This is a genomic window from Lysobacter arenosi (assembly GCF_016613475.2).
In the GTDB taxonomy this organism is placed as follows: Bacteria; Pseudomonadota; Gammaproteobacteria; order Xanthomonadales; family Xanthomonadaceae; genus Lysobacter_J; species Lysobacter_J arenosi.
The window spans coordinates 733,960-791,630 of sequence record NZ_CP071517.1; the positions used below are offsets into that span (position 1 = coordinate 733,960).

At 67.2% G+C, this 57,671-nt stretch carries 46 protein-coding genes and 3 pseudogenes (2 of these 49 only partly in view); 30 read left to right on the forward strand and 19 right to left on the reverse strand.

Going from position 1 to position 57,671, the window contains the following annotated elements:
• The 9 genes from HIV01_RS03545 to HIV01_RS03585 form a co-directional block, all read right to left on the reverse strand.
• A protein-coding gene (locus tag HIV01_RS03545; RefSeq protein ID WP_245156901.1) for a cytochrome c-type biogenesis protein crosses the window boundary here: on the reverse strand, positions 1-116 show its beginning. 325 nt of this gene lie to the left of the window's left edge; the window shows 116 of its 441 coding nt (coding positions 1-116); its start codon is at positions 114-116; the stop codon falls past the left edge of the window.
• 35 nt (positions 117-151) lie between these two features.
• Entirely contained in the window at positions 152-727 is a 576-nt protein-coding gene (locus tag HIV01_RS03550; protein WP_200604974.1) for a DsbE family thiol:disulfide interchange protein, read from the reverse strand.
• Positions 724-2,733, reverse strand: coding sequence for a heme lyase CcmF/NrfE family subunit (locus HIV01_RS03555; protein WP_200604975.1), 2,010 nt, complete (start codon positions 2,731-2,733; stop codon positions 724-726). Before HIV01_RS03555 ends, HIV01_RS03550 begins: the two co-directional genes overlap by 4 nt.
• Before the next feature lie 42 nt (positions 2,734-2,775).
• A complete protein-coding gene (gene ccmE / locus HIV01_RS03560) occupies positions 2,776-3,240 on the reverse strand; it encodes a cytochrome c maturation protein CcmE (RefSeq protein WP_200604976.1) in 465 nt (154 codons plus the stop codon).
• A gap of 10 nt (positions 3,241-3,250) precedes the next feature.
• Positions 3,251-3,427 carry a heme exporter protein CcmD gene (locus HIV01_RS03565; protein WP_158730724.1) on the reverse strand — a complete coding sequence of 59 codons (177 nt, stop codon included), beginning with the start codon at positions 3,425-3,427 and terminating at the stop codon, positions 3,251-3,253.
• Entirely contained in the window at positions 3,424-4,176 is a 753-nt protein-coding gene (ccmC, locus tag HIV01_RS03570; protein WP_200604977.1) for a heme ABC transporter permease CcmC, read from the reverse strand. The genes HIV01_RS03565 and ccmC overlap by 4 nt, the downstream gene beginning before the upstream one ends.
• 160 nt (positions 4,177-4,336) lie before the next feature.
• Entirely contained in the window at positions 4,337-5,029 is a 693-nt protein-coding gene (ccmB, locus tag HIV01_RS03575) for a heme exporter protein CcmB (RefSeq protein WP_200604978.1), read from the reverse strand.
• Complete coding sequence (ccmA, locus tag HIV01_RS03580; RefSeq protein WP_200604979.1) at positions 5,026-5,676, reverse strand: heme ABC exporter ATP-binding protein CcmA; 651 nt, start codon at positions 5,674-5,676, stop codon at positions 5,026-5,028. The genes ccmB and ccmA overlap by 4 nt, the downstream gene beginning before the upstream one ends.
• Positions 5,677-5,821: 145 nt before the next feature.
• On the reverse strand, positions 5,822-6,304 hold the full coding sequence (locus HIV01_RS03585) for a DUF3293 domain-containing protein (RefSeq protein WP_200604980.1): 483 nt from the start codon (positions 6,302-6,304) through the stop codon (positions 5,822-5,824).
• A gap of 193 nt (positions 6,305-6,497) precedes the next feature.
• On the opposite strand from HIV01_RS03585, the gene HIV01_RS03590 reads away from it, so the two are divergent.
• The 7 genes from HIV01_RS03590 (at position 6,498) to HIV01_RS03620 (ending at position 14,677) form a co-directional block, all read left to right on the forward strand.
• Positions 6,498-7,646 (forward strand): pyridoxal phosphate-dependent aminotransferase, encoded by a 1,149-nt coding sequence (locus HIV01_RS03590; RefSeq protein ID WP_200604981.1) that lies wholly within the window; start codon positions 6,498-6,500, stop codon positions 7,644-7,646.
• A gap of 26 nt (positions 7,647-7,672) precedes the next feature.
• Positions 7,673-8,470, forward strand: a complete 798-nt coding sequence (locus HIV01_RS03595; protein ID WP_200604982.1) for an amidohydrolase — start codon at positions 7,673-7,675, stop codon at positions 8,468-8,470.
• Between the two features lie 349 nt (positions 8,471-8,819).
• Positions 8,820-9,416 (forward strand): OmpA family protein, encoded by a 597-nt coding sequence (locus tag HIV01_RS03600; protein WP_200604983.1) that lies wholly within the window; start codon positions 8,820-8,822, stop codon positions 9,414-9,416.
• 164 nt (positions 9,417-9,580) lie between these two features.
• Positions 9,581-10,045, forward strand: coding sequence for an aminoacyl-tRNA deacylase (locus HIV01_RS03605; protein ID WP_200604984.1), 465 nt, complete (start codon positions 9,581-9,583; stop codon positions 10,043-10,045).
• Positions 10,046-10,133: 88 nt separating this feature from the next.
• Positions 10,134-12,374 carry an AsmA family protein gene (locus tag HIV01_RS03610; protein ID WP_200604985.1) on the forward strand — a complete coding sequence of 747 codons (2,241 nt, stop codon included), beginning with the start codon at positions 10,134-10,136 and terminating at the stop codon, positions 12,372-12,374.
• An 81-nt stretch (positions 12,375-12,455) separates the two neighbouring features.
• Positions 12,456-13,886 (forward strand): NfeD family protein, encoded by a 1,431-nt coding sequence (locus HIV01_RS03615; RefSeq protein ID WP_245156902.1) that lies wholly within the window; start codon positions 12,456-12,458, stop codon positions 13,884-13,886.
• Between the two features lie 26 nt (positions 13,887-13,912).
• The gene (locus tag HIV01_RS03620) at positions 13,913-14,677 is read left to right on the forward strand and encodes a slipin family protein (RefSeq protein WP_200604986.1); all 765 of its coding nucleotides are present in this window, start codon (positions 13,913-13,915) and stop codon (positions 14,675-14,677) included.
• Positions 14,678-14,689: 12 nt separating this feature from the next.
• Here HIV01_RS03620 and HIV01_RS03625 read toward each other — a convergent pair whose 3' ends face one another.
• From HIV01_RS03625 to HIV01_RS03640, 4 genes are all read right to left on the reverse strand, one after another.
• Entirely contained in the window at positions 14,690-15,103 is a 414-nt protein-coding gene (locus HIV01_RS03625) for a hypothetical protein (protein WP_200604987.1), read from the reverse strand.
• 218 nt (positions 15,104-15,321) lie between these two features.
• A complete protein-coding gene (locus tag HIV01_RS03630; protein ID WP_200604988.1) occupies positions 15,322-17,007 on the reverse strand; it encodes a pseudouridine synthase in 1,686 nt (561 codons plus the stop codon).
• Positions 17,000-17,962 carry an SMC-Scp complex subunit ScpB gene (gene scpB, locus HIV01_RS03635; protein ID WP_200604989.1) on the reverse strand — a complete coding sequence of 321 codons (963 nt, stop codon included), beginning with the start codon at positions 17,960-17,962 and terminating at the stop codon, positions 17,000-17,002. Before scpB ends, HIV01_RS03630 begins: the two co-directional genes overlap by 8 nt.
• Before the next feature lie 140 nt (positions 17,963-18,102).
• Positions 18,103-19,023, reverse strand: a complete 921-nt coding sequence (locus HIV01_RS03640; protein ID WP_200604990.1) for a segregation and condensation protein A — start codon at positions 19,021-19,023, stop codon at positions 18,103-18,105.
• Between the two features lie 363 nt (positions 19,024-19,386).
• On the opposite strand from HIV01_RS03640, the gene HIV01_RS03645 reads away from it, so the two are divergent.
• The 10 genes from HIV01_RS03645 (at position 19,387) to HIV01_RS03690 (ending at position 32,695) form a co-directional block, all read left to right on the forward strand.
• The gene (locus HIV01_RS03645) at positions 19,387-19,686 is read left to right on the forward strand and encodes a YciI family protein (protein ID WP_200604991.1); all 300 of its coding nucleotides are present in this window, start codon (positions 19,387-19,389) and stop codon (positions 19,684-19,686) included.
• Positions 19,683-19,976, forward strand: coding sequence for a BolA family protein (locus HIV01_RS03650; RefSeq protein ID WP_245156903.1), 294 nt, complete (start codon positions 19,683-19,685; stop codon positions 19,974-19,976). Before HIV01_RS03645 ends, HIV01_RS03650 begins: the two co-directional genes overlap by 4 nt.
• Positions 19,977-20,146: 170 nt before the next feature.
• The gene (locus HIV01_RS03655; protein WP_200604992.1) at positions 20,147-21,199 is read left to right on the forward strand and encodes a LacI family DNA-binding transcriptional regulator; all 1,053 of its coding nucleotides are present in this window, start codon (positions 20,147-20,149) and stop codon (positions 21,197-21,199) included.
• A gap of 87 nt (positions 21,200-21,286) precedes the next feature.
• Positions 21,287-24,250, forward strand: a complete 2,964-nt coding sequence (locus tag HIV01_RS03660; protein WP_200604993.1) for a TonB-dependent receptor — start codon at positions 21,287-21,289, stop codon at positions 24,248-24,250.
• 78 nt (positions 24,251-24,328) lie between these two features.
• The gene (locus HIV01_RS03665) at positions 24,329-25,999 is read left to right on the forward strand and encodes a glucoamylase family protein (protein ID WP_200604994.1); all 1,671 of its coding nucleotides are present in this window, start codon (positions 24,329-24,331) and stop codon (positions 25,997-25,999) included.
• A gap of 10 nt (positions 26,000-26,009) precedes the next feature.
• Positions 26,010-27,326 (forward strand): sugar ABC transporter substrate-binding protein, encoded by a 1,317-nt coding sequence (locus tag HIV01_RS03670; RefSeq protein ID WP_245156904.1) that lies wholly within the window; start codon positions 26,010-26,012, stop codon positions 27,324-27,326.
• On the forward strand, positions 27,323-28,204 hold the full coding sequence (locus HIV01_RS03675; RefSeq protein ID WP_200604996.1) for a carbohydrate ABC transporter permease: 882 nt from the start codon (positions 27,323-27,325) through the stop codon (positions 28,202-28,204). Before HIV01_RS03670 ends, HIV01_RS03675 begins: the two co-directional genes overlap by 4 nt.
• Positions 28,204-29,025 (forward strand): carbohydrate ABC transporter permease, encoded by an 822-nt coding sequence (locus HIV01_RS03680; RefSeq protein ID WP_200604997.1) that lies wholly within the window; start codon positions 28,204-28,206, stop codon positions 29,023-29,025. Before HIV01_RS03675 ends, HIV01_RS03680 begins: the two co-directional genes overlap by 1 nt.
• On the forward strand, positions 29,022-32,156 hold the full coding sequence (locus HIV01_RS03685; RefSeq protein ID WP_200604998.1) for a discoidin domain-containing protein: 3,135 nt from the start codon (positions 29,022-29,024) through the stop codon (positions 32,154-32,156). The genes HIV01_RS03680 and HIV01_RS03685 overlap by 4 nt, the downstream gene beginning before the upstream one ends.
• A gap of 110 nt (positions 32,157-32,266) precedes the next feature.
• Entirely contained in the window at positions 32,267-32,695 is a 429-nt protein-coding gene (locus tag HIV01_RS03690; protein WP_200604999.1) for a VOC family protein, read from the forward strand.
• A gap of 58 nt (positions 32,696-32,753) precedes the next feature.
• Here the strand turns inward: HIV01_RS03690 and HIV01_RS03695 are convergent, their stop codons facing one another.
• Together HIV01_RS03695 and HIV01_RS03700 are read right to left on the reverse strand one after the other, a co-directional pair.
• A complete protein-coding gene (locus tag HIV01_RS03695; RefSeq protein ID WP_200605000.1) occupies positions 32,754-33,872 on the reverse strand; it encodes an efflux RND transporter periplasmic adaptor subunit in 1,119 nt (372 codons plus the stop codon).
• On the reverse strand, positions 33,869-37,090 hold the full coding sequence (locus HIV01_RS03700) for an efflux RND transporter permease subunit (RefSeq protein ID WP_200605001.1): 3,222 nt from the start codon (positions 37,088-37,090) through the stop codon (positions 33,869-33,871). The genes HIV01_RS03695 and HIV01_RS03700 overlap by 4 nt, the downstream gene beginning before the upstream one ends.
• Before the next feature lie 314 nt (positions 37,091-37,404).
• On the opposite strand from HIV01_RS03700, the gene HIV01_RS03705 reads away from it, so the two are divergent.
• Complete coding sequence (locus tag HIV01_RS03705) at positions 37,405-38,256, forward strand: AraC family transcriptional regulator (protein WP_245156905.1); 852 nt, start codon at positions 37,405-37,407, stop codon at positions 38,254-38,256.
• Positions 38,257-38,284: 28 nt separating this feature from the next.
• Here the strand turns inward: HIV01_RS03705 and HIV01_RS03710 are convergent, their stop codons facing one another.
• Positions 38,285-38,554: a hypothetical protein gene (locus HIV01_RS03710; RefSeq protein WP_158730749.1), complete on the reverse strand. Its 270-nt coding sequence runs from the start codon at positions 38,552-38,554 to the stop codon at positions 38,285-38,287.
• A 377-nt stretch (positions 38,555-38,931) separates the two neighbouring features.
• On the opposite strand from HIV01_RS03710, the gene HIV01_RS03715 reads away from it, so the two are divergent.
• Entirely contained in the window at positions 38,932-39,258 is a 327-nt protein-coding gene (locus HIV01_RS03715; protein WP_200605003.1) for a YkgJ family cysteine cluster protein, read from the forward strand.
• A gap of 77 nt (positions 39,259-39,335) precedes the next feature.
• Complete coding sequence (locus tag HIV01_RS03720) at positions 39,336-39,722, forward strand: VOC family protein (protein WP_200605004.1); 387 nt, start codon at positions 39,336-39,338, stop codon at positions 39,720-39,722.
• A gap of 24 nt (positions 39,723-39,746) precedes the next feature.
• Here HIV01_RS03720 and pgl read toward each other — a convergent pair whose 3' ends face one another.
• The 3 genes from pgl to HIV01_RS03735 all read right to left on the reverse strand — a co-directional run bounded on the left by pgl (position 39,747) and on the right by HIV01_RS03735 (position 43,103).
• Entirely contained in the window at positions 39,747-40,499 is a 753-nt protein-coding gene (gene pgl / locus HIV01_RS03725; protein ID WP_200605005.1) for a 6-phosphogluconolactonase, read from the reverse strand.
• Positions 40,500-40,523: 24 nt separating this feature from the next.
• Positions 40,524-41,516, reverse strand: coding sequence for a glucokinase (glk, locus tag HIV01_RS03730; RefSeq protein WP_200605006.1), 993 nt, complete (start codon positions 41,514-41,516; stop codon positions 40,524-40,526).
• A gap of 192 nt (positions 41,517-41,708) precedes the next feature.
• The gene (locus HIV01_RS03735) at positions 41,709-43,103 is read right to left on the reverse strand and encodes a GH1 family beta-glucosidase (protein WP_200605007.1); all 1,395 of its coding nucleotides are present in this window, start codon (positions 43,101-43,103) and stop codon (positions 41,709-41,711) included.
• Positions 43,104-43,274: 171 nt separating this feature from the next.
• On the opposite strand from HIV01_RS03735, the pseudogene HIV01_RS03740 reads away from it, so the two are divergent.
• The 10 genes and pseudogenes from HIV01_RS03740 to gyrA form a co-directional block, all read left to right on the forward strand.
• A pseudogene (locus HIV01_RS03740) lies at positions 43,275-44,373 on the forward strand (ABC transporter ATP-binding protein).
• 152 nt (positions 44,374-44,525) lie between these two features.
• Positions 44,526-48,029, forward strand: coding sequence for a chromosome segregation protein SMC (smc, locus tag HIV01_RS03745; RefSeq protein ID WP_200605009.1), 3,504 nt, complete (start codon positions 44,526-44,528; stop codon positions 48,027-48,029).
• A 70-nt stretch (positions 48,030-48,099) separates the two neighbouring features.
• Entirely contained in the window at positions 48,100-48,846 is a 747-nt protein-coding gene (gene zipA, locus HIV01_RS03750) for a cell division protein ZipA (protein ID WP_200605010.1), read from the forward strand.
• Between the two features lie 157 nt (positions 48,847-49,003).
• Positions 49,004-50,930 (forward strand): annotated as a pseudogene (ligA, locus tag HIV01_RS03755) (NAD-dependent DNA ligase LigA); the annotation flags it as partial.
• A 176-nt stretch (positions 50,931-51,106) separates the two neighbouring features.
• Positions 51,107-51,355 (forward strand): annotated as a pseudogene (locus HIV01_RS18285) (BRCT domain-containing protein); the annotation flags it as partial.
• Positions 51,352-52,326, forward strand: a complete 975-nt coding sequence (epmA, locus tag HIV01_RS03760) for an EF-P lysine aminoacylase EpmA (RefSeq protein WP_200605012.1) — start codon at positions 51,352-51,354, stop codon at positions 52,324-52,326. The pseudogene HIV01_RS18285 and the gene epmA, both read left to right, overlap by 4 nt.
• A gap of 130 nt (positions 52,327-52,456) precedes the next feature.
• Positions 52,457-53,152 (forward strand): DUF3011 domain-containing protein, encoded by a 696-nt coding sequence (locus HIV01_RS03765; protein ID WP_207527076.1) that lies wholly within the window; start codon positions 52,457-52,459, stop codon positions 53,150-53,152.
• Between the two features lie 85 nt (positions 53,153-53,237).
• The gene (locus HIV01_RS03770; protein WP_200605014.1) at positions 53,238-54,059 is read left to right on the forward strand and encodes a DUF3011 domain-containing protein; all 822 of its coding nucleotides are present in this window, start codon (positions 53,238-53,240) and stop codon (positions 54,057-54,059) included.
• Positions 54,060-54,133: 74 nt separating this feature from the next.
• Complete coding sequence (gene mtnA / locus HIV01_RS03775; RefSeq protein WP_200605015.1) at positions 54,134-55,189, forward strand: S-methyl-5-thioribose-1-phosphate isomerase; 1,056 nt, start codon at positions 54,134-54,136, stop codon at positions 55,187-55,189.
• 374 nt (positions 55,190-55,563) lie between these two features.
• Positions 55,564-57,671, forward strand: the 5' portion of a protein-coding gene (gyrA, locus tag HIV01_RS03780) for a DNA gyrase subunit A (RefSeq protein ID WP_200605016.1). Its footprint extends 538 nt past the window's final position; the window shows 2,108 of its 2,646 coding nt (coding positions 1-2,108); it begins with the start codon at positions 55,564-55,566; its stop codon lies beyond the right edge, outside the window.

Consider the following 57,671-nt stretch of genomic DNA (forward strand, 5'->3'; position numbering starts at 1 on the left):
AGGTCGTGAAAGCGCTGCTCTTCGATAGGGGACTGGAACTGGAGCGGGGTGGGGTCGTTGGCGGGCTGGGCGAAAGTGGCGAAGGAGGCCACTAGCATTGCCACGGCCAGCAACATTGAATGTCCCCGCGAGCCGACACTGTTGGAGGCGTTCATCGCGAAGCCACCTTCATCTCGTCGATCTTCGGCAGCAACTCATCCCGGATCACTTCGTCCGTGAGCGGCCCGACGTACTTCCAGCGCACGATGCCCTTGCCGTCGACGAGGAAGGTTTCCGGCGCGCCATAGATGCCCCAGTCGATGGCGACCTTGCCGTCATAGTCGGCGATGACCATGAAGTACGGGTTGCCGAACTGCTCGAGCCAGCGCATCGCGTCGGCGTGTTCGTCCTTCCAGTTGAAGCCGATCACGCGCAGGCGCTTGCTCTCGGCGAAGCGCGTCAGCACCGGATGCTCGTCGCGGCAGGCCGGGCACCAGCTGCCCCAGACGTTGAGCAGGTACGGTGCGCCGCGCAGGTCGTCGGACGTGACCATGCGACCGGGCTCATGCAGCACCGGCAGGCGGAACGCCGGCGCGGCCTTGCCGATCAGCGGCGACGGCAGTGCCTCGCGATTGGGATTGCGGCTGAGCATCACGCCGGCGAACAACAGCACACCCAGCGCGGCGACGATCAGCAAGGGCACCCAGCGCATCGACGACTTGCTCGACTGCGGCGACGGATCGCTCATCGTGCTGGCTCCTGGCTGACACTGGCGACAACCGGACTGGAGACCGGGCCGGAGGCAACCGGTTCAGGGGCAACAGCGCTGGCGACCGTGGCGGTGCGGCGGAAACGCTTGTCCATCGCCGCCACCAGGCCACCGAACATCATCAGCAGCGCGCCCGCCCAGATCCAGCGCACAAACGGCTTCACATGCACGCGCAGCGCCCACGAGCCGCCACCGAGCGGTTCGCCCAGGGCAACGTAAAGATCACGCGTGGCACCGCCGTCGATCGCCGCTTCCGTCATGACCTGGCCGCCGCTGGCGTAGGTGCGCTTCTCCGGGTGCATCACGGTCAGCGGACGCTCGTTGGCGAACACCGTGACGGTGCCGCGGTCGGCTTCGTAGTTGGGGCCCTGCGAATGGGCAACGCCGTCGAAGCGGAAGGCATAGCGTCCCAGCTCGACGGTCTGGCCCGGTGCGACTGCCAGTTCGCGCTGCTGGCTCAGGCCTTCGACCAGCAGGGCGCCGACCAGGAACACGGCGACGCCGGTGTGGGCCAGGATCATGCCGAGCATCTCGGCGGTGAATCGCGAACCGCTGCTCTGGCTGCGCAGGCGCGCGACTACGAAGCGGACCGTGCCGAACAGCACCCATGCCGCGCCCAGCACGCCGACGGCGACCTTCCACGGACCCTGCGGGGCGAAGAAGTAGGCAAGCACGCCCATTACCAGCGCCAGTGCGGCCCACGGCAGCAGCATCGCCAGCGGCTTGGATACCTGCTCACGCTGCCAGCGGGTGATCGGGCCGAACGGCAGCAGTGCCACCAGCGGCGACATCAGCAGCACGAACATCAGGGCGAAGTAGGGCGGGCCGACCGAAATCTTGCCCAGCTCCAGCGCGTCGGCCAGCAGCGGGTACAGCGTGCCGAGCAGGACCATCGCACAGGCGGTGGACAGCAACAGGTTGTTGGCCAGCAGCAGCGTCTCGCGCGAACTGATGTCGAACGGCTTGCCGCCATCCTCGGCCGACGGTGCCCGCAATGCGTACAGCAGCAGCGAGCCGCCGATGACGATGCCGAGGAAAATCAGGATGAACAAGCCACGCGCCGGATCGGCCGCGAATGCATGCACGCTGGTCAGCACGCCCGAGCGGACCAGGAACGTGCCCAGCAGCGACAGCGAGAACGTCGCGATCGCCAGCAGCAGCGTCCAGCCGCGGAAGCTTCCGCGCTTCTCCGTCACCGCCTGCGAGTGCAGCAGCGCCGCACCGGCCAGCCACGGCATGAAGCTGGCGTTCTCGACCGGATCCCAGAACCACCAGCCGCCCCAGCCGAGCTCGTAGTAAGCCCACCACGAACCCAGCGCGATGCCGAAGGTCAGGAACGCCCAGGCGACATTGGTCCACGGCCGCGTCCAGCGCAGCCAGCGCGCATCGATGCGGCCGTCGAGCAGTGCCGCGATCGCGAACGCGAACGGCACGGCGAAACCCACGTAGCCGACGTACAGCATCGGCGGGTGGATGATCATGCCCGGGTCCTGCAGCAGCGGGTTGAGGTCGCGGCCTTCGGCGGCGGCCGGCAACAGTCGCTGGAACGGATTGCTGGTGAAGATCAGGAATGCGAGGAAACCGGTGCTGACCAGACCCATCACGCCGAGCACGCGGGAGATGACTTCCTGCGGCAGGCGCTGCGAGAAGCGCGCGACCGCGCCGGTCCACAGCGCCAGGATCAGTGCCCACAGCAGCAGCGAACCTTCGTGCGCGCCCCACACCGCGGTGTAGCGGTACATCAGCGGCAGCAGCGAGTTGCTGTTCTCGGCGACGTAGCGCAGCGAGAAGTCCTGGGTGACGAAGCCGTGGCTGAGGATCACGAACGCGAAGGCGACCAGCGCCAGTTGCGCGTACGCGGCCGGGCGCGCCACCGCCATCCAGCCGCCGATGCCGCGCTGTGCGCCGGCCAGCGGCAATGCCGCCTGCAGCAGCGACACCAGCAGGGCGAGGATCAGGGTGACCTGGCCGATTTCACCGAGCATGGTTCACCTTCCGGCAGATGCGGGTACGCGGGGGGTGATGCTTCATTGCGCCGAACCTGCCGCCGGAGCCGGCACGTCGTGCTTCTTGTGCGCCATGCCCATCTTGTCGGCGACTTCCTTGGGCATGTAGGTCTCGTCGTGCTTGGCGAGGATTTCCTCGGCGACGAAGGTGTCGCCGCGCATGCGGCCGGTGGCGACCACCGCCTGCTTCTCGCGGAACAGGTCGGGCAGGATGCCGGTATAGACCACCGGCATCAGCGCGTCGCCGTCGCTGACCTTGAAGTGCGCTTCCAGCGAACCCGGTGCGCGGGTGAAGGAATCGGCCGCGACCATGCCGCCGAGACGGAAGCGGGCGTGACCGCCTGCTTCGCCGCGAAGCACTTCGCTGGGCGTGTACAGGTAGGCGATGTTGCGTTGCAGGGCCATGGCCACCAGCGATGCGGCGATGCCGGCGGCCACGACCAGGGCGATGACCCACAGCAGGCGGCGGCGACGTACAGGATTCATTGGCACGCTCTCATCTGATCAATTCATTTGCGGCCGCGCCCTTGCCAGGGCGAGCGGCTTCGCGTTCGGCGCGCAGGCGCGCGCCACGCAGTTCGCGGCGGATCTGCAGATGGGTGGCGACGAAGTCCCAGCCCAGCACGATCACGAACACCGCGTAGGCGGCAATCACGTAGTTCAGGTAGCTCATTGCGCGTTCCCCCGCGCCAGCGCGGCGACCCAGCCCTTGCCGCTCTCGCGACGCAGGTTGTCGGCGCGCGCACGCGTCAGCAGCGCACCGATGAACCACAGCTTGGTGCCGACGATCATCCAGACCAGCGGCGGGATCATGCTCGAATCCATGCTCGACTCACCGAGCAGGCGGATGGTCTGGCCCTGGTGCAGCGAGTTCCACCACACAACCGAGTAGCGGATCACCGGCAGCAGCACCACGCCGACGATCGCCAGCAGGCCGGCGGCGCGCGCGGCGGCGCGGCGGTCGTCGATCGCGTTGTACAGGCCGATCACGCCCAGATACAGGAACAGCAGGATCAGCTCGGTGGTCAGGCGCGGGTCCCAGTCCCACCACGTGCCCCACATCGGCTTGCCCCAGATCGAGCCGGTCAGCAGCGTGATCAGGGTGAAGGCAGCGCCGATCGGCGCGCAGGCCATTGCCAGGATCTCGCACAACTTGATGCGCCAGATCAGCGCGATCGCCGCGTAGATGGCCATCAGCGCGAATACCGCCATGCTCATCCAGGCGCTGGGCACGTGGATGTAGAGGATGCGGAAGCTGTCGCCCTGCTGGTAATCGGCCGGCACCTGGAACAGGGCGCCGTACAGGCCCCAGGCCATCACCAGCAGGCCCAGGCCGTAGCCCCACGGGGCCCAGCGCGCGGCGAAGCGGTCGAAGTAGGGCGGTGAACCGAGTTTGTGGAACCAGCGGATGATCGGATTCATCGTTCTCTCGGCCTGTTCGGGCCTGCGTGCTTCTGACTGCGTCCGTCCTGGCTGCGTCCGTGCCCGAGCTCCAGTTGGCGTGACTCGGCGGTTGCGGCGGACATTAGTGGATGGGGCCGGGGCGGCATTTGATCGGACTCAAGCGGCAGGCATCAGCAAGCTAGCTGAGCGCAATACGGATCGCGGCGGCGGCGGCCAGCGGTGCCAGCACCAGCGAAACCACCAGTCCGGCGCCCAGCAACAACAGCGCGCCAGTGGGATCGAGATGCTGCGCGGCGGCGGCCACGCTGCCCGCGCCGAACACCAGCACGGGCACGTAAAGCGGCAGTGCCAACAACGCGACAAGTATACCGGAGCGCCGCATTCCGACCGTCAGCGCAGCCACGACCGCGCCGAGCAGGCTCAGCAGCGGCGTGCCCAGCGCCAGCGATGCCAGCAGCACCGGCAGCTGTTCGCGTGGCAGGTACAGCAGCTCGGCCAGGAACGGGGTCGCGATCAGCAGCGGCAGCGCGCTGGTGGCCCAGTGCATGAAGGTGCGCACCGCCACCAGCCAGGCCAGTGGCACCGGGGCGAGCATCCATTGCTCCAGCGAACCGTCCTCGGCGTCGCCGCGGAACAGGGTGTCGAGCGCGAGCAGTCCGGCCAGCAGCACCGCCAGCCACAGCACCGCACCGGCGACCTTGGACAGTGCCTGCTTCTCGCCGCCCAGGCCGAGCGCGAACAGCACCACGACCAGCAGCGCGAACAGCGCCGGTTGCAGCGCGTCGCCGCGACGGCGCCAGAGCAGGCGCATGTCGCGCACAAGCAGGGCGCGGGCGGCGCCAGCGAGGGTGGCGGTCTGGGTGGCGCTCATTGCGTGCCCCCCTTGGCCATCACCAGCATCCGCGTCCGCACTGGCGGCGCGGCGTAGGCGCCGTGGGTGGTGACCAGGGCGGCCCCGCCTTCGCGCAGGTGCGCCTGGACCATGCGATTGACCAGCTCGATGCCTTCCAGGTCAAGGTTGGCGTAGGGCTCGTCGAGCAACCAAAGCGGCGCCGGCGACATCCACAGGCGCGCCAGGGTCAGGCGCTTTTTCTGCCCGGCCGAGAGCTGGCGGGCGAGGGTGTCCTCGTACCCGGCCAGGCCGACGATCGCCAGCGCGTTGCCAGGCAACTGCGCGCGCCGGCGGCCGTGCAGGCCGCAGAGGAAGTCGAGGTTCTCGATCGCGGTCAGGTCCGCCTTCAAGCCGGGCAGGTGGCTGAGGTAGGCGATGGCGCGGGCGCGGCGGGCGGTGCCGGCGGGCTGGCCGTCGAGATCGATGTCGCCCTCGTCGGCCCGCAACAACCCGGCCAGCACCCGCAGCAGGGTGGTCTTGCCGGCGCCATTGTCGCCCTGGACCAGCAGCGCCTCGCCGGCATCGACACTGAAGTCGAGCGGGCCGAACACGGGCTCGTCGTTGCGCGCAAAGCGTAAACCGCGGGCTGCGAGCAGCGGCGGGGCAGGTCGGTCGTCTGGCGTCATCGGCTGGAGGGCTGCGGCCCGGTGGCCGCGTAGCCCCCAGTTTATGCGAGTAGCCGGGGAACGGGCTTGTCCAGGCGTGTCGCGCCCTGATGGCGGCCCCCCGGGGCGGCCCGGAAAATCCCGTCAGAACTGGCTCGGATGGCAGTCAGCCCGCGACCCAGTCGGTGTGTTCCACCGCCGGAACGGTCGGTATGGCGGACGGGCGGGGCATCAGCATCCGCAGCCGGACCGGTTCGCCGGGGTGCCAGGCCAGGACGGCGGCCTGGCCAAATTCGATCGCCAGCCGCAGCAGGTCGGTCTCCTCGATGCCGGCCAGCAGCCAGCCCGGTTCGCGCCACTGGCCGCTCGGGTCCTGTGCCCAGGCCGCGTGGCGGGTCGCGCCGACGGCGTCGAGCTGGGCCACCAGCAAGGCATCGGCGGCCTGGTTGGCCGAGTCCGAACGCGGCTGCGAGGCCGGGTTCCAGGCGGTGATGAAGGCATAGCGCGACGCCGGCCAGTAGGCTTCCAGGTCGCTCGCCGGCAGGCCGACCCGAAGCGGCAGGGCATCGCCGTCGAGCACGACCACGTACTCCGCGGCGGCATAGGCGGTGGCCAGTTCGACGGCATTGACGATCTGCAGCTCGCGCATGGCGCGGAGTGTGATTGCGACCGTGCGGCAGTGCAATCGTGCCCTTCAAGCCCGCCCGTCAAGCGCCGGCCGTCAAGTGCGCTCATACGATGGGGTGATGACCACTCGTCATGACACCCCGTCATGACACCGTGGCGCGCGCATCCTTACACTTGTCCGCCTCGACGGCCCCGGCCTCCAAGTACCCCTTGAGATGACCCTGCAAACCAAACTGCCCAAGGTCGGCACCACCATTTTCACCGTGATGTCGCAGCTCGCGGTTGAGCACAAGGCCGTGAACCTCGGCCAGGGCTTCCCCGACTTCGCCGTGCCCGATCGCCTGATCCAGGCGCTGGACCGCGCCATGCGCGATGGCCACAACCAGTACGCGCCGATGACCGGCATCCCGGCGCTGCGCCAGGCGATCGCGGCCAAGACCGAGCGCTGCTACGGCTACCGCCCCGATGCCGACGCCGAGGTCACCGTGGCCTCGGGCGCCAGCGAGGCGATCTTCGATGCGATCGCCGCCGTGGTCCGGCCGGGCGATGAAGTGATCGTGCTCGACCCCTGCTACGACTGCTACGAGCCGGCGATCGACCTGGCCGGCGGCCGCGCGGTGCACGTGCCGCTCGACCCGGCGACCTTCGCTCCGGACTGGAGCCTGGTGCGCGCCGCGATTACTCAGAAGACGCGGCTGCTGATGGTCAACTCGCCGCACAACCCGTCCGGCGCGATGTTCGACGCCGACGACATCGAGCAGCTGACCGCGTTGCTGCGCGGCACCGACATCCTGCTGCTGTCGGACGAGGTCTATGAACACATCGTGTTCGATGGCCGCATCCACGAGTCGGTGCTGCGTCATCCGGAGCTGCGCGAACGCGCCTTCGTCGTGTCGAGCTTCGGCAAGACCTACCACTGCACCGGCTGGAAGGTCGGCTACTGCATCGCGCCGCCGGCGCTGTCGGCCGAGTTGCGCAAGGTGCACCAGTACAACACCTTCTGCACGTTCGCCCCGGCGCAGTGGGCGTTCGCCGAAATGATCGAAGCCGAGCCCGAGCACTACGAGCAGCTCGGCGCGTTCTACCAGGCCAAGCGCGACCGTTTCCGCGAGCAGCTGCTGACCACGCGCCTGAAGCCGTTGCCGGTGCCGGGCGGGTACTTCCAGCTGGTCGACTATTCGGCGGTGAGCGACCTTGACGATGCCGCGTTCTGCCGCTGGCTGACGATCGAGAAGGGCGTCGCCGCGATCCCGCTTTCGCCGTTCTACGAAACGCCTCCGCAGGGACAGCGCCTGGCGCGCCTGTGCTTCGCCAAGAACGAGGCAACACTGGACGCCGCCATCGAGAGGCTGCAGAAGCTATGACGTCCGACACCGTTCCTTCAGCGCCGATGACCAACCTGCGCGTCTCGCTGGTCCAGGGCGAGACCCGCTGGCACGATCCGGCCGGCAACCGCGAGTACTACGGCCGCCTGATCGCGCCGCTGCACGGCACGACCGACCTGGTGATCCTGCCGGAGACCTTCACCAGCGGCTTCTCCAACGATGCGATCGGCAACGCCGAAGGCATGGACGGCCCGACCGTGGCCTGGATCGGCGAACAGGCGCGCAAGCTCGACGCGGCGGTGATGGGCAGCGTGCAGCTGCGCACCGACGAGGGCGTCTTCAATCGTCTGCTGTTTGCCACCCCCGACGGTGCACTGCACACCTACGACAAGCGTCATCTGTTCCGCTATGCCCGCGAGCACGAGCGTTATGCCGCCGGTCGCGACAGGCTGGTGCTGGAGTGGCGCGGCTGGCGGATCTGTCCGCTGGTCTGCTACGACCTGCGCTTCCCGGTGTTCTCGCGCAACCGTTTCGACGTCGAGCGTCCAGGCCAGCTCGACTACGACCTGCTGGTCTTCGTCGCCAACTGGCCGTCGGCGCGCAGCTACCCGTGGAAGACGCTGCTGCGTGCGCGCGCGATCGAGAACCTGAGCTTCGTCGCCGCGGTCAATCGCGTCGGCACCGACGGCAACGGCCTGCACTACGCCGGCGACAGCGCGGTGATCGACTTCGTCGGTCACCCCGTCAGCGAATGCGCCGACGAGGAAGTCGTGGTCACCACGACTTTGCTCGCCGCTGAACTTTCGGCACACCGGGAGCGCTTCCCGGCCATGCTCGACGGCGATGCCTTCGAGCTGAGATAAAAGGGCACCGGCGCGCGCGGTCACGCGCGCCGACGAATGACGAATCCACGGGCACGCGCATGCAGACTTGCATGAACCGCGCCGATACGCATGCCTGCAGCTGATTATTGACATCGCTGAACTGTGCACGCGTTCGCGATTGACGGCAGCTTGTCGCCTGTTCAGGCCATCTACCGTTAACGTTGGTTATGACATTGATAACGCTCCATCAACAACGCTGACTGGCCACCACCGCGCGCCCCGCGCAAAACAAAACAAAAAACGTTCCATTCGGGCTGCAGCGACTTCCCCCGGTCCTGCATGCATTCCCGTGCGCCGCTGCGCGCATGGACTTTGAAGGAGACATGTCATGGTTACCCGCACCTTCCGCAACGCCGGCCTTGTGGTCGCACTCAGCGCCGTCACCCTTGCCGGTTGCTCCAGCTACATCAAGCGCGACGAATTCGACAGCACCATCGCCGACCTTCGCGCCACTGACCAGAAGCTGCAGGGGCAGATCGATTCGCTCTCGCAGAAGCACGATGCCCTGGTCACCCAGCTCGCAGGACGCGTGCGTGTGGAAACCGGAGCGCACTTCGCCACCGGCGATGCGACGCTCAGCGACCAGGACAAGCCGTTGCTCGACGATTTCGCCCGCGTGGTCAAGGAAAGCCACTCCGACGCGCTGATCACCGTCGAAGGCTTCACCGACCCGGCCGGCTCCGCGCCTGCGAACCGTCGCCTTGGCCTGCAGCGTGCGCAGTCCGTGCGCGACTACCTGGTCAGCTCCGGCCTGGGCGCCGAGCAGGTTCGCGCAGTCAGCTACGGCGAAGACCAGAACCGCCAGGTGCGTGCAGGCGCCGTCGGCGAGTCCGGTCGCGACAACCGCCGTGTCTCGCTGGTGGTCGACTACGCCGGTGTGGGCCAGCAGAACGCCGCACCCGCGCCGGAGACCAGCGGCGGCTGAGTCAGCGATGCGAACAGCCCCTCTCCCTGCGATCAGGGAGAGGGGTGTACTACACTGGCCAGGCCGCGTGATCGCGGCGAATTTCGATCGACAAGGACGCCGGCGCGACGCGCCCGCAGTCACCGGACCTGCCGTGCCGGCTCCGTAATCAGGGAGTCCAGGCCATGTCATCCCCACGCCTTGAAGAGTTCCTTCATTCCAATCGCGTCGTCTACGACACGATGACGCATCCGCATGCGTTCACCGCCCAAGCCACCGCGGCCAGCGCCCATATCAATGAGCACGAGATGGCCAAGACGGTCATGGTCCGTCTCGACGGCAAACTGGCAATGGCGGTGATCCCGTCCAGCGAATGGCTGGACCTTGCCAGCCTGCGCCAGGTCAGCGGCGCACGCGAGGTGACGCTTGCCAGCGAATCCGATTTCAAGGATCGCTTCCCCGAATGCGAGGTCGGTGCGATGCCGCCGTTCGGCAACCTCTACGGCATGGAGGTGTATGCCGCCGACAGCCTTTCCGAGGACGATCGCATCGCCTTCAACGCCGGCAACCATCGCGAGCTGATGCGGATGGGCTGGGGCGACTTCGAGCGGCTGGTGCACCCGCGCGTGGTCCATCTCACCCGCCATTAGTTGCAGTCGCGGGAGGGGCGCCGGCCCCTCCCACCGGCAAGCCCCGGTGTGATGCCGATTCTCACAATGCGTTGGCTAAGCTGCGCGCATGAACAGCGCCCAGTGGAACAGCCAGCTACGGTCGTACTGGAATCGCCTTCCGCCGAACGTACGCCCGTGGCTCAGGCGCATCGTCCTGGGGCTGCTGATCCTCTATGCGACCTACTTCCTGCTCGGCAACCTGTTCCTCAATACGCCGCTGGGACCGTGGGTCGCCAACCGCAAGCCGGAGAAGTTCCAGATCCAGTGGGGGCCGGGCATCACCCTGTGGCCCGGCCGCGTGACCGTCTGGGACGTGGACATGAAAGGGCAGGTCGGCCGCACCCGCTGGTCGGTACAGGCCGGCAAGGCGAAAGGGAGCGTGGCGATCCTGCCGCTGCTGCACAAGGAAGTCCGCGTGCCGGACGTGGAGGCATTCGACGTGACCGGCGGCGCGGACCTGCTGGAGGTGCGCAAGCCGCCACCGCAGCCGCGGCCCGGTGGCTGGGTGCTGCGCTTCGATCGCATCCACACCGAGTCGATCCGCAGCGGGCATTTCGCCGGCCTGGAATTGCAGGGACCGGGTAGCGCGGAAGTCGGCTTCTACAAACAGCTGCGCGGCGGCGCGCTCGAGCTGATGCCATCGACCGCGCATTTCGACAAGGCCCGACTGGCGTACAAGGGCGACACGATGCTGCACGAGGCGCGGATCGATGCGCGCTTCGCGATCGCCCGCCATACCCGCGCGCAGGCGCCGGGCGTCCGCAAGCTGCTGATGACCGATGCCGAACTCAGCCTGGATGGGTTGTCGGCCGCGGTGAAGACCGTCACCGACAAGCAGGGAAAGGTCACGATCTCGACCGTGCCCGGCCAGGGCAAGGCGCACGCCAAGCTGGCCTTCGCACGCGGGTCGCTCAAACCCGGCAGCGAGCTGCGCTGGCACATGCCCGTGACCGGCACCGACATCGCCGGCAAGCCGCGTGAGGGCGCGCTGGACTTCATGCTGGATGTCGATCGCGACATCGTCTTCAAGGCGAAGGCGCCTGCGCAGGAAGGCAAGCCGCTGTTTCTCGATGCCGACCTGCGTCTTCGCGGCACCGACATTCCGTTGCAGGATTTCAAGTCGGTCGTGCCGCGCGCGTCGGGTCACGTGGTGGGCCGTTGGGAGTTCTCGTCGCTGCGCTGGCTCGGCAACCTGTTCAATGCGCCCTGGCTGGCGCTGGACGGCTCCGGCGCGGTCGACGCCGACGTGCAGGTCGTCAACGGCAAGATCGCCGCCGGCAGCCGCTTCGGCATACCCGAGGTCGATGCCGTGGCGCACGTGATGGGCAGCCGCATCCAGGGCCGTGCGCGTGCCGCTGGCCGGCTCGATGCAGGTCCCAACGACGAGTTGCTGCCGTTTCTCGAGCTGGTGATGGACCGCTTCAACATCGCCGCGGAGGACGCGCCCAATCGGCCGTACGTGGAGGGGCAGAACCTGCGCCTGGACCTGCAGACCATCTCCGGTCTGGAGCGCGCGAAGCTCAGGCAGCCCGGCGCAGTCAAGCAAGTTCGCGACGCGCTGCGGGCGCATCTGGTCTTCGCCGATGCGCGTGTTCCCGACCTGCGCGCCTATAACCGTTATCTGCCGGTGGCACAGATGCGCTTCGAAGGTGGCGCCGGAACGGTCAGTGGCGACGTGGTCCTCGATGGCGCCGGCACGGTCGGTACCGGCGTGATGCGGGTCAAGGGCAACGGCACGCAGATCCACTTCGCCGGCATCTCCCTGCGCGGCAACGTCGACGTCAACACACAGCTGCGACGCGCGGATCTGACCGGCCACAACTTCAACATCGACGGAACCCGGGTAACGCTGAACAACATGAGCTTCACCGAGCCCGGAGGCGAGTCGCGCAGCGGCTGGTGGGCGCGGATCGAGTTGCAGCGGGCGCGGATGGACTGGGACAAGCCGGTCACGGTGAACGGTCGCGCCAATATCGCCATGAAGGATGTCGGCTTCCTGCTGGCGCTGTTCTCGCGCAAGCGCGACTACCCCAAGTGGGTGTTCAAGATGATCGACTCCGGCCAGGCCCAGGTCAGCGCCAACGTGCAGTGGCGGGACGACGTGCTGGTGCTCGACCGGGTCGAGGCCAGCAACCAGCGCTACGACCTCAAGGCCCGATTGCGGCTGAAGGGCAAGAGCCGTGTCGGCAGCCTGTATGCCAACTGGGGCGTGCTCAGCTGCGCGGTGGCGGTCAACAACGGCCAGCGCGACTTCCACATGATCAAGGCCAAGCAGTGGTACGAGTCGCAGCCCAACCTGCTGCGCTGAGTTCCCCGCTTCCGTTTCCTTAACGGATGGTGGTGTTAACTCGTACTGCGGCGGGCGCTCTGCGCGCTCGTCGGCGCACCGATGAACGTGCACGTCCGATCGTGGATGGTTGCCTGCGCGCTGCTGGTGGCAGCGTTGCCGGCGGGTGCGCAGTCGTCATCTGCGCCGATGCCAACTGCGCCGCCGTCGGGCGCGGTGCTGCTGCTCGACATCAAGGGCGGAATCGGTCCGGCCACGCGCGATTACCTGCGCAGCGGGCTCAAGCGCGCCAACGAGGAGGGTGCCCGCGCGGTGGTGCTGCGTATCGACACGCCCGGCGGCCTGGATGCGGCCACGCGCGACATCAATCAGTCGATCCTTGCATCGCCCGTTCCAGTCATTGCATGGGTCGCGCCGGAAGGCGCGCGCGCCGCCAGCGCCGGTACTTACATCCTGTATGCCTGCCATCTGGCCGCGATGGCACCGGCGACATCGCTCGGTGCCGCCACGCCCGTGTCGATGGGCGGTCCCGGTGCCGGGCCGGAGCGGGCGCCGGATGAGCCGCGCGGGCAACGCGAAGCTCCCGCCGGGAATGCGCCGGCCACGGGTCCGTCGCCGCGCCAGGAGCCACGCGACGCAATGTCGCGCAAGGCGATCAACGATGCCGTCGGCTACCTGCGCAGCCTCGCCGAATTGCGCGGACGCAACGGCGATTTCGCCGAGGCCGCCGTGCGTGACGCGGCGACGCTGACGGCGACCCAGGCGCTGTCGCAGGGCGTGATCGAGATCGTCGCAGGCAACACCGACCAGCTGCTGCGCCAGGCACACGGCCGCAAGGTGCGGCTCGCGCAGCGCGAGACGACGCTCGATCTGGTCGGCCAACCGGTAACGGTGGTGACGCCGGACTGGCGCGCGCGCCTGCTGGCCGTGCTCACCGAGCCGACGGTGGCGTACCTGCTGTTGCTGATCGGTCTGTACGGACTCGTGTTCGAAGGCTACAGCCCCGGCGCGATCCTGCCCGGCATGGTCGGGGCGATCTGCCTGCTGCTGGCGGCATACGGACTGCAGGTGCTGCCGGTGAACTACGCGGGAGTGGCGCTGATCGTGCTGGGCGTGGCGCTGATCGCGATCGAGTTCGCGATGCCGAGCGTGGGCGCGGCCGGGGTCGGCGGCGTGGTCGCCCTGGTCGCCGGCTCGCTGATCCTGTTCGACACGCAGGTGCCCGGGTTCGGCGTGCCGGGTGGATTGATCGCCGGCATTGGCGGAGCCACCGCGCTGGTGTTCATGGGCATGATCTGGCTGGCCTCGCGTGCGCGACGGCAACCGGTGGTCAGCGGCCAGGAAGAGCTGATCGGGCAACTGGCGGTGGCCACGCGCGACTTCGACGGCGCAGGGCAAGTACACATCCGCGGCGAGCACTGGCAGGCCAGTTCGGCAGTGCCGGTGCGACGCGGGCAGGCGGTGCGCGTGCTGGCTCTGGACGGACTGGTGCTGCGCGTGGCGCCCGACGAGGAAACGACGCCACCCCACTGAACGCATTCCACTGAAGGAGAGCTTCCATGTACCTGGCGATGTACTTCCCGGCGATCGTGCTGCTGGCGGTGATCCTGATCACTGCGATCAAGGTGCTGCGCGAGTACGAACGCGGTGTCGTGTTCCAGCTTGGCCGCTTCTGGAAGGTCAAGGGGCCGGGCCTGATCCTGCTGATACCGATCGTGCAGCAGATGGTGCGCGTGGATCTGCGCACGGTGGTGATGGACGTACCGCCGCAGGACGTGATCTCGCGCGACAACGTCTCGGTGCAGGTCAACGCGGTGGTGTACTTCCGCGTGGTCGATCCGCAGAAGGCGATCATCAACGTCGAGCATTTCTACGAGGCCACCAGCCAGCTGGCGCAGACCACGCTGCGCTCGGTGCTGGGCCAGCACGAACTCGACGAGATGCTGGCCGAGCGCGAGAAGCTCAACGACGACATCCGCAACATCCTCGACAGCCAGACCGACGCCTGGGGCATCAAGGTCGCCAACGTCGAGATCAAGCGCGTCGACCTCAACGAGACGATGGTCCGAGCGATCGCGCGCCAGGCCGAGGCCGAACGCGTGCGCCGCGCCAAGGTGATCCACGCCGAAGGCGAGCGCCAGGCGGCAGCGATGCTGGTCGAGGCCGGACGCCTGCTGGGTGGCGATCCGCGCGCGATCCAGTTGCGCTACCTGCAGACGCTGACCGAGATCGCCGGCGAGAAGAGTTCGACGATCGTGTTCCCGCTGCCGATCGAACTGATCGAGTCGGTCTTGCCGCGTTCGCGTGGAGAACCCGGGGCGTGACCGCCGCCGCTGTCATGGCGTGGCGGATGCGGTGGATGCATCACCGACGCGGACGGCACCTGGCTCTGGCTGGTACACGGTTGTGCAGACCTCTGCCGTGCTGCGGGCGCAGCGATTGCTCTTCACCCTCGTGAACCGTGCCGGCACCTGCGCCGGCCGATAGGTCAGGCGCAAATTGTGGCCGACGCGTTCAAGGGCCACGTTCTCGCTGGCCAGTCGCTGGGTCGCGCGGGTGAAGTCGTGTTCGGCACGGGCTTCGAGAGTCAGCCCTGATGGAGTGCCGAGGATGGTGCGCAGGCTATCGGTCGGCATCCGGAGCAGGCCTGCCAGACTCTCAACGGATATTTCCTGCGCTTCGGCCGCGGCCGCAGGTGCGGGGGCGGCGATGACCAGGGTCAACGCCATGGCAAGGGACGCGAGTTTCATGGAGCCTCCGTAGCCAGAACGGGTGGACCGATGCACCGGCGAGGCGGCATGCGACGCGGCTCGGAACACCACGAGAAATGTGCTGGCATGGAGGGATACGTGTTCGCCGCGGCGCGGTTACACGCAAGCCGATCGTCAACGCCGGGAACCAGGCCCGCAGGGAAGAAAAACAAAGGGCGCCGAAGCGCCCTTTGTTATTCCGTCATTTCAGGCAGCGATCAAGCGCCGCCGCGCGGACCGCGGCCGCCACCGGGGCGTCCGCCACCGCGCGGACCGCCCGGACGCGGGCCACCGGCCGGACGACCGGCGCCGCCCGGACGTGCACCGCCGCCGGGACGACCACCCGGACCACCGGGACCGCCGCCACCCGGACGGCCGCCGCCACCGGGGCGACCGCCAGCCGGACGCGGGGCGCGCGGCTTGTCGCCGTACGGATTGAAGGCGCCCGGATTGGCGTGATCGGACGGGAAGCTCGGCGCGTTGCCCGGATGCCCGTAAGGACGCGAGCTGCGCTGTCCCTGGCCCTGGCCGCCACCACCACCGCCGCCTTCACGACGCGGACCGCGCTCGCCGAAGCCGCCGCGGCCTTCGCCGCCGAAGCCACCGGAACGCTCGCCGCCGTAGCCGCCGCCACCGGGACGACCGCCGCCGCCACCCGGACGCGGACCCTTGCCGCCCTGCGGACGACCCTGGCCCGGACCCTTGCCGCGACCATCCGGATTGCGGTGGCCGCTCGGACCGGTGCTGACACCGTCCGGCACGTACCAGGTGCGGAATGCCGCCGGATTGCCATCCGGCAACGGCTTGGGACCCTTTTCCTTGCGCTGCTTGAACGGCTTCTGCGACTGGTTGGCGGCGGCTTCGCCGCTGACCGTCAGGCCACCGTGCTTGCGCGGGCCGCCACGGCCACGGCCGCCACGGTCTTCGCGCACATGGTCGAAGCGACGCAGCTCACGGCCTTCGTCGGCAGTGTTGTGGCCACCGACGTAGCCATTGGAACGGGCGCGACCGGTGAGGTCGATGGTGGCCTTGGTCGCCTTGCGCTGGCCGATCACCGGCTGCAGGGTCAGCGACGACGGCGTACCGTCCTCGAGGCCGAGCTTGTTGCGCAGTGCTTCGACCGCATCGGACGCCAGCTCGCGCGATTGGCCACGCAGCAGCTCGCGCGGCAGCGCGACGTCGCCGTAGCGCACGCGCTTGAGGCGGCTGACCTGGCAACCCTGCGATTCCCACAGGCGGCGCACTTCGCGGTTGCGACCTTCCTTGACCACGACGCGGAACCAGTCGTGCGAATCGGTGCCGCCGATGCGTTCGATCTCGTCGAACTTGGCCGGGCCGTCCTCGAGCGCGACGCCACGGGCGAGGCGGTCGACGATGTTCTCGGGAACGACGTCCTGGCCTTCCGGTGCGCGCACGCGGCAGACGTACTCGCGTTCGACTTCGAACGACGGGTGCATCAGCGCATTGGCCAGTTCACCGTCGGTGCTCAGCAGCAGCAGGCCGGTGGTGTTGATGTCGAGGCGGCCGATCGCGATCCAGCGGGCGCCCTTCAGCGCGGGCAGGGACTCGAACACGGTCGGGCGACCTTCGGGGTCTTCGCGCGTGGTCACTTCGCCTTCGGGCTTGTTGTACATCAGCACGCGCGAGGGATCGGTCAGCGCGCTGGCGACGAACTGGCGTCCGTCGAGCTCGACCTTGTCGCCACTCTTGACGCTCATGCCGACCTGCGCGACTTCACCGTTGACCTTCACCAGGCCGTCGGCGATGCGCTGTTCCAGCGCACGGCGCGAGCCAAGGCCGGCCTGTGCCAGGACCTTGTGCAGGCGCTCTTCCAGCCGCGGCGCTTCGCCCGTGGTGTCGGTGATGCGCTTGAGGGTGAGCTTGCGGCTCTTTTCTTCAGTCATTTTTGTATTGCTCCGACTCGGCCATCTCGGCCTCGTCTGTGTCTTCCGGAACGGTCGTCGTCTCGACGGCGTGTATGTCTTGCTCGGGATCGTTCACGTCCGCCGCGCGCATTCCCGGCGCGGCATCGGGGGTGCCCTGTGGGGCGGTGTCTTGTTCGTCGGACCCGTCGAAGTCGGCGTCGATCTGCTCGTCGCCGGCTTCGAGGTCTTCCGTGTCGCCGAATGCCGTCATGTCGTCCACGACTTCAATGCTGGCTTCGGCGGTCGTTTCGTTCACGGCTTCGATGTCCGCGATCGGTTCGTTGCCGTCCTGCGCCGCATCGATGTCGAGGTCGGAGTTCGAGGCTTCGTCGGTGCCGACGCCATCGGCGATGCCACCGGCGGCGATCGGCGGTGCGCCGTCGAACTGCAGCTGCGGTTCCAGCTCGCCGATGTCCTTGAGTTCCGACAGCGGCGGCAGCTCGTCCAGGCGCTTGAGGCCGAAGTAATCGAGGAAGCCGCGCGTGGTGCCGAACAGCGCCGGCTTGCCCGGTACGTCGCGGTGGCCGACCACGCGGATCCACTCGCGCTCTTCGAGAGCTTTGATGATGTTGCTGTTGACCGCCACGCCGCGGACCTGCTCGATCTCGCCGCGCGTGATCGGCTGGCGGTAGGCGATCAGCGCCAGGGTCTCGAGGGTGGCGCGGGTGTAGCGGGTCTGGCGTTCGGTCCACAGCCTGGCCACCCAGGGGTGGACATCGGCCTTGACCTGGAAGCGGAAGCCCGAGGCGACCTCGACCAGTTCCACGCCGCGATTCTCATCGCCCGCGCGCAGCGCTTCGAGTGCCTGTTCGACACTGTCGGCCGGCGCCGGCTGGTCGTCGGGAAACAGCGCCTGCAGCTGGGCCAGCGTCAACGGCTGGTTGGAGGCCAGCAGGGCGGCTTCGACGATGCGGATGACTAGCTGTTGATCCATGGATGGGTTCGTTTGTGCCTGGCAGTGTTATGTGTTCGTCATCCCGGCGAAAGCCGGGATCCACCTTGAGCTGCAGCGAATATCAAAATGGGTCCCGGCTTTCGCCGGGATGACGCGGTGACGACGCGATGTCACGAGAATCAGTCGTCATTCGCAGCCGGTTCGTCGAACTCGCTGCTCAGTTCGATCTCTTCCCCTTCCTTCAGCAGCGCCAGCGACTTGACGTAGATCGGCGCGAACGGCGCGTCCTGCACGATCTCGACCAGTTGCTCCTTGGCCAGCGTCAGCAGGCCCAGGAAGGTCACCACCACGCCGAGCTTCCCTTCCTCGGCGGTGAACAGCGACTCGAAGCGGTAGAAGCTGCCGTCCTTGAGTCGCTCCAGCAGCTCGCCCATGCGCTGGCGGACGCTCAGTGCATCGCGCTTGATCGCGTGCTGGGTGAACAGCTCGGCGCGCTTGAACACGTCGTGCAGCGCCAGCAGCATCTCCTTGAGCTCCACCGGCGGCGGCAGGCGGACCGAGGCGCGGTCGGGCACGAATGCCTGTACCGGTGCCGTGTCGCGATCCTGCCGGGGCAGGGTGTCGATGTCTTCGGCGGCCTTCTTGAAGCGTTCGTACTCCTGCAGCCTGCGCACCAGCTCGGCGCGCGGGTCGTCTTCCTCGCCTTCCTCGGCGGCCGAGCGCGGCAGCAGCATGCGCGACTTGATCTCGGCCAGCATCGCGGCCATGACCAGGTAGTCGGCCGCCAGCTCAAAGCGCATCTCGTGCATGGCCTGGATGTAGGCGACGTACTGGCGGGTGATGTCCGCCACCGGTATGTCGAGGATGTCCAGGTTCTGCCGGCGGATCAGGTAGAGCAGCAGGTCCAGCGGCCCTTCGAACGCGTCCAGGATGATCTCCAGGGCGTCCGGCGGGATGTACAGGTCCTGCGGTATCTGCAGCACCGGCTGGCCATGCACTACCGCCAGCGGCATTTCCTGCTGCTGCGGGTGCGTGGGAGCCTGGGACTGGGCGACCACGATCTGCGGGTCGCTCGCGTCGGCTGCGCGTTCTTCGGTCATTCGGAACCGGCCCCTCCGGGCCGTGGGCACTGCTATCGCTTCGGTGCTGGCGGCCTGATGAGGCCACCATATGGGTGCAACGGACTGCTTAAGTCGGTGCTGAGCCCGAACGCCTACGACCTGCGCACCATGCGGGGGCGTGGCGGCGAAAGACGATCTGGGTTACGGGCGCAGGCCGTTGGGGGCAGCGGCGCACCACCTGGGTGCGTGCATGGCGACGGTGTGGGGAGCCAGTCGCGACGGCCGCTGCATCCGGCCTTGGGCTGTGGAAGCTAGGTTACGGCCTCGTTCTGGCCGTGTCCAGCGGCGTCTGCGCGGGCAATGGCTACAATTCATTCAGACCCGACAGGATGCACAGAACGCATGTGGTACGTGATCGAAGGATATGACGGTAAGGAAGTACTGGCCCAGCGCCTGCAGGCCCGACCCGAGCACCTGGCCCGCCTGACCGCGCTGCGCGACCAGGGTCGCCTGCTGCTGGCGGGGCCGTGCCCGGCCATCGACGCCGAGGACCCGGGCCCGGCCGGCTTCAGCGGCAGCGTCGTCATCGCCGAGTTCGAATCGCTGGTCGCCGCCCGTGCCTGGGCCGATGCCGACCCCTATGTCGCGGCCGGGGTCTACCAGCGGGTCGAAGTACGTCCGTTCCGCAAGGTCCTGCCGTGAGCGCCGGCCCGCTGCCCCGCGAGCAGCGGGTCGCGGCCATTCGCGCCGCCCTGGAAGCGGCGCTTTCGCCGCAGTCGCTCGAGGTCCAGGACGACAGCCACCGCCACGCCGGCCATGCCGGCGCCGCCGATGGCCGCGGCCACTTCAATGTCGACATCGTCAGCCAGGCGTTTGCCGGACTCAGCCCGATTGCCCGGCACCGGGCGGTGTACGCGGCGGTCGGTTCCTTGATGGATACCGACATCCACGCCCTGGCGATCCGCGCCAGGACGCCTGCCGAGGCCAGCTGACGGTGGCATTGCGAGGCGCGCGCATGTCGCGCCGCAGCATATTCCTGAGTGCTGAGAGGCCGGTGGCGCGGTGTTCTGAGAGCATGTCTCAACTCGCGTAACAATCGCTTTACACTTGCGCTTGTAAACGATTACAGTCGGCCCGCATCAAGCCGCGGAGCCGACGAACCTTGGCCAGCGTAACCATCAAAGATGTCGCACGTGTGGCCCAGGTATCGGTGGCCACCGTGTCCCGGGCCCTCAACGGCCATGGCAACGTCGCCGAAGAGGTCCGCAACCGGGTACTGGCTGCGGCCAACGAGCTGCGTTACACGCCGCATGCCGCCGCCCGCAGCCTCAGCAGTCGCCGCACCCAGACGCTCGGCGTGGTCCTGCCGGACCTGCACGGCGAGTTTTTCTCCGAACTGATGCGCGGCATCGACCAGGTGGCGCGCGCATCGCGCCTGCACCTGCTGGTCTCGAGCTACCACGGCAATCCGGAAGAGCAGGGCGCGGCACTGCGCGCGATGCGCGGCCGCGTCGATGGCCTGCTGGTGATGTCGCCCTATGTCGCGACCCCGACCGTGCTGAGCGAACACCTGGAACCTTCATTGCCGGCGGTGCTGATCAACAGCCAGGCAGGGTTGGATGGGGCGGCGGTGATCGGCGTGGACAATTACGGCGGCGCGGTCGCGATGGTCAGGCACCTGTTCGACAGTGGCCATCGCCGCATCGCTTTCATCGCCGGACCGGAAGACAACTTCGACGCGCACGAGCGATTGCGCGGTTACCGCGATGCGCTGGCGGAGCTGCTGCCCGATGCCAGGCCGTGGGTGGTGCAGGGCGGGTTCGACGAAGCGTCCGGCCATCGCGCCGGTCGTGAACTGCTGGCCGCCTCGCCGCGACCCGACGCCGTCTTCGCCGCCAACGACATGATGGCGCTGGGCTGCCTGTTCGGGTTCGCACAGTCCGGCGTGCGCGTACCGCAGGACATCGCGTTGTCCGGGTTCGATGACATCCCGCTCGCGCGCTACGTGCATCCGAGCCTGACGACGATGCGGGTGAACATCGCCGAACTTGGTGCGCGTGCTGCTCGCCAGTTGCTGGCGCGCGTTGCGGGTGAAAGCCTTCCGGACTCCGGCGCCGGCTCCGCTTCCGCCACCAGCTCGATTGCACTGCCGACCGAACTGATCGTGCGCGAATCGAGCGTTGCCAATGCGACCTCGGGTAATCCGAAAAGTTGATTCGTACCGGGCCTTCCCCCGATTGGCCCGGTCCGTGTGCGAGAGCAAGTGACCCACCGCTTGAATGGAATTAGAGAGAGGAAGCAGATGAAGCCCCATCCGTGCTCCGAACATCGTCCCACCCCCAAGTTGCTGGCCTGCGCGCTGGCGTCATGCCTCGCCCTCGCGGCCCCCGTCGCGCTGGCCCAGAGCACCGCAGCCACGATCCGTGGACAGATCACCGTTGATTCGGCCCCCGCCGGCGACGCCCAGGTGACCGCGACCAACGTTGCCACCGGACTGACCCGCAAGGTTCAGGCGTCCAACGGCACCTACAACGTCGGCGGCTTGCCACCCGGTACCTATCGCATCGACGTCGTTGCCGGCAATGCCACCACCACGCGCACGATCACTGTGCAGGTCGGACAGGTGGCGACGGTCAACCTCGCCGCGGCGGGCGGAGTCGCTGAAGCGGCACCCGCTCCGGATGCGACGGAGATAGATGCTGTCACCGTCACCTCGGACTTCGTGCCTGAGACCAAGACCTCCGAGATCGCCACCTACGTCACCAGCAAGCAGCTCGAATCGCTGCCGCAGGGCACCCGCAACTTCCTTGCGTTTGCCGATCTCGCGCCTGGCGTGCAATTCCAGGGAGGTGGTCCGGAAGGTTCGACCCGGATCAAGTCCGGTGCGCAGAGCGCCAATGGCATCAACGTGTACATCGATGGCGTTGGCCAGAAGAATTATGTGCTGCAAGGCGGCATCAGCGGCCAGGATTCGACCCGGGGCAACCCGTTCCCGCAGTCGGCGATCGGCGAGTACAAGGTCATCAGCCAGAACTACAAGGCCGAGTTCGACCAGCTCAGCAGCGCCGCGGTGGTCGCCACCACGCGCTCGGGCACCAATGACTTCGAAGGCAGTTTCTTCTGGGATTACACCTACACCGACTGGCGCAACCGGACCGTGTTCGAGGAGCGCAACGACACCAAGGCCAGAAGCAAGGAGGAGCAGTACGGCGCGACGTTCGGTGGCCCGATCCTGCGCGACCAGGCGCACTTCTTCCTGTCCTACGAGGCCAAGGAATACCAGTCCCCGCGTACGCTGATCCCGGGCCGCGGTTTCACCCTCGATGAGTTGCCTGCCAACATCCAGGCGCAGGCCGGGAACGGGTTCTATACCGCTCCGTTCAAGGAAGACCTGTACTTCGGCAAGATCGACTGGGCGATCGGCGAGAACCACTATCTCGAGTTGACCGGCAAATACCGCGACGAGAGCGAGATCACCAGCATCGGTGACCTCAACGTGCCCAACTACGCCACCAGCAAGGACAACTCCGAGACCCGCGTCGACCTGCGCTACCAGTACACCAACGGCGACTGGCTCAACGATGCCCACCTGACCTACGAGGAAGCGACGTTCAATCCGCGCCCGGTCAACAACGGCATTGCCTACAATCTCAGCGACGGCACCAACATCTTCGACACGGTGGTGCGCAGTGGCGCCGGCGCGGACTTCCAGGACAAAGGCCAGGAAGGCTGGGGCTTCCAGGACGACCTGACTTTCACCGGCTGGCAAGGCCATACGGTCAAGGGCGGCGTGAAGTTCAAGAGCGTGGAGGTGAGCGCGATAGAGCGCCAGCCCTACAACCCGCAGTTCACCTACAACATCCACGGCAGCCTGACCCAGCCGATCAATGTCCGCTTCGGTTCGGCGCTGCCGGGCGTCGGCGATGGCAGTGCGTCTTCGCGCAACCGGCAGTACGGTTTCTATATCCAGGACGACTGGGAGGTCAACGACAAGCTGATCCTCAACCTGGGCTTGCGCTACGACTACGAGGAAAGTCCGACCTACCTCGACTACGTGACGCCCGACGACGTGGTGGCGGCCCTGCGCGGCTCGACCGCGATCAACAATCCCAACTCCGGCATCAACGTCAACGACTACATCAGCACCGGCAACAACCGCGACTCGTTCAAGGATGGCTGGCAGCCGCGCGTTGGCTTCTCCTACGACCTCAATGCCGACCAGCAACACGTGATCTACGGCGGTGCAGGCCGTGCCTACGACCGAAACCTGTTCGACTGGCTGCAGCTGGAGATCACCAAGGCCACCTTCCCGACGACGGAGGTCTGGTTCCGACGAGCCGATGGAACGTGCCCGACGTCGGCGCCGTGCGTCGACTTCAGCCCTTCCTACTTCGATCCGGCCGTGCTGGCTGCGCTGGCTTCTCCGAGCGGCGCCGGGCGTGAAGTGTTCGCGATCGACAACGACATCAAGACGCCGTACTCGGATCAGTTCAGCCTCGGCATGCGCAACTCGCTCGGCATCTGGCTCACCGATGCCACGGTGTCGTACATCGAAAGCTACGACGGATTTGCGTTCCTGCTGGGCAACCGCCGTCCGGACGGTTCGTTCTTCCGGCCGGACTTCAACTGGGGTCCACCGTTCGGGCAGGGCCTGACCGGCTTCAGCAACCTGATCATCGGCACCAACGGCATCAAGACGCGCGCGACCTCGCTGTTCCTGAAGGCGGAGAAGCCGTATACGGCGGAATCGCGCTGGGGCGTGACGTTCGCCTACACCTACACCGATGCCAAGGAAAACCGGCAGGGCGGGGAAGTGTTCGCACTGGATTTCCCGACGCTCGACGGTTACGGCTGGAAGAAGGCCAAGGACGTGCCCGAGCACCGGCTGGTGTCGACCGGCATCTATGACGGCCCCGCCGGCTTCACCTTCTCCGGCAAGCTGACGCTGGCGACACCGGTCTGGCGCTATGCGACCAACTGCCTGGATGTCGACAAGCCCGACAACTGCTTCATCGACCAGTACAAGCCCGACGGGGATTTTGGATTCAAGCAGCTCGACGTGGCGGTCATGAAGGAATTCGACACTGGCGCCGGGCTGAAGATGTGGGTACGCGGCGATATCCTGAACGTATTCGATTGGGCCAACTACGCCGGTTACGACGACTTCCCCGGCGGTTTCCAGGACCCGAACGAGAACTTCGGCGAGCCAAATACACAGTTCTTCCCGACCCGGACGTTCAAACTGTCCCTCGGCTTCAACTTCTGAGCGCGGCTGCCGGCCGCCCACCTCGTCGGGCGGCCGGCGGCCGCGTCCGGATCCTTTCCATCTTTACGGCAGCGGCTGATGTTCGATTCGTTACGACGCAATTGGGGGGCTGCATCGCTGATGGCGGTGCTGGTGTTCGTTGCCGGTTGCAAGCAGAGCGAGCCGACATCCCAGACCTATCCGGTTTCCTCGGCGCCGCCGGTGCAGGTGGAGCCGCTGAAGGCGGCCAAGCTCGAGCTGCCGCCGCTGTTCGCCGACATCGAGAAGCGCACGTTCCAGTTTTTCTGGGACACGACCAACGAGAACAACGGCCTCACGCCTGATCGCTACCCCTCGCGCCCGTTCGCCAGCATCGCTTCGGTCGGCTTCGCCCTGACCGCGTATCCGATCGGCGTCGAGAACGGCTGGATCAACCGCAACCAGGCGGTCGACCGCACCCTGGTGACCTTGAAGTTCTTCCGCGACCTGCAGTCCGGCCCGCAGGACACGGGCAAGGGCGCCTACCAGGGCTTCTACTACCACTTCCTCGACATGGACACCGGCCACCGCTACCAGAGCTGGGTCGAGCTCTCCAGCGTCGATACCGCGTTGCTGATGATGGGCGTGCTGTTCGCGCAGAGCTATTACGACCGCGATGAGCCGCGCGAGAAGCAGATCCGCGAGATCGCCGACCAGCTTTACCGCAAGGTCGACTGGACCTGGCTGCAGCAGAACAAGCCGCTGATCTCGATGGGCTGGTTCCCGGAGAGCGGTTTCATCAAGCACGACTGGACCGGCTACAACGAGGCGATGATGCTGTACGTGTTGGCGATGGCCTCGCCGACGCATCCTGTGGATGCCGATGCCTGGACGGTGTGGACGCGCACCTACAACGACGTCTGGGGCGTTTACCAGGGCGAGGAGTTCCTCGCCTTCGGGCCGATGTTCGGCCATCAGTACAGTCATGTCTGGATCGACTTCCGCGGCATCCAGGACGATTACATGCGCGAGCGCGGCATCGACTACTTCGAGAACAGCCGCCGCGCCGCCTACGCCCAGCGCGCCTACGCCATCGCCAACCCGATGAAGTGGGAGGACTACGGCCACGAGACCTGGGGCCTGACCGCCAGCGACGGCCCGCAGCAGACCCTGCAGGAATACCGCGGCGAGCAGCGCCAGTTCCGCCACTATTCCGCGCGTGGCGCCGGCCTGCGCGACACCTTCGACGACGGCACGCTGGCGCCCACGGCGGTGATCGGCTCGCTGCCGTTCGCGCCGGAGATCGTCATCCCGACCACCGTCGCGCTGCACGATCGCTACGGCGAATACCTGTATTCCAGCTATGGATTCCTTGATTCGTTCAACCCGAGCTTCGGCTACGACATCCCGCTCAAGACCGGGCGCCTGGTGCCGGACAAGGGCTGGGTCGCCAGCGACTACATCGGCATCGACCAGGGGCCGATCCTTGCGATGATCGCGAACTACCGCAACGAGTTCGTCTGGAACGTGATGAAGCGCAATCCCTACATCCGCGCCGGACTGGAGAAGGCCGGGTTCAAGGGCGGCTGGCTGCAGCCGCAGGGCGACACCGTCAGCACGCAGCCGTTGCCGCAGACGAAGAGCGAGAAGGACGCCGCGAACGCGCGGGCGCTTGGCGAGGCCGAATCGCGCGCGGCGCAGGCCAACGATGCGCAGCCGGCGCCGAAGGCCAATGCCGAGACGCCGAAGCCGTCCAAGCCCTCCGCGCCGTCGAAGCAGCCGCAACAGTGATGAGCCCGACGTGATCGCCCGCCTGCGTCAGGAAGTGTGCAACCGCCTGCGATGGATCGCGACGATCGCCGCGCTGGCCGGTGTGGCGGTTGTATCCGCTTGCTCGGGCGATGACGACCGGCGAGAAGTGGTTCGCTTCTGGGCGATGGGCTACGAAGGCGAAGTGGTCGCCCAGCTGATCCCGGAGTTCGAGCGGCGCAATCCCGGCATCCGCGTCGAGCTGCAACAGCTGCCGATCATTTCCGCGCACGAGAAGCTGCTGACCGCATTCGCAGGCGATGCTCTGCCCGATGTCGGTGCGATCGGCAACACCTGGGTGTCGGAGTTCTCGCTGCTCAACGCACTGACACCGCTCGATGCGCGCCTGGCCGACACGCCGGGCCTGCAGGCCCGTGACTACTTCCAGGGCGCTTGGGATACCGGCGTCATCGGAACGACGGTCTACGCCGTGCCGTGGTACGTCGAGACCCGATTGCCGTTCTACCGGCGCGACCTGCTCGAGAAGGCAGGCATCGCCCAGCCACCGCGTACGTGGGCGGAATGGAAAGTGGCGATGGCCGCGATCAAGCGCGAGGTCGGCCCCAACCGCTACGCCGCGCTGTTCCCGCTGAACGAAGCCGAGCCGCTGTTGAACCTGGGCATCCAGTCGCCCGAACCGTTGTTGCGCGACGACGGCCGCTACGGCAACTTCCGCAGTCCCGGCTTCAAGCGGGCGCTGGGTTTCTATCGCGACGTGTTCGTCAACAAGTGGGCACCGGTGGCCAGCAACACCCAGATCGCCAATGTCTGGAACGAGTTCGGTCGCGGCTACTTCAGCTTCTACGTCAACGGCCCCTGGAATATCGCCGAGTTCCGCAACCGGCTGCCGCCACAGTTGCAGTCGACCTGGATGACGATGCCGCTGCCGGGTGAGAACGGTCCTGGCGCCTCGGTCGCCGGCGGCGCGAGCTTCGTCGTGTTCCGCAAGTCCAGGCACCAGGACGCGGCGTGGAAGCTGGTCGCGTATCTCTCGCAGCCGCAGATGCAGGTGCGCTTCCATGCCCTGACCGGCAACCTGCCGCCGCGACGCAGCGCCTGGGAAGCGCCGACCTTGAAGGACGATGTCTACGCCCGCGCATTCCGCGACCAGCTCGAGCGTGCGCGGCCGACGCCGAAGGTGCCGGAGTGGGAGCGCATCGCCAACGAGATCAAGCTGGTCGGCGAGCAGCTGGCCAATGGCCGACTCAGCGTTGACGAGGCCGCGGCCGAGCTCGACCGCCGCGCCGACAAAATCCTCGAGAAGCGACGCTGGATGCTCGACCACCGCACGATAGGAGCGGCGCCATGATGCGCGCGACCACGGCCGGCTGGATCTTCGCCGGCCCGGCACTGGCGGTGATCGGCGTATTCTTCGGCCTGCCGGTGCTGGCCGCGCTCGCGCTGAGCCTGACCGACTTCGACATCTACTCCCTGTCCGACATCGCCAACCTGCGCTTCGTCGGCCTGGGCAACTACCTGGGTCTGCTGCAGAACCCGCTGTTCTGGAAGGCGCTGGGTAACACGCTGTACTTCGTCGTCGTCGGCGTGCCGCTGTCGATCGCGGTGTCGCTGGCTGCCGCCTTGCTGCTGCATTCGAAACTGGCGCGTTTCAAGCCGCTGTTCCGCACGGCCTACTTTGCGCCGGTGGTGACCACCGTGGTGGCGATGGCGGTGATCTGGCGCTATCTCTTCCACACCGGTTACGGCCTGGTGAACTGGGCGCTGTCGTGGGTCGGCATCGATGCGGTCGACTGGCTCGGTGACCCGAAGTGGGCCATGCCGACGATCATCCTGTTCGCGGTATGGAAGAACTTCGGCTACAACATGATCATCTTCCTGGCCGGGCTGCAGTCGATCCCGGAAGACCTGTACGAGGCGGCGCGCATCGACGGCGCCTCGCCGCTGCGCCAGTTCCGCCATGTCACCCTGCCGTTGCTCGGCCCGGTGCTGCTGCTGGTGTCGATCCTGACCCTGTCGGGTTATTTCCAGCTGTTCGCCGAGCCCTACGTGATGACCCAGGGCGGGCCGCTGCAGAGCACGGTCAGCGTGCTGTACCTGATGTACGACGAGGGCTTCAAGTGGTGGAACCTGGGCAACGCGTCGGCGGTGGCGTTCATGCTGTTCGCGCTGATGACGGCGGTGACCAGCGGCCTGTTCTGGTTCGCGCGGCGCAAGGGGGCGGAGTGATGACCCCGCGCCTGGCCAAAGCCATCATCAACGGCCTGCTGATCGCCCTGGGCGTGATCAGCGTGGCGCCTCTGCTGTGGATGCTCTCGGTGTCGTTCATGCAGCCCGGCGAAGCCAGCCAGTTCCCGCCGCCACTGCTGCCTGCCAGCGCAACCCTGCACAACTACCACGAGCTGTTCGCGCGCGCCGGCATGGGCCGCTACTTGCTCAACAGCTTCCTCATCGCGATCATGGCCACGCTGATCGGCGTGTTGCTGAACACCATGGCCGGCTACGCCTTCGCCAAGCTGCGCTTCGCCGGGCGCGATCGCATCTTCCAGGTGCTGCTGGCGGCGCTGGTGATCCCGGCGCAGGTGACGATGATGCCGCTGTTCCTGATGCTCAAGCAGCTGGGGCTGGTCAACAGCTATGCGGGCGCGATCGTGCCGTCGCTGGCGACGGTGTTCGGCATCTTCCTGGTGCGCCAGTACGCGCGTTCGATTCCGGACGAGCTGCTCGAAGCGGCGCGGATCGACGGAGCAGGGGAGGTGCGCATCTTCTTCCAGATCGTGCTGCCGGTGCTCAAGCCGATCCTCGTGACGCTGGCGATCTTCGTGTTCCTGGCGTCGTGGAACGACTTCATGTGGCCGCTGATCGTGCTCAGCGACAAGAGCCTGCAGACGCTGCCGGTCGCGCTGGCGACGCTGTCGCGTGAGCATGTGCAGGACAACGAGATGATGATGGCCGGCTCGGTGGTCACCGTGCTGCCGGTGCTGTTGCTGTTCCTGGCGTTGCAGCGCTACTACCTGCAGGGGCTGCTGGTGGGGAGCGTGAAGGGATGACGGGGCGGCTGGTTGCAGTCGCGATCGCAGGCCTGTTCGCGAGCATCAGTGCTGCAGCCGCGCCTGGCGCCGCCAGGCAGCTCGATGACTTCGAATCCGCGAAAGCCTGGACCGTAGTCACCTCCGATCAGGTCAGCGGCAAGCTGCGCAGTGTCGCCGGCACGCAGGGCAAGGCACTGTGCCTGGACTACGACTTTCACGGGGTCTCTGGCTACGCCGGCATCACCCGTGAGCTGCCGCTGGACTATCCGGACAACTATGCGTTCTCGTTCCAGCTGCGCGGCGACTCGCCGGCCAACGACCTGCAGTTCAAGCTGGTCGACGACAGCGGTGACAACGTCTGGTGGGTCAACCGTCCGCGCTATGCCTTTCCCGCGCAGTGGACGCAGGTGCAGTACAAGCGCCGGCACATCAGCCGAGCCTGGGGGCTGGCGCCGGATCCGACCCTGCGCCACAGCCGCCGGATCGAGTTCACCATCTACAACAGCGTCGGTGGCAAGGGTTCGGTCTGTTTCGACGACCTGGCCATGCGCAACCTGCCGCCGCAGGACGATTCGCCGTTGCGCGGCCGCGCCAGCGCGACTGGCGGTGGCCGGGCCGGTGATGCTGTCGATGGCAATCCCGACACCGCGTGGCGCACAACGGTCGACCCTGCGCGACCACCGCAGTTCCGCCTCGATCTTGCGCGCATGCGCGAGTTCGGTGGCCTGGTGCTGCGCTGGCTGCCGGGTATGCAGGCATCGGACTACCGTGTCGAGCTCTCTGACGACGACCGCCATTGGCGCCTCGCGCGCGAGGTCAGCGGCGCCGACGGCGGCAGCGACTACCTGGCATTGCCGGAGTCCGAGGCGCGCTACCTGCGGCTGACGCCGCTCAAAGCACCCGGCGCGGAGATCGCGTTGGCGGAGTTCGATGTGCAGCCGCTGGCATTCGCCGCCACGCCCAACGACTTCGCGCGATCGGTGGCCGCGCAGGCGCCGCGGGGCACGTGGCCGCGCGGTTTCAGCGGTGAGCAGACGTACTGGACGATCCTCGGCATCGACGGCGGCCTCGAGCAGGGACTGATCGGCGAGGACGGCGCCATCGAGATCGGCAAGGGCGGCTTCAGCATCGAGCCGCAGGTCACCACCGCACGGGGTGTTGTCGACTGGGCTGGTGTTGAGATCACGCAGTCGTTGCAGGACGGCTACCTGCCCATCCCGACCGTGCAGTGGCAACACGCCGGTTTTCGCCTCGAGATCACCGGCTTCGCGCAGGGCACGCAACCACAGTCGCAGATGGTGGGCCGCTATCGCCTGACCAACACCTCGAAGGTCGCGCAGGACTACGTCCTGGGTCTGCGGGTACGGCCGTTGCAGGTCAACCCGCCGACGCAGTTCCTCAATACTGTCGGCGGCGTCAGCCCGATCCACGCGCTGGCACTCGATAACGACCTGGTGACGGTGGATGGCCGGCCGCGGCTCAGGCTGTCGCTGCCGGCGACGCAGGTGCGTGCCACGACGTTCGATGCCCAGGACGCGCCTGCAACACCCGCCTCACCGGGCCGGGTCGATGACCCCACCGGACTGGCCAGCGGCGTGTTTGAGCATGCCGTGCATCTGGCGCCGGGCGAATCCTGGCAGATCGACTGGATTGCGCCATTGACCGGCCAGCTTGCCGCGTCGCTCACTGGTGCCGAAGCAGAAGCAATGCAGCAACAGGCCGCGACGCAATGGCGCGACAAGCTCGACCGCGTCCAGTTGCATGTGCCGGCCCAGGGCCAGCATGTCGTCGACACCTTGCGCACCGCGCTGGCGCACATGCTGATCAGCCGCATCGGGCCGCGCCTGCAGCCGGGCACGCGTTCGTACTCGCGGGCGTGGATCCGCGACGGCGCCATGATCGGCGAGGGCCTGCTGCGGATGGGGCGGGAGGACGTCGCCGAGGAGTTCCTGCGCTGGTACGCGCCGTACCAGTTCGACAACGGCAAGGTGCCGTGCTGTGTCGACGACCGCGGCAGCGATCCGGTGCCTGAGAACGACAGCCATGGCGAGCTCGTCTTCACGGTGGCCGAAGTCTTCCGCTACACCCGCGATCGCGAGCTGCTGGCATCGATGTGGCCGCACGTGCAGGGCGCGGTGCGCTACATGGACCAGCTGCGCCTGAGCGAACGCACCGAGGCCAACCGCAACCGGAACGCCGCCTTCTACGGAATGATGCCGGCCTCGATCAGCCACGAGGGTTATTCGGCCAAGCCGATGCATTCGTACTGGGACAACTTCTGGACGCTGCGCGGCTACAAGGATGCGGTCGAGATCGCGCAATGGCTCGGTCACGACGACGAGGCTGCGCGCTTTGCGGCCTCGCGCGACCAGTTCCGCGACGACCTGTACGCCTCGCTGCGCGCTGCCACTTCGCAGCACGGCATCGACTTCCTGCCCGGTGCGGCGGAGCTGGGCGATTTCGATGCGACCTCGACCACCATCGCGCTGGCGCCCGGTGGCGAGCAGGCCAACTTGCCGCAGGACCAGCTGCACAACACCTTCGCACGCTACTGGCGCGAGTTCGTCGCCCGCCGCGACGGCACGCGCGAATGGAAGGACTACACGCCCTACGAGCTGCGCACGATCGGCAGTTTCGTTCGACTCGGCTGGCGCGATCGCGCGCATGAGGCATTGGCATTCTTCTTCGCCGACCAGCAGCCGCGTGCATGGAACCAATGGGCCGAAGTCGTCTCGCGTACGCCGCGCAAACCGTTCTTCCTCGGCGACCTGCCGCACGCCTGGGTGGCTTCGGACTATGTGCGCTCCGCGCTCGACATGTTCGCCTACAGCCGCGACGACGATGCGCTGGTGGTCGCCGCCGGCATCCCGGCCGACTGGCTGGCGGGCGAGGGCGTCAGCGTGGCGAACCTGCGCACGCCACAGGGGCCATTGGGATATTCAATGAAGCGCAGCGGCGATCGCGTCGTGTTCAGGCTCGCGCCGGGATTCACGCCGCCGCCGGGTGGTGTGGTCCTGACCTGGCCCTGGGCGCAGTCGCCAGGACGCACGCGCATCGATGGCCGGCCGGCAACCTGGCAGGGCAACGAGCTGCGGATCGATCAGGCCGGCGCCACCGTCGAAATCGAGGTCGCCAACAGCCAACGCTGAGGGCTGCATCAACGCCACGTGACGGCGTGACGCTGCGTGGTGCGCTATCTAGGCGCAATGCCCCAGGCGCGGTGCCCTAGGCGCAGTGCCACCACACTCAAGGAGAACCCATGGAAACGATGGAGCTTCATCGCGGTCGCCTGATCGATCACATCCAGCTGGTCGTGCGCAATCTCGACGCCAGCCGCAAGTTCTACACGGCCGTATTCGATGTCCTCAACATCCCGATGGCGGGATCAGGTGATGACTATTTCTGGGCCGACGAGCTGTTCGTCTCCACCCGCGACAGCGAGGCGGCGCAGGGAGAGCTGACCGGGCGTCATCATCTGGCGTTCCAGGCCCAGGACCGCGCCATGGTCGATGCCTTCCACGAGGCTGCGATTGCCAACGGTGGCAAGGACAACGGCGCACCCGGCGAACGCTTCTACCATCCGGGCTATTACGGCGCTTTCGTGCTGGATCCGGACGGCAACAACATCGAGGCGGTCTACCACGGCGAGGCCACGCGCAGCGCGCCGTCGGTCAAGGTGGCGTTCTGATTCTCCGACGCCCGCCGCGGTCGCGGCGGGCGTGGCTGCAGCGAACGAGGCTGTGGCGTTACTTCTTCTCCGCTGGCGCCATTTCGCGCGCCTTGACCCGCGTGCCCGGCGTCAGCAGCGCGTTGGGCGCCACCACCACGACATCATTCGCGGCAACGCCCGACAGCACTTCGATCTCGTTGCCGAGATTTCGCCCGAGGGTGACGTCGCGAAAATCCAGCGCCGAGTCGCGCAGCGTCGCGACCTGGGCACCGCTGCCGCGCTGGATCACCGCCGACAGCGGCAGGATCGTGGCGGGCGCGGGACGCGACAGGTGCAGCCGCACGCTGCCGACCATGCCGGCGGGAATGTGGCTGTCGGGATTGGGCAGGCGAAGCTCGGTGCGCATCACGCCCGAATCGCGCGACAGCGACTGGGCGCTGCGCACGACCTGTGCCTTGAACGTCTGCCCCGGCAGCTCCGGGAAACCGACATCGGCTTCCACGCCGGGCTGGATCTGCAGCGCCACGTTCTGCGGCACGTCGATCACCACGCGCAGCGGATCGAGCGAGCTGACTTCGAACAGTGGCGTGGCGGTAGTGGAGTCGCCGACGACGCGGTCGCCGCGTTCGATGTTGCGGGCGACCACCACACCGGAAAACGGCGCACGTACCGTCTGGAATCCCTGGCGCTCGCGCGCCGAGGTCAGGCGGGCCTCTGCAGCCGCTTCGGCCGCAACGGCGACGTCATGGTTGGCCTTGCGGTCGCTGTACAACTCCTTCGAGATCGCACCGGAACCGACCAGCACGTTGGCGCGATCGAAGTTGACCTTGGCCAGCGTCTCGTCGGCACGTGCGCGTGCCAGTTCGGCCTGTGCTTCGCGCACGGACTGGTCGGCCTCGGGTGCCGCGATCACCGCCAGCATCTGTCCGGCCACGACCTTGTCGCCAAGGTCGGCGCGGCGCTCGCTGATGAACCCGGTGGCGCGCGCGTAGATCTGCGCCGATTCCCCGGCCACCGCGCGTGCGGGCAGGCTCAGGTCGTAGGTGCTGTCGGCGGCCTTGGCCCGGACCGTCAACACCTCCGGGACGACGGTTGCGGGCGATGGTTCGGCGGCGCCGTTGCTGCATGCCGCCAGTACGGTGAGGATGGCGAACGCCATCGTTCCGCGCGCGGCATGGCGGTAGGAAATCTTCATGGGGTGGCTCCTGCTTCGGCGCCGGTGGGGGGGGCAGTGCTGGGATCGTCGCTGTCGGGCATCGCAGCGTGTCGCGCCGCTGCCGGCATGCGCCGACCGAGCACCGCGAGAATCGAGGGAACCAGGATCAGCGTGGCCGGCGTGCCGAACAGCAGGCCGCCGATGACCGCGCGACCGAGCGGCGCGTTCTGCTCGCCGCCTTCGCCCAGGCCGATGGCCATCGGGATGATGCCCAGGACCATCGCGCTGGCAGTCATCAGCACCGGTCGCAGGCGCACCGCCGCCGATTCGTAGGCAGCCAGTTCCGGGTCGTGGCCCGCCGCGACCAGGCCGCGCGCGAAGCTGGTGACGAGCACGCTGTTGGCGGTGGACACGCCGATGACCATCATCACGCCCATCAGTGCCGGCACGCTCAGCGGCGTGCCGGTGACGAACAGGCCGAACGCGGCGCCAGCGATCGCCAGCGGCAGGCCCGACATCGCCACCAGCGGCTGGATCCACGACTGGAAGTTGACCACCAGCACCAGGAACACCAGCGCCGCCGACATCAACAGTCCGGCCGCGAGTTCGCTGTAGGCGCTGCTCATCTCGCCGGCCTGGCCGGCGACCTCGATGCGGTTGCCGGGCTTGAGCTTGCCCTGCAGTTCGGTGGTGATCGCGGTGAGACGGTCCTGCACCGAGCCCAGGTCGGTGCCTTCGACATTGGCCAGCACGCTGATGGTCGGTGCCAGCGTGGTGCGAGCCAGACTCGCCGGCACGCTGCGCGGCGTGACCGTGGCGATGTTGCGCAGCAGGACCGCCTGGCCGTCGTTGCCGATGCGCAACGGGGCGTTGAGCAGCGCGTCAATGCTGGTCATGTTCACCGGCGGCGCCTGCACCTGCACGGTGTACGCGATTGCGTTGACGGTGTCGGTCCAGTAGACCGGGGTAACCGTGCCGGACGAGCCGAGCACCGCCAGCACCGCGCGGCTGGCCTGTTGCGCGTCCAGGCCGAGCTGGGCGGCGCGGGTGCGATCGATGCGCACCTGGTATTCGGGCAGATCGAGAACCTGGCGCAAGGCAACGTCGACCGCGCCGGGCACCTGCTTCAGGCGCTGCTCGATCTCGCGGGCTAGGGCAAGGTTGCCGGCCGCGTCACGACCGATCACGCGCACTTCGAATGCGGCTGCGGCTGAACCTGCGAGCGTGCGGCTGGTGGCGTCGGGCGGTCGCTCGAACACCTTCACGTCGGGGAAACGCTCGGCGATGCGGCGACGGATCTGCACCAGGTAGTCATGGCTGGAGTGATGCGGCGTACGCAGCTGCAGCATCACTTCGGCCTCGAACGAGCCGACCACGGCACTGTCGACCAGCGACAGGTTGACCGCGTCGGGCATGCCAATCTGTTCGTAGACCGTCTGCAGTTCCGGGGCCGGGATGATCTTGCGGATCTCGCGCTGGATCTCGGTCAGGCGCGCGGCGGTTTCCTCCAGTCGCGTACCGCTGGGCAGGCGCACCTGCAGGCGCAGCTGGCCGGCGTCGACCTGGGGGAAGTACTCGCGGCCGAGCGAGACCGCCGACACCGCGCCGATTGCGATCACCGCCAGCGCGGTCAGCGCCAGCACGCCGCCGTGGTGGCCCAGTCGCACCAGCAGGGCGTGGTGGCGGTCGCGCAGCGAATCGAGCGTGTGCTCGACCTTGTGGTTGACCTTGAGCAGCGCCTTTTCGGCCTGCCAGCGCGGATTCTCGCGGCTGCGGATGTCCGCGGGCAGCATCAGATAGCACAGCACCGGAATGAGCGTGCGCGACAGCAGGAACGAGGCGAGCATGGCGAAGATGACCGCCAGCGCCAGCGGCGTGAACACCCAGGCCGACAGGCCCGTCATCAGCAGGATGGGCGTAAGCACGATGCAGATCGAGATGGTCGAGACCATCTCCGGGAACACCACTTCGCGGGCACTGTCGAGGATCGCCGTGCGCACGTCCTTGCCCATGGCGATGTTGCGGTTGGTGTTCTCGACGTCGACCACCGCGTTGTCGACCAGGATGCCGATCGCAAGCGCCAGGCCGCCGAGCGTCATCACGTTGAAGGTGTAGCCGAGCAGGCTGAGCATCGTCACCGAGGCCAGCAGGGCCAGCGGGATCGCCGACAGCACGATCAGGCTCGAGCGCCAGGAGCCGATGAAAACCAGCACCACCAGCGCCACCAGCAAGCCGACCAGCAGGACCTCATGGCGGATCGAGTCGATCGCGTGATCGACGAACACCGACTGGTCGAAGATCGGCTGGATACGCGTGCCGGTCGGCGCCGAAGCTTCGATCTCCGGGAGGCGTTCGCGCACCGCGCGCACGATCTCCACCGCCGACGCACCGCCCAGCTTGATCAGCGCCACCGCGACCGCGCTGGAGCCGTCCATGCGCGCGACGTTGGTCTGCAGCGCGCCGCCGTCGCGAACCGAGGCGATGTCGCGGATGTAGATGACGGTGCCGTTGCGCGCGGCCACCGGAATTTCCAAGAACTCGGCCGCGCTGGCCGGGCTGGTGTCGAGCGAGATCTGCATCTCGCGCGCGTTCTCGCGGATCGAGCCGGAGGGCAGGGTGGGACTGCCGCGCTCGAGCGCGGTGGTGACGTCGGCCGGTGTCAGGCCGTAGGTCTGCAGCGCCGCCGGATTGAGGTCGACCATGATCTGCCGCGCGGCGCCGCCGTAAGGCAGGGTCATGCGGATGCCGGGGATGGTCTGGATCTGCGAGCGCAGTTGCAGGCGCGCGTAATCGTAGAGCTGGGCCTCGGTCAGCGAGTCCGACGACAGCACCAGCATCAGCACCGGCGTGCTGGATACGTTGTTGCGGATCACCAGTGGCGGTGACGTGCCCGGCGGCATGCGCCGCAGGATGGTCTGCGAGACCGCGGTGATCTGCCCCAGTGCGCGGTCCAGGCTCACCGTCGGCTGGAAGTCGATGCGCACGATGCTGGCGCCGGTGAGCGACTCGGAGCGGACCTCCTTGAGGTCGTCGACGGTGTTCATGATCGCCGCCTCGGAGAACGAGGTCAGCTTGGCCGCCATGTCCGCCGCCGGCAGGCCGTTGTAGGTCCACACCAGGTTGACCGAGGGGATTCCGACTTCAGGCAGGATGTCGGTCGGCATGCGCCGGGTCGCCAGCGTGCCGAACAGCAGGATCAGGATCGCGAGCACGCCGATGGTGTACCGGCGGCTCAGGGCGTATTGGACAATCCACATCGCGTGCGGTCCGCTGGGGGTGGGGGCAGGCTCCGGCTTCCACGCCGACGGGCAAGCAGGCCACGTCCGACGGCTCCAGATCCGTCCGATTAAATTACGGGTTCATGCCTTCCCAGCGGTAGTACATTGCTGCTTGAAAATTGCCTGATCCTGCAAATCGACCAGATCGGCACATTCACGGCCCCGATTGCACCGATAATTCCCCGGTCAGGCTGGAAGGCGGGAAAACCATGAATCTCATTGCTTCCATGTCAGAAGTCACGCCCCGGGCAGGTTGTCCGAAGCTGGCGGAACTGGCAGACCGGATTGCCCGATTGACACCGGACGACGGCATCCATGCCACCGCCATCGACGCCCTGAGCCTGGTCCGGATCAGCACGCCCACGGCCTGCACGCCGGTGGTCTACGAGCCGCGCCTGTGCATCGTCGCCCAGGGCAGCAAGGTCGCCACGCTCGACGGCCAGACCTATCACTACAACCCGCTCAATTACCTGGTGGTGTCAGTGACGTTGCCGGTGTTCGGACAGGTGGTGGAGGCCACGCCCGAACATCCGTACCTGTGCCTGCGCCTGGACATCGACCCGGACGAAGTCGCCGCGCTGATCGCCGACACCGCCGACCAGGAGTCGACGCATGCGGGCGTCGACCCTCGCCTGTACGCCGCACGCGTCAACACGCCGCTGATGGACGCGGTGCTGCGTCTGATGAACCTGCTCGACACGCCGCAGGACCTGCCGGTGCTGGCACCGATGGCGCAACGCGAGATCCTTTACCGCGTGTTGACCGGTGACCTCGGCCATCGCCTGCGCGCGATCGCCGCCACCGATGGCCGCTCGAGCCGCATCGCGCGCGCCGTGGCGACGCTGCGGCAGCGCTACCTGCAGCCGTTGAGCATCGACGAGCTGGCCAGCAGCGTGCACATGAGCACGTCGTCGTTCCACCACCAGTTCAAGGCGGTGACGACGATGTCGCCGTTGCAGTTCCAGAAGCACCTGCGCCTGCACGAGGCCCGCCGCCTGATGATGGCCGGTGGCATGGAGGCGATGAGTGCTGCGCGGCATGTGGGCTACGAAAGCCCGTCGCAGTTCAGTCGTGAGTACAAGCGACTGTTCGGTGCGCCGCCGCGCTTCGAGGCCGGACGGGCGAGGGCGGTGCCGCAGGTCTGATGACCCGGGATGGACTCACACGACCGGCTTACACGTGCATCGAGACCAGCGATGCGCGCAATCCGGTTTCGTCGAACAGGCGCCGCAGGCGGCGCTCTACCTGGGACAGATCCTCGAGTCCCGGTTGTGCATACAGCGAGTAGATCGGGCGGTTGTTGTCGGGATAACCGCCGGCCTTGCGACCCACGCTCACGTCCGGCGACTGGCACGCCCTGACCCAGATCGACTGCAGGGCCGTGGGACTGATGCTCTGCCCGTTGCCGAGGGTGAAGCGGAAGATTGCAACCTGATGCTTCATGGTGTCCGCCTCGATGGGGGTTGGCTGAGTATGCGCCGTATGACGAAGCATGGGCGTGAACTTCGTCGATTTGCCCCGAGAAACGAATCCCGGCGGCAATCGCGGGTTCGCCGCCATTCAAGCGCCAGCTGCTGAAGCGGCGTACCATGTCGTTGCACACCGTTCCGCTCACGCGTCCCGCTCGACCGCTCTCCAGTCGCCCGCTGCGCTCCCGCCCTGCGACACCGCCCGCCGACACGACGGCCGGCGCGCCCCCCGAGAGTCCACTTGTCCTTCATTACCCGCAATCTCACGGCCAACGTGGGCCGGCGTCATAGCCGCCTGCGCGCATTGCCAGACAGCCAGCAACAGGCTGCCGTAGCCACAGGTCGTGCCTGATGGGCGAGAAGCGCTCGGAAGTTTCGTGCAGCCGTTGCGACGCCGTTTGCTGTCGCCTGACGGTGGTGCTGATGCCCGAAGACAACGTGCCCCGGCACATGGTCGAGCGCCTTGTCGATGGACCCGAGGTGATGGCGCGTGACGAGGAAGGCTGGTGCGTCGCTGTCGATCACAGCCGCATGTGCTGCAGCATCTACGACCAGCGTCCCGGGGTCTGCCGCAAGTTCGCCATGGGCAGCGCGTACTGCCGCTCCGAGCGCGCGGCGTACCGCGAGATGCAGGCCCAGGCGATTCCGCTGGCACTGATCGACGAACCGCGCCGCTGAGCGCGGCGGTGGTGTCGCGCATGACGCGAAGTCGACGCGGGTTGTTGTAGTTTCCCGGCCATTGCCAGGGAGGCAGCATGGCCATCGAGCTCGATCACATCCTGGTGCCGTCGCGCGATCGCCTGGCGTCGGCGAAGCTGTTGGCGCATCTGCTCGGCGTGCCGTGGTCGCCGACCGGCATCGGCCCGTTCGCGCCGGTGTATGTCAACGATGGGCTGACCTTCGACTTCGATCAGTGGAGCGAGCCGTTCCCGCTGATCCACTATTGCTTCCGCGTCGGCGAGGACGAGTTCGATGCGATCCTGCAGCGGATCCGCGCTTCGGGCATCGCCTACCGCAGCGCCGTCCACGGTCCGGTCGACCATCTGATCGATACCGCACATGGCGGCCGCATCGTCTACTGGAACGAGCCCGATGGCCACCAGTGGGAGATGCTGACAGTCAGCTACGCTCGCGCGCAATGACGTCGTTCTATTGCCGGTGCGCGCTCATGCGCACCAGTGCACCTGCAATGGCGTGCCATGAATGCTGTCCAAAGCGGTCAGCACCGGCCAGCGGGCGGGGTTGCCGTCGGCCAGTGCCTGCATGAGTACGTCGCGCTTGCGTGCTCCCTGGATCAGCAGCAAGCGCGCCGGAATCCTGGCCATGCCGCGTGGTGTCAGGCTGATCCGGCGTGGCCATTGGCGCGCGCCCGGGCAACCGGTTGCATCCACGGCAACATAGTCGTTGCGGCTGGCCAACACCCGCTCCAGGTCGCCCATGCCCGGGAACAGCGATGCAATGTGGCCGTCTTCGCCCATGCCCAGCACCGCGACGCAGGCCTGGACCTTGGCAAAGGCGTTGGCGCCGGCAATCACTTCCTCGATCGATCTGCCAGCGCGGGTCATCGGTTCGAAATGTGCGGCCGCGGCCTGGTGTTGCAGCAGGTTCGTGCGCACCAGGTGGGCGTTGCTGTCGAGGTCCTGCGGCTGCAGCCAACGTTCGTCGACCAGGCCGACGTTGACCCGGTCCCAATCCAGCGGCGCTTTCGACAAGGCGCGGTACACCGGCGCGGGCGTGATGCCGCCCGACAGCAGCAGGCGTACGCGCGATTGCGTGGTCAGCTCACGCCGCAGTTCCGCGGCGACGGCCACCGCGACCGCCCAGGTCCAGACGTCATGGTTGGCATGGACGTGCAGGTCGTGGCGCGGTTGCGAATGCGTCGCCGCCGTGGCGGGTTCGTGCGAGCGTTCGGCAGCCATCGCTCGATACTGGCACAGCCCACTTCAAGGACGCGTGTGCTGCGCCAGCGCTGCGGCACCCAGCAGGCCGGGCTGCGGATGGATCACCGCCAGGGTCGGGATGCGCGCCATAACGGCCGAGAACCGGCCCTTGTGCTCGAAGCGCTGGCGGAAGCCCGAATGCGCGATCGCCGACAGCAACTTCGGCACCAGGCCGCCGGTCAGGAAGACGCCGTCCCATGCCCCCAGCGTCAGCACCAGGTCGCCGGCTGCGGCGCCAAACACGGCGCAGAAGATGTCGATGGTGCGCAGGCTGCGCGGATCGCCCTCACGGGCACGGGCGGTGATGTCGGCCGGCTTGAGCGGACCGGGGTCTTCACCGGCGATGGCGCTCAGCGCCCGATGCAGATTGACCAGTCCCATGCCGCTGACCAGGCGTTCGTTGGAGACCCGGCCGAACTCGCCCGACAGGTGCTGCAGGATCTCGATTTCTTCCGGCGTGTTCGGCGCGAAGCTGACGTGGCCGCCTTCGGTCTGCAGCGGGTAGTAGCGGCCGTCGCGGCGCAACAGGCCACCCACGCCCAGGCCGGTGCCGGCGCCGATCACGGCGAAGGTGCGGTCGGAATAGTCATGGCCGTCCCAGCCGGCAGCGCCCAGGGCAACCACGTCTTCGGGCTGGAGCAGGGATGCGCCCATCGCCTGCGCGGCGAAATCATTGACCAGTTCGACCGACTCCAGGCCCAGCGCATCGCGCGTGCGTGCCGCCGAGATCACCCACGGATGGTTGGTGATGCGGGCTTCATCGCCGTCGACCCGGCCGGCCACGGCGAACACGCCGGTACGCGGCTTGGCGCCGGTGGTGTCGAGGTAGTGGCGGGCGGCGTCGGCCAGCGACGGGAACTGCGTGACGGCGAATTCGCGCACGCTCTCGGTGAGCAGTGGCGTGCGGCTGTCCTGGCGGGCCAGGGCGAAGCGGGCATTGGTACCGCCGATATCGGCAAGAAGGGCATCGGCTGCCGGGGACGCTGGAACACTCAAGGATCACCACCGCACGATCGGATTGCAGACAAGATTGCAGGCGAACCGGCGCAACGCCGAGCCCGGGCTGCCGGCAGCGTAATGCAGTCCCGGGACGATGTCTTGCGCGTGGGGCCGGCGGTGAATGATTTGCCTGATGTAAACGAAATCAGCACCGGCCCGAACGGGAAAGCCTGGTCGGGACAGTACCCGTCAGTAGGGTAGTGGCTCGGCGAGCTTGCGCCCGTGCGAGGCGATCACCTGCGAGTACCAAAGCGCGCTGTCCTTCGGCGTGCGCTCCTGGGTGCCGTAGTTGACGTGGATCATGCCGAATCGCTTGGAGTAGCCCAGCGACCATTCCAGGTTGTCCATCAGCGACCACAGCATGTAGCCGCGGATGTCGACGCCGGCCTGGATCGCATCGTGGATGGCGCTGAGGTGCTTGCGCAGGTAGTCCATGCGCAGCGGGTCGCGCACGCGACGCTCGCCCGACACCGGATCGACATCGGCCGTGGGCGGATCGAAGAACGCCGCGCCGTTCTCGGTGATGTAGACCGGCAGGTCGCCATAGGTCTGCTTGAACCACAGCAGCAGGTCGGTCAGTCCCTGCGGGAACACTTCCCAGCCGGTCTCGGTGTAGGTCCCCAGCGGCTGCCTGACCACGGCGGTGTTGAGCGGGTAGCTCGTTGCGTCCTTGGTGACGCTGCGGGTGTAGTAGTTGATGCCGACGAAATCGAGCGGCTGCTTGATCAGTTCGAAGTCCTCGGCCGGCCAGTCCGGCCACGCCTCGCCGAAGATCTCCTTGAGCTCGGGCGGGTAGTGGCCGAGCAGGGCGGGGTGCAGGTACTGCTCGTTCATGTAGGCGTGGGCGCGGCGCACCGCGGCCTGGTCCGCCGCCGAATCGCTGGCGGCGTACTTGGGTTCGATGTTCACCACCAGGCCGATCTCGTGCTTGCCGATCTCGCGATAGGCCTTGACCGCCGCGCCATGCGCGCGCATCAGGTTGTGCGAGGCGATCGGGGCTTCGAACTTGCTGCGGTGGCCCGGTGCGAGCGCGCCGTGCAGGTAGCCACCGTCGGTGACCACCCACGGCTCGTTGTGCGTCACCCACTTCTTCACCCGGCCGTCGAGCGCGCGATACATGACCGACGCGTACTCGGCGAACCAGTCGGCGATCTCGCGGTTGAGCCAGCCGCCACGGTCGTCGAGCGCCGCCGGCAGGTCCCAATGGAAGAGCGTCAGCAGCGGTTCGATGTCGTTGGCGAGCAACTCATCGACCAGGTTGGAATAGAAATCGAGGCCCTTCTGGTTCACCCGGCCGGTGCCCTCGGGCAGGATCCGCGACCACGACACACTGAAGCGATACGCCTTGAGGCCGAGCTTGCGCATCAGCTTCACGTCGTCGCGCCAACGGTTGTAGTGGTCGCAGGCGACATCGCCGGTGTCGCCGTTGAGCATCATCCCCGGGGTATGGGCGAAGCGCGTCCAGATGCTGGGGCCGGCGCCATCTGCCATCGGCGAGCCTTCGATCTGGTGGGCGGCGGTGGCGGCACCCCAGAGGAAGCCTTCGGGGAATACGAACTGGTCGGCGCCTGGTGCTCGGCTCATCGGCTCGGTCTCGGGGGAGATTGATGGTGGATAGGCGTGAAAACGGTTACATGGCAGGATAGCCGACGGCGGTGCCCATTGGGAACCATCGGTCGCCATGGAACAAGAGTTCCCAAGCGACCGGCGATAGTGAAACGATCTCCGTGCCACGGGGACGGCTCTGGAGAATTCATGGCGAAGGTCACGCTGGATCGTCTGCGCAAGGTCTATCCGAACGGCTTTGTCGGCGTCGACGATGCCAGCTTCGAGATTGCAGACGGCGAGTTGCTGGTGCTGGTCGGTCCGTCCGGCTGTGGCAAGTCGACGCTGTTGCGGATGATCGCCGGCCTCGAGCAGATCAGCAGTGGCGAGCTGCGCATCGGCGAACGCCTGGTCAACGAGGTGGCGCCGAAGGACCGCGACATCGCGATGGTATTCCAGAGCTATGCGCTGTACCCGCACATGAGCGTGGCCGAGAACCTGGGCTTTGGCCTGAAACTGCGCGGCACCGGCAAGGCCGAGATCGAACGCCGCGTGCGCGAGGCCGCGGGCATGCTCGAGCTGGAATCGCTGCTCGATCGCAAGCCGGCGGCACTGTCGGGCGGCCAGCGCCAGCGCGTCGCGCTGGGGCGCGCACTGGTGCGGCAACCGCAGGTGTTCCTGCTCGACGAACCGCTGTCGAACCTCGATGCCAAGCTGCGCGCTTCCACGCGCGTGGAAATCTCGCGGCTGCACCGGCATCTGGGCACCACCATGGTCTACGTCACCCACGACCAGATCGAGGCGATGACCCTGGGCCAGCGCATCGTCGTGCTCGACAAGGGGCGCATCCAGCAGATCGATACACCAATGGGGTTGTACAGCCGGCCGGCGAACCTGTTCGTGGCGACGTTCCCTGGGCAGCCCGAAAATGAACCTGCTGCGGGGCGAGGTCGTCGAGGACGGCGGCCTGAAGCTGCGCGTGGGCGAGGGTGTGGAGCTGCCGCTGCGTCCGGAGGCCGGCATGGTCGAGCGCGTGCGCGGCTACCTGGGCAGGCAGCTGACGGTCGGGCTGCGTCCGGAGGACATGTCCCTGGCGCAGGCCGTTCCGGGGCACCTGGCCGCTCTGGTCGAGGCGGTCGAGCCCGTCGGCAACGAGGCCTTCCTCGACCTCGACTGCGGCGGCAGCGACCTGATCCTGCGCGTCCCGCCCCGGGACCTGCCCAAGGTGGGCGATACGGTGCACCTGGGGTATGTGGCGGAGCAAATGCACTATTTCGACCCGGAGAGCGGGGCCAGCCTGCGGGCTTGAGGGCCGCTATACTCCCTGTGAAGACACGGCTCACGAGCCGTGCGCCTCCTATGAGAATCAAAGGCTTGGGAGGCGGAACTTATACATATGTTTAACCCTAGTCGGTAATCACGGCCGCGTCCCGCCACGCCGCCAAGAGGCAACCCAGCCGCATGCGTCTGTCCACGATCAAGCTGTCCGGTTTCAAATCCTTCGTCGATCCGACCACGCTGCACCTGCCGAACAACATGACCGGCATCGTCGGTCCCAACGGCTGCGGCAAGTCCAACATCATCGATGCCGTGCGCTGGGTGATGGGCGAAAGCTCGGCCAGCCGCCTGCGCGGCGATTCGCTGACCGACGTGATCTTCGCCGGCTCCTCCGCCCGCAAGCCGGTGTCGCAGGCGATGGTCGAGCTGATCTTCGACAACTCCGATCACACCATTACCGGTGAGTACGCGGCGTTCAACGAGATCTCGGTCAAGCGCACCGTCAACCGCGACGGCAGCAGCCAGTACTACCTCAACGGCGCCAAGTGCCGCCGCCGCGACATCACCGACCTGTTCCTCGGCACCGGCCTGGGCCCGCGCAGCTACTCGATCATCGAGCAGGGCATGATCAGCAACATCATCGAGGCCAAGCCCGAAGAGTTGCGCGTCTACCTCGAAGAAGCCGCCGGCATCTCCAAGTACAAGGAGCGCCGCAAGGAAACCGAGACCCGCATCCGCCACACCCGCGAGAACCTCGATCGCCTCAGCGATTTGCGCGAGGAAGTCGGCAAGCAGCTCGAGCACCTCAAGCGCCAGGCACGGCAGGCCGAGCAGTACCAGACGATCCAGGCCGAACGCCGTGTCAAGGACGCCGAGTGGAAAGCACTCGAACACCGCGCCCTCGACCAGAAACTGCAGGGCCAGCGCGAGAAGCTGAGCCAGCAGGAAACCCGCCTGCAGCAGTTGATCGCCGAGCAGCGCGAAGCCGAGCGCGAGATCGAAGTGGGCCGCGTGCGTCGCGAGGAATCCGCCGAGGCCTTGAACAAGGCCCAGGCAGCAAGCTACGAGGTCGGTGGCACGCTGGCCCGCATCGAACAGCAGATCCAGCACCAGCGCGAAATGTCCACGCGCCTGCAGAAGGCGCGCGACGAGGCCTTGTCGGCGTTGGCCGAACTGGGCCAGCACATCGGCAGCGACCAGGCCCGCCTGGACGTGCTGCGCGCTGCCGTGGCCGAATCCGAGCCGCGCCTGGAGCAGTTGCGCGACGAAGACGGCATGCGCCAGGAAGCCCTGCGCGATGCCGAAACCCGCCTGACCGAATGGCAGCAGCGCTGGGACGAGCACAGCCGCGCCCAGTCCGAGGCCGCGCGCGCCGCCGACGTCGAACGCACGCGCATCGAGCACCTCGATCGCCAGGTGCTCGACGCCGACCGCCGTCGCGACGCACTCAACAACGAACGTGCCGGGCTCGACCTGGGCGCGCTGTCGGAATCGTTCGCTGCATTGCAGGAGCAGCACGAAACCCAGAAGTTCTCGATCGACAGCCTCAGCGAGGAGCTGGAGACCCGCAAGGGCACGCTCGGCGAGCTGCAGGACCAGCAGCGCGGCACCCAGACCGAACTGGCCGAGGCACGCAAGCAGGTGCAGGCCGCACGCGGCCGACTGTCGTCGCTGGAAACGCTGCAGCATGCCGCGCTGGGCCAGGAGCAGGGCGCCGCACTGAGCTGGCTCAAGGCCCGTGGCCTCGACTCGGCCACGCGAGTCGGCGAAGCGCTGCAGGTTGAAGCCGGCTGGGAAAACGCCGTAGAAGGCGCGCTCGGCCAGATGATCGAGGGCGTGCTGGTCGAGTCGCCCGAAGTGCTGGTCGATGCGCTCGGCGAACTTGGCGAGGGCCGCCTGGTCCTGGTAGACCCGCACAATGACGCGGTCGAGTTCGCGCCGACCTCGCTGGCATCGAAGGTGCGCGGCCCGATCGCGATCCGCCGCATCCTCGCCAAGCTGCACGCCGCCGAAGACCTCGGCGAAGCACGCACGATGCTGCCGATCCTGGGCGACGGCGAATCGATCATCACCCGCAACGGCGAGCGCCTCGGCGCCGGCTGGGTGCGGATCCTGCGCTCGGGCGCGGCCAAGCAGGGCGCGCTGCTGCGCGAGCGCGAGATCCAGTCGCTGCGCGCCGAGATCGACACCCTGCAGGCACGCGAGCGCGAGCTCGAATCGTTGCTGGTGCAGTTGCGCGACCGCCTGCTTGCTGCCGAGCAGCAGCGCGAGGACGCACAGCGCACCCTGTACATGGCGCACCGCAGCGTCTCCGAACTGGCCGGCCAGCTGCAAAGCCAGCAGGGTCGCCTGGATTCGGCGCGCGGTCGCATCGAGAAGATCGACGCCGAACTGGCGCAACTTGCCGAAACCCTGGAAAGCGCCCGCGAGCAGTCCCGCGACTCGCGCACGCTGCAGGAAGAAGCGGTCATGCGCATGGGCGAGCTGGAGGACACGCGCCAGGCACTGGAGTCCGAGCGCCGTGCCCTCGGCGATGCCCGCGACCAGGCCCGCAACATCGCCCGCGAATCGCGCGACACCGCGCATGCGCTGGCACTGACGCTGGAGTCCCAGCGCACCCAGATCACCGCACTGGCGCAGGCGCTCGATCGCATGGGCGGCCAGCGCGGCCAACTCGATTCGCGCCTGGGCGAACTGTCGGCGCAGCTGGCCGACGGCGACGAGCCGGTCAACACGCTGGAAGAGCAGCGCCAGGTCGCGCTCGAACAGCGCGTGATCACCGAACAGGCACTGACCGCCGCGCGCACCACGGTCGACGGCATCGACCACGACCTGCGCCGCTTCGAACAGGTCCGCCACCAGCGTGACGAGCAGGCCATCCAGCAGCGCGAGGCCATCGGCCAGCGCCGCCTCGAGCAGCAGGCCCTGGTGCTCAAGGCCGAGCAGCTGTCGGCGGCGATAGTGGAGGCCGGCTTCGTGCTCGAGGACGTGGTCAACACGCTGACCGACGACATGCAGCCGCAGGTCTGGGAGCGCACGGTCGCCGAACTCGACGGCAAGTTGCGCCGGCTCGAGCCGGTCAACCTGGCCGCGATCGCCGAGCACGCCGAGGCCGCGCAGCGCAAGGAATACCTCGACGCGCAGGACGCCGACCTCACCACCGCCCTCGAAACGCTCGAGGATGCGATCAAGAAGATCGACCGCGAGACCCGCGGCCGCTTCAAGGACACCTTCGACCGCGTCAACAGCGGCGTGCAGGAGCTGTACCCGCGCCTGTTCGGCGGCGGCCATGCCTACCTGGAACTGACCGGCGAAGACCTGCTCGACACCGGCGTGTCGATCATGGCGCGTCCGCCCGGCAAGCGCGTGTCGAACATCTCGCTGCTGTCCGGCGGCGAGAAGGCGATGACCGCGGTGGCGCTGGTGTTCGCGATCTTCCGCCTCAACCCGGCACCGTTCTGCCTGCTGGACGAAGTCGATGCTCCGCTCGACGAAGCCAACGTCGGCCGACTGGCAGCGATGGTCAGCGAGATGAGTGAACAGGTACAGTTCCTGTTCGTGACCCACAACAAGGCGACGATGGAAGCGGCGCAACAGCTTTCCGGCGTCACCATGCGCGAACCCGGCGTCAGCCGACTGGTCTCGGTCGACCTGGCGGAGGCCTCGCGCCTGGCTGGTGTGGCCTGAGTCCAGGCCACAGCGGTTTTCCCCCGTCGACATTCCCCCGTACATCCGCCTGCCGTAAGGAAGCCCCTCAATGTCAGACGTGACCCTGCTGCGTATCGGCATCCTGATCGCCGGCCTGATCCTGATCGCCGCGATCGTGTTCTTTGGTCGTCCGCGCAAGCCGGGCCAGGGCAAGCGCGTGCCGCGCGAAGCGGCCGCTGCCGATGGCAGCCGTCGCGAACCGACCCTGGGCGAGCAACTGGAACGTGAGCTGGGAGGCGAGGGTCCCGCGGCCGGCGAGTCCACTGCCCAGGCCGAACTGGAACTGTTCGACCGCACCCTCGAGGGCGCGGCCAGCAGCGAGCTGGGTCGTCGCGCCACCGAAGAGTTCGACAAGATCGTCACGCTCTACCTGGCCGCTCGTGCCGGGCAGAAGCTGCACGGTCCCGACATCGTCGTCGCCGCCGAGAAGGCCGGCCTGGTCTACGGCCACATGGGCGTGTTCCACCGCCTGGTCGAGAACCATCCCGAGCGCGGCCCGGTGTTCAGCGTCGCCAACATCATGAAGCCCGGCAGTTTCGACATGGCGCAGATCCAGGCGCTGGAGACTCCGGCGATCGCCTTCTTCCTGACGTTGCCGGCGCCGGTCAACGCGCTCGACGCCTGGGAAACCATGCTGCCGACCGCGCAGCGGATGGCCGAGCTGCTCGACGGCGTGGTCCTGGACGAGCAGCGCAACGCGCTCGGCCGCCAGCGCATCGCCCATATCCGCGACGAGCTGCGCGCCTACGACCGGCAGCGCGAAGCGCCGCCGCTGACCAAGCCGGCGCGCTGGTAGATCTGAAGCGACGCTTCCTTCGACTCCGCTGCGCTACGCTTCCTTCGACTTCGCTGCGCTACGCTCAGGACGAACGGTTGATGCGGGGTGAGATCCGTTCGTCCTGAGCGTAGGGCCGCAGGCCCGAAGTCGAAGGACCGCTTGCGAGCCTGTGACCATGCCCAAGACGACCCACATCGCCACCCGCATTGCCGAGCTGCGCGCCCAGCTCGATGACGCCAACTACCGCTACCACGTCCTCGACGACCCCGCGATCCCGGACGCCGACTACGACCGCATGCTGCGCGAGCTCGACGAACTCGAGGCCGCGCATCCGGAACTGATCACCGCCGACTCGCCGACGCAGCGCGTCGGTGCCGTGCCCACCGGCAGCTTCGCCCAGGTGCGCCACGCCATCCCGATGCTGTCGCTGGGCAATGCCTTCAGCGACGAGGAAGTGGCGGTGTTCGTGCGCAAGATCGAAGAGCGCCTCGGCCGCGATGCGCTGGCGTTCTCGGTGGAGCCCAAGCTCGACGGACTGGCCATCAGCCTGCGCTACGAGGACGGCCGCTTCGTCCAGGGCGCCACGCGCGGCGACGGCGCCACCGGCGAGGACGTCACCGCCAACCTGCGCACGATCAAGGCAATTCCGCTGCAGCTGCGCGGCAAGGACTGGCCGCGCGTGCTGGAAGTGCGCGGCGAGGTTTACATGCCGCTTGCCGCCTTCAAGGCCTACAACGAGCGCGCGCTGGTCGAAGGCGGCAAGGTCCTGGCCAATCCGCGCAACGGCGCGGCCGGTTCGCTGCGCCAGCTCGATCCGCGCATGACCGCGCAGCGGCCGCTGGCGTTCTACGCCTACGGCATCGGTCTGGTCGAGGGCGTCGAACTGCCCGAAACCCATTCGCAGACGCTGGGCCGCCTGCGCCAGTGGGGCTTCCCGGTCAGTGGCGAAAGCGACGTGGTCGAAGGACTGCAAGGGCTGCTCGATTACTACCGCGCGATCGGCGACAAACGCGACCGCCTGCCGTTCGACATCGACGGCGTCGTCTACAAGCTCGACGACTACGAAGGCCAGGCTGAGATGGGTTTCGTCTCGCGCGCGCCGCGCTGGGCCATTGCGCACAAGTTCCCGGCGCAGGAACAGATGACCGTTGTCGAGTCGATCGAGGTCAATGTCGGTCGCACCGGCGCGGTCACTCCCTGGGTGCTGATGCAGCCGGTGCAGGTCGGCGGCGTCACCGTCACCCGGGCGACGCTGCACAACGCCGACCAGGTCGCGCGCCTGGACGTGCGCAATGGCGATACGGTGATCATCCGTCGCGCCGGCGATGTCATTCCCGAAGTGGTGCGCGTTGTCGTCGAGAAGCGGCCCGCGGGGACCAGGCCCTGGTCGATGCCCAGCCATTGCCCGGTGTGCGGATCGGAGCTGGTGCGCGAGGAAGGCGAGGCGGTCTGGCGCTGCTCGGGCGAGCTGACCTGCGCGGCGCAGCGCAAGGAAGCCATCGGCCATTTCGCCTCGCGCCGGGCGATGGACATCGAAGGCCTGGGCGAGCGCTTCATCGAGAGCCTGTCCGACCTGGGCTACGTGCAGTCGGTCGCCGACCTGTACAAGCTCACGCTCGACGACCTGCTGGAGATGAAGCGTCGTGCCGACGAGCGCGACGACACCACGCCAGAGACCGTGAAATCCGGCAAGGTTGCAACTCGCTGGGCCGAGAACCTGCTCGAGGCCATCGACCACAGCCGCAACACCACGCTGGAACGATTCCTCTACGCGCTGGGCATCCAGCACGTCGGCGAGAGCACGGCCAAAGCACTGGCGACATGGTTCGGCGATCTCGAACTGATCCGCCACCTGCCGTGGCCGCTGTTCAAGCGCGTGCCGGACGTCGGTGGCGAAGTCGCCCGGTCGATCGGCCACTTCCTCGACCAGGCCGGCAACCAGCAGGTCATCGACGACCTGCTCGCGCGGGGCGTCACCATCACCGATACGCATCCGCCAACACCGAAGCTCCGTGACGGACTCAACCTCGCCACGCTGCTGGTGGATCTGGAAATCCCCAAGGTCACCCGCGTGCGCGCCGAGCAGTTGGCCAGTGCCTTCCCGAGCGTGCAGGCACTGCTCGACGCGCCCAAGCACAACTTCGTCAGTGCCGGCTTGCCGGCGGACACCGCGCAGGCGTTGGCGGACTGGCTCGAAGACGAAACGCAGGCAGGCCAGCTGGTCGCCGGTGGCGATGCACTGGCGCGCCTGGATGCGATCACGCCCGCCGCGGCCGAGGTTGCACAGGGTCCGCTCGATGGCCAGACAGCCGTGCTGACCGGAACGCTGAGCGCGCTCAGTCGTGATGAGGCCAAGGCGAAACTCGAGGCGCTTGGTGCCAAGGTCTCCGGCAGTGTTTCGAAGAAGACCAGTTTCGTCGTTGCCGGCGAAGCGGCCGGCTCCAAGCTCGACAAGGCGCAGGAACTGGGCGTCGAGATCTGGGACGAAGAGAAGCTGTTGTCGTTCCTGGCCGGCCACGAACCGTGACCGACTGGCGTCCTTCGGCGAGCTTCGAAACACTGCGCCTGCGCGCCCGGCTCAATGCGCTCATCCGCGCATTCTTCGCCGAACGCGATGTAACGGAAGTGGAAACGCCGGTGATGTCGGTGGCGGGCAACACCGATCGCAACATCGCCTCGTTCCAGCTCCAGTTCAGTGGCCGCACCGACGGCGCGCCGCGGACGCGGTGGCTTCGCACGTCGCCGGAGTACCCGCTCAAGCGACTGCTGGCGGCGGGCTTCGGTGACTGCTACGAACTCGGCCGCGTGTTCCGCGACGGCGAAGCCGGCGGACGCCACAACCCCGAGTTCACCATGCTCGAGTGGTATCGACTGGGTTGGGACCACCAGCGCCTGATCGACGAAACCGCGCAGCTCGTGCTGGCGGCACTGGAACTGGTGGGGCGCACCGCCACGCTGAAACGTGTCGCCTATCACGACCTGTATCGAAAGCAGCTCGAAATCGATCCGCATAGCGCACCACTGGAACATCTGCAGGCTGCGCTGGGCGATGTCGTGATCGATCCGGAAGGGCTGACCCGCGACGACTGGCTGGACCTGCTGATGACCCATCGCCTGCAGCCTGCGTTTGCGCCGGACCAGTTGCTGGCCCTGTACGACTATCCGGCCTCGCAGTGCGCATTGGCGCGGTTGGGGCAACGCGACGGCATGGCCGTGGCCGAGCGCTTCGAGCTTTACCTGGGGCCGCTGGAGCTGGCCAATGGCTACCACGAGCTGGCCGACGCGGACGAACAGGGGCAGCGCTTCGACCGCGATATTGCCCTGCGCAGCCAGCGCGGCGACGCGTTGCCGCCGCGTGACGAGCGCCTGCTGGAGGCCCTGCACGCGGGGTTCCCGCACTGCGCGGGCGTGGCGATGGGCATCGACCGGTTGCTGATGGCCATGCTGGGCAGCCAGCGCATTTCCGACGTCGTCACCTTCGACTTCGGTCGCGCCTGACGGTTTGCACACTACGAAAATTTAAGGAAGCTCCGGATGTCGGTTTTCATCTGGACGGTTTAGAGTGGTTGTGTGAACTCAGGGGTGCACGATGCGCGGCTGGTCGCTTTCGACTTGCTTCTTCGCACTATTGGTACTGCTGGCCGGGCCTGAAGCGAGGGCGCAGGACACGGGCGGCCGTTTCTTCGGCGATCGCGTCGTGCGCTGCGAATCCAAGGGCGGACAGGCGCACCTGTGTCCGGTGGACATCCGTGGCGGCGTGCGGCTGTTGCGGTCGCTGTCGAAGTCCTCTTGCGACGAAGGCCGTACCTGGGGCCTGATCGACGCCGGCATCTGGGTACGGGACGGATGCCGAGCGGAGTTTGTCCTGGGCTATGGCGGCAGCGTGGGCAGTGGTCTTGGCAGCCGCACCATTCGTTGCGAATCGCGCGGCAACCGCTGGCAGCACTGCGACGCCGACATCAGTGCCGGCGCGGAGCTGGTGCGGCAACTGTCGAAGAATCCCTGCATTCGCGGCGACAACTGGGGCATCGACAATCGTGGCGTCTGGGTCTCCGGTGGCTGTCGCGCCGAGTTCCGGATGATGGCGGTGGTCTCGCCCGAGACGACGCCTGGAAAGATCGTCCGCTGCGATTCGACCGATAAACTGCCGCGGCATTGCCCGGCCGTCACCGAGGGCGGGGTGGTGCGCCTGTTCCGGCAGCTGTCACGCGCGGCCTGCATCGAGGGTCGCAGCTGGGGCGTGGACAAGAACGGAATCTGGGTCGAGGACGGCTGCCGGGCGGAATTCGAAGTCCGTCACAAGGACGACCTCAGCGGCGGCTGAATGGCCGCCAGCGACGGCCAATCCGTGAAGCATTCGTTAAGCTGTCCTCGTTAGAGTGAGAACCATCTCAACGAGGAGCTGTTCCATGACCCCGCACTTGTCCAAGTTGTCGTCCAAGGGCCTCGGGATTCTGGTTGTGCTTGCAGCTTCATCCGTGGCCGTGCCGGCCGCGGCGCAATACAACGGCGGCACCACGCCGACCGTCCGCTGCGACTCCAACGACAACAAACACCGCCAGTGCGCCGCCGACACGCGCAATGGCGTGCTGTTGCTGCGGCAGTACTCCAAGAACGCATGCGTGGAGGGGCGTACCTGGGGGTACGACCGCAACGGCGTGTGGGTCAATGGCGGCTGCCGTGCCGAGTTCGCGCTGGCCCGTGCCGGGCAGGGTGGCGGCCAGGGCGGCGGCCAAGGCGGAGGATGGGGCGGCGGCAACGGAGGCAACAACGGCAACAACGGCGGCGGCCGCAGCGTGCGCTGCGATTCCAACGACAACCGCTACGTGCAGTGCCAGATCGACGGTCGCAGCGCCTATATGGTGCGCCAGTACTCGAAGTCGCCGTGCATCGAGGGTCGTACCTGGGGCACCGGCCGCGGCTTCGTCTGGGTCGATGAAGGCTGCCGCGCCGAGTTCGCCAGTGGTTACGGTGGCGGTCACGGAGGCGGCAATGGCGGTGGCTGGAACGGCGGTGGCAACGGCGGCGGCTGGAATGGCGCACAGGCGCAGAAGCTGTACTGCGGCTCCGATGATCGCCGCGAGCGCCGCTGCAACGTGACGATCCGCCGCGATGCCCGACTGGTCCGCCAGGCGTCCAAGGCGCCGTGCATCGAAGGCCAAAGCTGGGGCTGGGACCGCAACGGCGTCTGGGTGAGCAACGGCTGCCGCGGCGACTTCAGCGTCCTGTAAGGCAATCGCCGTCCGCCCTCCCTTTCGCCGGCGGTGGAGGGGAGGGCAAGCGTGCAGTTCGCTAAACTGCACACATGAACACCACCATCGATTTCGACCGTTACGACCGCATCCGCCCGATCCGCTGGACCGGGCAGGCCCTGGAACTGCTCGACCAGCGCAAGCTGCCGTTCGTGGTCAAGTACGTGACCTGCAACGACAGCGCCGCCGTGGCCGAAGCCATCCACGCACTCACGGTTCGCGGCGCTCCGGCCATCGGCATCGCCGCCGCCTGGGGCGTGGTGCTGGCCGCGCGCGAAGTCGACGCCGCCAATGGCGCCGAGGCCGCAGGCAAGCTCGAGCCTGCCATGCAGCATCTCAACGCGGCACGGCCGACTGCGGTCAACTTGGCCTGGGCACTGGCGCGCATGCGCCGCACGCTTGCCGCCGCCGGCGCCGACTGGCGCGAAGTGCTCGAGCGCGAAGCGCACGCGATCGCCGACGAAGACCTCGCCGCGAACCGCCGCATGGGCGCGCTGGGCGCTGCCCTGATCGAGCCGGGCAGCGGCGTGCTGACCCACTGCAACACCGGTTCGCTCGCCACCGCAGGCTTCGGCACCGCACTGGGCGTGATCCGCGCCGGCGTGGCCGAGGGCCGCATCGACAAGGTGTTCGCCGGCGAAACCCGGCCGTGGTTGCAGGGCGCGCGCTTGACGGTGTGGGAGCTGCAGCAGGACGGCATCGCCCCGACCCTGATCGCCGACTCCGCTGCATCGCACCTGATGAAGACCGGCGACGTGCAGTGGGTCGTGGTCGGCGCCGACCGCATCTGCGCCAACGGTGACACGGCCAACAAGATCGGCACCTACCAGCTGGCGATCGCGGCTCGTCACCACGGCCTGAAGTTCATGGTCGTGGCCCCGTCCTCGACGGTCGACATGGAGACCCCGTCCGGTGACGCGATCCACATCGAAGAGCGTGACCCGGGCGAGCTGTTCGGCGTCGGCGGAGTGCGCACCGCGGCCGAGGATGTGGGCGCCTGGAACCCGGTTTTCGACGTCACCCCGCACGAACTGATCGACGCGATCGTGACCGAGCGTGGCGTGATCGAGCGCCCCGACGCCGCGGCCATGAAGGCCGCCTTCGGCTGAGCCTGGGCATCCCGTCTTCGTCGGGGTGGACGAAGACGTTCCGCAGGCAGCGGGCGACCAGGCAGCCAGGATCAGGATGGATCCCGGCCTTCGCCGGGATGGCGGGGTAGGCCCCCGCCCACGCGTCTTTGCACGCTGCCGATAAATCCACTTTAAAAACCCCCGCAACTGCTTGTTTCTGCGTGGGAATCAGTCAGCAGACGGACCCCGTTCCGTGCTATGATTTCGTGTCCTTTTGAAGCCGTCGACGACGGGCTGTCAAAGGCCCCCGGGGAGGGGTCGGCGACGCAGGCCCGGCGGGCAGTTCCCGCGGCTCTTCAGACGTGATGCCCGACCGCAGTCGTCGCTGCGGACAACCAACGAACGGAAACCTGATGGCCGAACTCGCCAAGGAAATCATCCCGGTCAATCTCGAAGACGAGATGCGCCGCAGCTACCTCGATTACGCCATGAGCGTCATCGTCGGGCGCGCGCTCCCGGACGCGCGCGACGGACTCAAGCCCGTCCACCGCCGCGTGCTCTACGCGATGAACGAGCTCGGTGCCCACAGCAACAAGCCGTACTACAAGTCGGCGCGTATCGTCGGTGACGTCATCGGTAAGTACCACCCGCATGGCGACACCGCGGTGTACGACACGCTGGTGCGCATGGCCCAGCCGTTCTCGCTGCGCTACATGCTGGTCGACGGCCAGGGTAACTTCGGCTCGATCGACGGCGACAACGCCGCGGCGATGCGATACACCGAAGCACGCATGTCGCGCATCGCCCACGAGCTGATGGCCGACATCGACAAGGAAACCGTCGACTTCCAGCCCAACTACGACGAGAAGGAACTCGAGCCCACGGTCATGCCGACCCGTGTGCCGAACCTGCTGGTCAACGGTTCCGCCGGCATCGCCGTCGGCATGGCGACCAACATCCCGCCGCACAACCTGTCGGAAGTGATCGACGCCACGATCGCCCTGATCGACGACCCGACCATCGACGTCGACGGCCTGATCCAGTACATCCCGGGCCCGGACTTCCCGACCGCGGGCATCATCAACGGCACCGCCGGCATCGTGAACGCCTACCGCACCGGCCGTGGCCGCGTGCGCATGCGCGCGCGCGCCGAGGTCGAAGTGGCCGACAACGGCCGCGAAGCGATCGTCGTCACCGAGATCCCGTACCAGGTCAACAAGGCGCGGCTGATCGAGAAGATCGCCGAGCTGGTCAAGGAAAAGAAGCTCGAAGGCATCAGCGAGCTGCGCGATGAGTCCGACAAGGACGGCATGCGCATCTTCATCGAGGTCAAGCGCGGCGAGTCGGCCGAAGTGGTGCTCAACAACCTCTATCAGCAGACGCAGATGGAGTCGGTGTTCGGCATCAACATGGTCGCCATCGTCGATGGCCGCCCGAAGCTGCTGAACCTGAAGGACCTGCTGGAAGTGTTCGTGCGCCACCGCCGCGAGGTGGTGACCCGTCGCACGATCTTCGAGCTGCGCAAGGCACGCCAGCGCGCCCACATCCTCGAAGGCCTGACGGTTGCGCTGGCCAACATCGACGAGATGATCGAGCTGATCAAGACGTCGGCCAACCCGAACGAAGCGCGCGACCGCATGCTCGCCCGCAAGTGGGAAGCCGGCCTGGTCGGCGCGCTGCTGTCGGCGGCCGGTTCCGACGCATCGCGTCCGGAAGACCTGCCGGCCGGCGTCGGCCTGGTCGATGGCTTCTACCAGCTCACCGAGACCCAGGCCCAGCAGATCCTCGAGATGCGCCTGCACCGCCTGACCGGGCTGGAGCAGGACAAGCTGACCGAGGAGTACAAGCTGCTGCTGGAAACCATCCGCGGCCTGATCGAGATCCTCGAGGATCCGAACGTGCTGCTGGAAGTGATCCGCACCGAGCTGCGCAACGTCAAGGAAGAGTTCGGCGACGCGCGCCGCAGCGAGATCCGTGCCAGCGAGGAAGACCTCGACATCCTCGACCTGATCGCACCGGAAGACGTGGTGGTGACCCTGTCGCACTCGGGTTACGCCAAGCGCCAGCCGGTCAGCACCTACCGCGCGCAGAAGCGCGGCGGCAAGGGCCGCAACGCGGCGGCAACCAAGGACGAGGATTTCATCGACCACCTGTGGCTGGTCAACACGCATGACACGCTGCTGACCTTCACCAGCGCCGGTCGCGTGTTCTGGCTGCCGGTGCACCAGCTGCCCGATGCCGGTCCGAATGCGCGCGGCCGCCCGATCATCAACTGGATCCCGCTGGAAGCCGGCGAGCAGGTCCAGGCCGTGCTGCCGGTGCGCGAGTACGTCGAAGACCAGTTCGTCTTCTTCGCCACGCGCAACGGCACGGTCAAGAAGACCCCGCTCACCGAGTTCGCCTTCCGCCTGCAGCGCGGCAAGATCGCGATCAACCTCGACGACGGCGATGCCCTGGTCGATGTCTCGCTGACCGACGGTACGCGGGACATCATGCTGTTCGCCAGCAACGGCAAGGCCGT

Excerpts from the sequence above, each read along its gene's own strand:
- HIV01_RS03675 (WP_200604996.1), top strand. The coding sequence starts at position 27,323 with ATGATGCGCGCGACCACGGCCGGCTGGATCTTCGCCGGCCCGGCACTG.
- HIV01_RS03605 (WP_200604984.1), top strand. The coding sequence starts at position 9,581 with ATGTCATCCCCACGCCTTGAAGAGTTCCTTCATTCCAATCGCGTCGTC.
- HIV01_RS03620 (WP_200604986.1), top strand. The coding sequence starts at position 13,913 with ATGTACCTGGCGATGTACTTCCCGGCGATCGTGCTGCTGGCGGTGATC.
- HIV01_RS03685 (WP_200604998.1), top strand. The coding sequence starts at position 29,022 with ATGACGGGGCGGCTGGTTGCAGTCGCGATCGCAGGCCTGTTCGCGAGC.
- HIV01_RS03735 (WP_200605007.1), bottom strand. The coding sequence starts at position 43,103 with ATGAGCCGAGCACCAGGCGCCGACCAGTTCGTATTCCCCGAAGGCTTC.
- ccmC (WP_200604977.1), bottom strand. The coding sequence starts at position 4,176 with ATGAATCCGATCATCCGCTGGTTCCACAAACTCGGTTCACCGCCCTAC.
- HIV01_RS03585 (WP_200604980.1), bottom strand. The coding sequence starts at position 6,304 with ATGCGCGAGCTGCAGATCGTCAATGCCGTCGAACTGGCCACCGCCTAT.
- HIV01_RS03720 (WP_200605004.1), top strand. The coding sequence starts at position 39,336 with ATGGCCATCGAGCTCGATCACATCCTGGTGCCGTCGCGCGATCGCCTG.
- HIV01_RS03615 (WP_245156902.1), top strand. The coding sequence starts at position 12,456 with ATGAACGTGCACGTCCGATCGTGGATGGTTGCCTGCGCGCTGCTGGTG.
- scpB (WP_200604989.1), bottom strand. The coding sequence starts at position 17,962 with ATGGATCAACAGCTAGTCATCCGCATCGTCGAAGCCGCCCTGCTGGCC.
- HIV01_RS03770 (WP_200605014.1), top strand. The coding sequence starts at position 53,238 with ATGACCCCGCACTTGTCCAAGTTGTCGTCCAAGGGCCTCGGGATTCTG.
- HIV01_RS03710 (WP_158730749.1), bottom strand. The coding sequence starts at position 38,554 with ATGAAGCATCAGGTTGCAATCTTCCGCTTCACCCTCGGCAACGGGCAG.
- zipA (WP_200605010.1), top strand. The coding sequence starts at position 48,100 with ATGTCAGACGTGACCCTGCTGCGTATCGGCATCCTGATCGCCGGCCTG.
- pgl (WP_200605005.1), bottom strand. The coding sequence starts at position 40,499 with ATGGCTGCCGAACGCTCGCACGAACCCGCCACGGCGGCGACGCATTCG.
- HIV01_RS03610 (WP_200604985.1), top strand. The coding sequence starts at position 10,134 with ATGAACAGCGCCCAGTGGAACAGCCAGCTACGGTCGTACTGGAATCGC.
- HIV01_RS03680 (WP_200604997.1), top strand. The coding sequence starts at position 28,204 with ATGACCCCGCGCCTGGCCAAAGCCATCATCAACGGCCTGCTGATCGCC.
- HIV01_RS03660 (WP_200604993.1), top strand. The coding sequence starts at position 21,287 with ATGAAGCCCCATCCGTGCTCCGAACATCGTCCCACCCCCAAGTTGCTG.
- HIV01_RS03625 (WP_200604987.1), bottom strand. The coding sequence starts at position 15,103 with ATGAAACTCGCGTCCCTTGCCATGGCGTTGACCCTGGTCATCGCCGCC.
- ccmB (WP_200604978.1), bottom strand. The coding sequence starts at position 5,029 with ATGAGCGCCACCCAGACCGCCACCCTCGCTGGCGCCGCCCGCGCCCTG.
- HIV01_RS03700 (WP_200605001.1), bottom strand. The coding sequence starts at position 37,090 with ATGTGGATTGTCCAATACGCCCTGAGCCGCCGGTACACCATCGGCGTG.
- HIV01_RS03630 (WP_200604988.1), bottom strand. The coding sequence starts at position 17,007 with ATGACTGAAGAAAAGAGCCGCAAGCTCACCCTCAAGCGCATCACCGAC.
- HIV01_RS03690 (WP_200604999.1), top strand. The coding sequence starts at position 32,267 with ATGGAAACGATGGAGCTTCATCGCGGTCGCCTGATCGATCACATCCAG.
- HIV01_RS03695 (WP_200605000.1), bottom strand. The coding sequence starts at position 33,872 with ATGAAGATTTCCTACCGCCATGCCGCGCGCGGAACGATGGCGTTCGCC.
- HIV01_RS03565 (WP_158730724.1), bottom strand. The coding sequence starts at position 3,427 with ATGAGCTACCTGAACTACGTGATTGCCGCCTACGCGGTGTTCGTGATC.
- mtnA (WP_200605015.1), top strand. The coding sequence starts at position 54,134 with ATGAACACCACCATCGATTTCGACCGTTACGACCGCATCCGCCCGATC.
- HIV01_RS03715 (WP_200605003.1), top strand. The coding sequence starts at position 38,932 with ATGGGCGAGAAGCGCTCGGAAGTTTCGTGCAGCCGTTGCGACGCCGTT.
- HIV01_RS03595 (WP_200604982.1), top strand. The coding sequence starts at position 7,673 with ATGACCAACCTGCGCGTCTCGCTGGTCCAGGGCGAGACCCGCTGGCAC.
- HIV01_RS03600 (WP_200604983.1), top strand. The coding sequence starts at position 8,820 with ATGGTTACCCGCACCTTCCGCAACGCCGGCCTTGTGGTCGCACTCAGC.
- ccmE (WP_200604976.1), bottom strand. The coding sequence starts at position 3,240 with ATGAATCCTGTACGTCGCCGCCGCCTGCTGTGGGTCATCGCCCTGGTC.
- ccmA (WP_200604979.1), bottom strand. The coding sequence starts at position 5,676 with ATGACGCCAGACGACCGACCTGCCCCGCCGCTGCTCGCAGCCCGCGGT.
- HIV01_RS03665 (WP_200604994.1), top strand. The coding sequence starts at position 24,329 with ATGTTCGATTCGTTACGACGCAATTGGGGGGCTGCATCGCTGATGGCG.
- HIV01_RS03640 (WP_200604990.1), bottom strand. The coding sequence starts at position 19,023 with ATGACCGAAGAACGCGCAGCCGACGCGAGCGACCCGCAGATCGTGGTC.
- HIV01_RS03550 (WP_200604974.1), bottom strand. The coding sequence starts at position 727 with ATGAGCGATCCGTCGCCGCAGTCGAGCAAGTCGTCGATGCGCTGGGTG.
- HIV01_RS03555 (WP_200604975.1), bottom strand. The coding sequence starts at position 2,733 with ATGCTCGGTGAAATCGGCCAGGTCACCCTGATCCTCGCCCTGCTGGTG.
- smc (WP_200605009.1), top strand. The coding sequence starts at position 44,526 with ATGCGTCTGTCCACGATCAAGCTGTCCGGTTTCAAATCCTTCGTCGAT.
- HIV01_RS03590 (WP_200604981.1), top strand. The coding sequence starts at position 6,498 with ATGACCCTGCAAACCAAACTGCCCAAGGTCGGCACCACCATTTTCACC.
- HIV01_RS03645 (WP_200604991.1), top strand. The coding sequence starts at position 19,387 with ATGTGGTACGTGATCGAAGGATATGACGGTAAGGAAGTACTGGCCCAG.